At 61.7% G+C, this 57,671-nt stretch carries 53 protein-coding genes and 2 pseudogenes (2 of these 55 running past the window's edge); 23 read left to right on the top strand and 32 right to left on the bottom strand.

From position 1 onward, the window contains the following. The 11 genes from GRI65_RS00555 to GRI65_RS00505 form a co-directional block, all read right to left on the bottom strand. Positions 1–1,028, bottom strand: the 5' portion of a protein-coding gene (locus GRI65_RS00555) for a Ppx/GppA family phosphatase (RefSeq protein WP_160754594.1). 532 nt of this gene lie to the left of the window's left edge; the window shows 1,028 of its 1,560 coding nt (coding positions 1–1,028); it begins with the start codon at positions 1,026–1,028; its stop codon lies off the left edge, out of view. After that, on the bottom strand, positions 1,028–3,187 hold the full coding sequence (locus tag GRI65_RS00550; RefSeq protein WP_160754593.1) for an RNA degradosome polyphosphate kinase: 2,160 nt from the start codon (positions 3,185–3,187) through the stop codon (positions 1,028–1,030). The genes GRI65_RS00555 and GRI65_RS00550 overlap by 1 nt, the downstream gene beginning before the upstream one ends. A 135-nt stretch (positions 3,188–3,322) precedes the next feature. Beyond that, entirely contained in the window at positions 3,323–4,348 is a 1,026-nt protein-coding gene (virB11, locus tag GRI65_RS00545) for a P-type DNA transfer ATPase VirB11 (RefSeq protein WP_160754592.1), read from the bottom strand. 7 nt (positions 4,349–4,355) lie between these two features. Continuing rightward, positions 4,356–5,468, bottom strand: coding sequence for a TrbI/VirB10 family protein (locus GRI65_RS00540; RefSeq protein WP_160754591.1), 1,113 nt, complete (start codon positions 5,466–5,468; stop codon positions 4,356–4,358). 2 nt (positions 5,469–5,470) lie between these two features. After that, on the bottom strand, positions 5,471–6,271 hold the full coding sequence (locus GRI65_RS00535; protein ID WP_160754590.1) for a TrbG/VirB9 family P-type conjugative transfer protein: 801 nt from the start codon (positions 6,269–6,271) through the stop codon (positions 5,471–5,473). Further along, a complete protein-coding gene (locus GRI65_RS00530) occupies positions 6,268–7,485 on the bottom strand; it encodes a type IV secretion system protein (protein ID WP_332872571.1) in 1,218 nt (405 codons plus the stop codon). The genes GRI65_RS00535 and GRI65_RS00530 overlap by 4 nt, the downstream gene beginning before the upstream one ends. A 2-nt stretch (positions 7,486–7,487) precedes the next feature. Next, positions 7,488–9,953, bottom strand: coding sequence for a VirB4 family type IV secretion/conjugal transfer ATPase (locus GRI65_RS00525; protein WP_160754589.1), 2,466 nt, complete (start codon positions 9,951–9,953; stop codon positions 7,488–7,490). Between the two features lie 39 nt (positions 9,954–9,992). Further along, entirely contained in the window at positions 9,993–10,277 is a 285-nt protein-coding gene (locus tag GRI65_RS00520) for a type IV secretion system protein VirB3 (RefSeq protein WP_160754588.1), read from the bottom strand. 1 nt (position 10,278) lies between these two features. Further along, entirely contained in the window at positions 10,279–10,578 is a 300-nt protein-coding gene (locus GRI65_RS00515) for a TrbC/VirB2 family protein (protein ID WP_160754587.1), read from the bottom strand. Then, the gene (locus tag GRI65_RS00510; protein ID WP_232843874.1) at positions 10,579–11,211 is read right to left on the bottom strand and encodes a lytic transglycosylase domain-containing protein; all 633 of its coding nucleotides are present in this window, start codon (positions 11,209–11,211) and stop codon (positions 10,579–10,581) included. Positions 11,212–11,422: 211 nt separating this feature from the next. Beyond that, positions 11,423–11,818, bottom strand: coding sequence for a hypothetical protein (locus GRI65_RS00505; protein WP_232843873.1), 396 nt, complete (start codon positions 11,816–11,818; stop codon positions 11,423–11,425). Between the two features lie 263 nt (positions 11,819–12,081). On the opposite strand from GRI65_RS00505, the gene GRI65_RS00500 reads away from it, so the two are divergent. Together GRI65_RS00500 and GRI65_RS00495 are read left to right on the top strand one after the other, a co-directional pair. Further along, a complete protein-coding gene (locus tag GRI65_RS00500; protein ID WP_160754586.1) occupies positions 12,082–13,668 on the top strand; it encodes a hypothetical protein in 1,587 nt (528 codons plus the stop codon). Positions 13,669–13,792: 124 nt separating this feature from the next. Next, positions 13,793–16,468, top strand: coding sequence for a TonB-dependent receptor domain-containing protein (locus GRI65_RS00495; RefSeq protein ID WP_160754585.1), 2,676 nt, complete (start codon positions 13,793–13,795; stop codon positions 16,466–16,468). 52 nt (positions 16,469–16,520) lie between these two features. Here GRI65_RS00495 and GRI65_RS00490 read toward each other — a convergent pair whose 3' ends face one another. After that, a complete protein-coding gene (locus tag GRI65_RS00490) occupies positions 16,521–17,192 on the bottom strand; it encodes a response regulator transcription factor (protein WP_160755532.1) in 672 nt (223 codons plus the stop codon). A 213-nt stretch (positions 17,193–17,405) separates the two neighbouring features. On the opposite strand from GRI65_RS00490, the gene ribB reads away from it, so the two are divergent. Then, entirely contained in the window at positions 17,406–18,698 is a 1,293-nt protein-coding gene (gene ribB, locus GRI65_RS00485; protein ID WP_160754584.1) for a 3,4-dihydroxy-2-butanone-4-phosphate synthase, read from the top strand. Positions 18,699–18,716: 18 nt separating this feature from the next. Here ribB and GRI65_RS00480 read toward each other — a convergent pair whose 3' ends face one another. Continuing rightward, on the bottom strand, positions 18,717–19,880 hold the full coding sequence (locus GRI65_RS00480) for an acyl-CoA dehydrogenase family protein (protein WP_160754583.1): 1,164 nt from the start codon (positions 19,878–19,880) through the stop codon (positions 18,717–18,719). Between the two features lie 80 nt (positions 19,881–19,960). Between GRI65_RS00480 and GRI65_RS00475 the strand changes: the two genes are divergently transcribed. Next, entirely contained in the window at positions 19,961–20,836 is an 876-nt protein-coding gene (locus tag GRI65_RS00475) for an alpha/beta fold hydrolase (RefSeq protein ID WP_160754582.1), read from the top strand. Here the strand turns inward: GRI65_RS00475 and GRI65_RS00470 are convergent, their stop codons facing one another. The 4 genes from GRI65_RS00470 to GRI65_RS00455 all read right to left on the bottom strand — a co-directional run bounded on the left by GRI65_RS00470 (position 20,837) and on the right by GRI65_RS00455 (position 24,996). Further along, the gene (locus GRI65_RS00470) at positions 20,837–21,979 is read right to left on the bottom strand and encodes an acyl-CoA dehydrogenase family protein (protein WP_160754581.1); all 1,143 of its coding nucleotides are present in this window, start codon (positions 21,977–21,979) and stop codon (positions 20,837–20,839) included. 25 nt (positions 21,980–22,004) lie between these two features. Further along, positions 22,005–23,153 carry a CaiB/BaiF CoA transferase family protein gene (locus tag GRI65_RS00465; protein ID WP_160754580.1) on the bottom strand — a complete coding sequence of 383 codons (1,149 nt, stop codon included), beginning with the start codon at positions 23,151–23,153 and terminating at the stop codon, positions 22,005–22,007. A 6-nt stretch (positions 23,154–23,159) separates the two neighbouring features. Continuing rightward, positions 23,160–23,921 carry a crotonase/enoyl-CoA hydratase family protein gene (locus GRI65_RS00460; protein WP_160754579.1) on the bottom strand — a complete coding sequence of 254 codons (762 nt, stop codon included), beginning with the start codon at positions 23,919–23,921 and terminating at the stop codon, positions 23,160–23,162. A gap of 145 nt (positions 23,922–24,066) precedes the next feature. Further along, entirely contained in the window at positions 24,067–24,996 is a 930-nt protein-coding gene (locus tag GRI65_RS00455; RefSeq protein WP_232843872.1) for a sugar kinase, read from the bottom strand. A 201-nt stretch (positions 24,997–25,197) separates the two neighbouring features. Between GRI65_RS00455 and GRI65_RS00450 the strand changes: the two genes are divergently transcribed. Next, positions 25,198–28,452, top strand: a complete 3,255-nt coding sequence (locus GRI65_RS00450) for an amidohydrolase family protein (RefSeq protein ID WP_160754578.1) — start codon at positions 25,198–25,200, stop codon at positions 28,450–28,452. Between the two features lie 72 nt (positions 28,453–28,524). Here GRI65_RS00450 and GRI65_RS00445 read toward each other — a convergent pair whose 3' ends face one another. The 3 genes from GRI65_RS00445 to GRI65_RS00435 all read right to left on the bottom strand — a co-directional run bounded on the left by GRI65_RS00445 (position 28,525) and on the right by GRI65_RS00435 (position 31,601). After that, a complete protein-coding gene (locus GRI65_RS00445) occupies positions 28,525–29,943 on the bottom strand; it encodes an aldehyde dehydrogenase family protein (RefSeq protein ID WP_160754577.1) in 1,419 nt (472 codons plus the stop codon). 106 nt (positions 29,944–30,049) lie between these two features. After that, the gene (locus GRI65_RS00440; protein ID WP_332872570.1) at positions 30,050–31,300 is read right to left on the bottom strand and encodes a cation:proton antiporter; all 1,251 of its coding nucleotides are present in this window, start codon (positions 31,298–31,300) and stop codon (positions 30,050–30,052) included. 130 nt (positions 31,301–31,430) lie between these two features. Further along, on the bottom strand, positions 31,431–31,601 hold the full coding sequence (locus GRI65_RS00435) for a CsbD family protein (RefSeq protein WP_160754575.1): 171 nt from the start codon (positions 31,599–31,601) through the stop codon (positions 31,431–31,433). A gap of 187 nt (positions 31,602–31,788) precedes the next feature. On the opposite strand from GRI65_RS00435, the gene GRI65_RS00430 reads away from it, so the two are divergent. Together GRI65_RS00430 and GRI65_RS00425 are read left to right on the top strand one after the other, a co-directional pair. Continuing rightward, positions 31,789–32,802, top strand: coding sequence for a DNA topoisomerase IB (locus GRI65_RS00430; RefSeq protein ID WP_160754574.1), 1,014 nt, complete (start codon positions 31,789–31,791; stop codon positions 32,800–32,802). A 63-nt stretch (positions 32,803–32,865) separates the two neighbouring features. After that, positions 32,866–33,990, top strand: coding sequence for a glycosyltransferase (locus tag GRI65_RS00425; protein ID WP_160754573.1), 1,125 nt, complete (start codon positions 32,866–32,868; stop codon positions 33,988–33,990). Here the strand turns inward: GRI65_RS00425 and GRI65_RS00420 are convergent. Continuing rightward, on the bottom strand, positions 33,983–34,870 hold the full coding sequence (locus GRI65_RS00420; protein WP_202391065.1) for a glycosyltransferase family 2 protein: 888 nt from the start codon (positions 34,868–34,870) through the stop codon (positions 33,983–33,985). The genes GRI65_RS00425 and GRI65_RS00420 overlap by 8 nt on opposite strands. Beyond that, a complete protein-coding gene (locus GRI65_RS00415) occupies positions 34,870–36,915 on the bottom strand; it encodes an HAD-IIB family hydrolase (RefSeq protein ID WP_160754572.1) in 2,046 nt (681 codons plus the stop codon). The genes GRI65_RS00420 and GRI65_RS00415 overlap by 1 nt, the downstream gene beginning before the upstream one ends. Positions 36,916–36,975: 60 nt before the next feature. Between GRI65_RS00415 and GRI65_RS00410 the strand changes: the two genes are divergently transcribed. Further along, complete coding sequence (locus tag GRI65_RS00410) at positions 36,976–38,052, top strand: glycosyltransferase family 4 protein (protein WP_202391063.1); 1,077 nt, start codon at positions 36,976–36,978, stop codon at positions 38,050–38,052. On the opposite strand, the gene GRI65_RS00405 is transcribed toward GRI65_RS00410, so the two are convergent. Together GRI65_RS00405 and GRI65_RS00400 are read right to left on the bottom strand one after the other, a co-directional pair. Then, positions 38,028–38,768, bottom strand: a complete 741-nt coding sequence (locus GRI65_RS00405) for a Crp/Fnr family transcriptional regulator (protein ID WP_160754570.1) — start codon at positions 38,766–38,768, stop codon at positions 38,028–38,030. The two genes, GRI65_RS00410 and GRI65_RS00405, sit on opposite strands and share 25 nt — an antisense overlap. Before the next feature lie 90 nt (positions 38,769–38,858). Then, positions 38,859–39,383 (bottom strand): DUF421 domain-containing protein, encoded by a 525-nt coding sequence (locus GRI65_RS00400; RefSeq protein WP_160754569.1) that lies wholly within the window; start codon positions 39,381–39,383, stop codon positions 38,859–38,861. Between the two features lie 90 nt (positions 39,384–39,473). On the opposite strand from GRI65_RS00400, the gene GRI65_RS00395 reads away from it, so the two are divergent. The 5 genes from GRI65_RS00395 to GRI65_RS00375 are packed head-to-tail and all read left to right on the top strand — an operon-like array spanning position 39,474 to position 43,357. Then, complete coding sequence (locus GRI65_RS00395; RefSeq protein WP_160754568.1) at positions 39,474–39,977, top strand: YciE/YciF ferroxidase family protein; 504 nt, start codon at positions 39,474–39,476, stop codon at positions 39,975–39,977. Continuing rightward, a complete protein-coding gene (locus GRI65_RS00390; protein WP_160754567.1) occupies positions 39,974–41,110 on the top strand; it encodes a glycosyltransferase in 1,137 nt (378 codons plus the stop codon). Before GRI65_RS00395 ends, GRI65_RS00390 begins: the two co-directional genes overlap by 4 nt. Next, positions 41,101–42,141 (top strand): acyl-CoA dehydrogenase, encoded by a 1,041-nt coding sequence (locus tag GRI65_RS00385; protein WP_160754566.1) that lies wholly within the window; start codon positions 41,101–41,103, stop codon positions 42,139–42,141. Before GRI65_RS00390 ends, GRI65_RS00385 begins: the two co-directional genes overlap by 10 nt. After that, entirely contained in the window at positions 42,138–42,779 is a 642-nt protein-coding gene (locus GRI65_RS00380) for a PIG-L deacetylase family protein (RefSeq protein WP_160754565.1), read from the top strand. The genes GRI65_RS00385 and GRI65_RS00380 overlap by 4 nt, the downstream gene beginning before the upstream one ends. Beyond that, on the top strand, positions 42,776–43,357 hold the full coding sequence (locus tag GRI65_RS00375) for a class I SAM-dependent methyltransferase (RefSeq protein WP_160754564.1): 582 nt from the start codon (positions 42,776–42,778) through the stop codon (positions 43,355–43,357). The genes GRI65_RS00380 and GRI65_RS00375 overlap by 4 nt, the downstream gene beginning before the upstream one ends. A 95-nt stretch (positions 43,358–43,452) precedes the next feature. Here GRI65_RS00375 and GRI65_RS15070 read toward each other — a convergent pair whose 3' ends face one another. Further along, positions 43,453–44,325, bottom strand: a complete 873-nt coding sequence (locus GRI65_RS15070) for a BON domain-containing protein (protein ID WP_202391062.1) — start codon at positions 44,323–44,325, stop codon at positions 43,453–43,455. Positions 44,326–44,562: 237 nt separating this feature from the next. Here GRI65_RS15070 and ku point away from each other — a divergent pair, with 237 nt between their 5' ends. From ku to ligD, 3 genes are read left to right on the top strand one after another with little or no spacing between them, the layout of a single operon-like run. Further along, the gene (ku, locus tag GRI65_RS00365; RefSeq protein WP_160754563.1) at positions 44,563–45,402 is read left to right on the top strand and encodes a non-homologous end joining protein Ku; all 840 of its coding nucleotides are present in this window, start codon (positions 44,563–44,565) and stop codon (positions 45,400–45,402) included. Then, positions 45,402–45,887, top strand: coding sequence for an MgtC/SapB family protein (locus tag GRI65_RS00360; RefSeq protein ID WP_160754562.1), 486 nt, complete (start codon positions 45,402–45,404; stop codon positions 45,885–45,887). The genes ku and GRI65_RS00360 overlap by 1 nt, the downstream gene beginning before the upstream one ends. Continuing rightward, complete coding sequence (gene ligD / locus GRI65_RS00355; protein WP_160754561.1) at positions 45,874–48,384, top strand: DNA ligase D; 2,511 nt, start codon at positions 45,874–45,876, stop codon at positions 48,382–48,384. The genes GRI65_RS00360 and ligD overlap by 14 nt, the downstream gene beginning before the upstream one ends. A gap of 12 nt (positions 48,385–48,396) precedes the next feature. Here ligD and GRI65_RS00350 read toward each other — a convergent pair whose 3' ends face one another. Further along, positions 48,397–49,275 carry an ROK family protein gene (locus tag GRI65_RS00350; RefSeq protein ID WP_332872569.1) on the bottom strand — a complete coding sequence of 293 codons (879 nt, stop codon included), beginning with the start codon at positions 49,273–49,275 and terminating at the stop codon, positions 48,397–48,399. Positions 49,276–49,426: 151 nt separating this feature from the next. Then, positions 49,427–49,780, bottom strand: a pseudogene (locus GRI65_RS00345) (Lrp/AsnC family transcriptional regulator); the annotation flags it as partial. A 161-nt stretch (positions 49,781–49,941) separates the two neighbouring features. On the opposite strand from GRI65_RS00345, the gene GRI65_RS00340 reads away from it, so the two are divergent. Continuing rightward, positions 49,942–50,463, top strand: a complete 522-nt coding sequence (locus GRI65_RS00340) for a CinA family protein (protein WP_160754560.1) — start codon at positions 49,942–49,944, stop codon at positions 50,461–50,463. Between the two features lie 47 nt (positions 50,464–50,510). After that, positions 50,511–50,714: a hypothetical protein gene (locus tag GRI65_RS00335; RefSeq protein ID WP_160754559.1), complete on the top strand. Its 204-nt coding sequence runs from the start codon at positions 50,511–50,513 to the stop codon at positions 50,712–50,714. Between the two features lie 53 nt (positions 50,715–50,767). Here GRI65_RS00335 and GRI65_RS00330 read toward each other — a convergent pair whose 3' ends face one another. The 4 genes from GRI65_RS00330 to GRI65_RS00315 form a co-directional block, all read right to left on the bottom strand. Further along, positions 50,768–51,781: an SDR family oxidoreductase gene (locus tag GRI65_RS00330; RefSeq protein WP_160754558.1), complete on the bottom strand. Its 1,014-nt coding sequence runs from the start codon at positions 51,779–51,781 to the stop codon at positions 50,768–50,770. Positions 51,782–51,890: 109 nt separating this feature from the next. Further along, entirely contained in the window at positions 51,891–52,838 is a 948-nt protein-coding gene (locus GRI65_RS00325) for a YihY/virulence factor BrkB family protein (RefSeq protein ID WP_160754557.1), read from the bottom strand. A 161-nt stretch (positions 52,839–52,999) separates the two neighbouring features. Next, positions 53,000–53,413 (bottom strand): Crp/Fnr family transcriptional regulator, encoded by a 414-nt coding sequence (locus tag GRI65_RS15175; protein WP_160754556.1) that lies wholly within the window; start codon positions 53,411–53,413, stop codon positions 53,000–53,002. Positions 53,414–53,422: 9 nt separating this feature from the next. Next, on the bottom strand, positions 53,423–53,737 hold the full coding sequence (locus tag GRI65_RS00315; protein WP_160754555.1) for a cyclic nucleotide-binding domain-containing protein: 315 nt from the start codon (positions 53,735–53,737) through the stop codon (positions 53,423–53,425). 423 nt (positions 53,738–54,160) lie between these two features. Between GRI65_RS00315 and GRI65_RS00310 the strand changes: the two genes are divergently transcribed. Both GRI65_RS00310 and GRI65_RS00305 read left to right on the top strand, forming a co-directional pair. Next, positions 54,161–54,886 carry a cytochrome c oxidase assembly protein gene (locus GRI65_RS00310; protein WP_160754554.1) on the top strand — a complete coding sequence of 242 codons (726 nt, stop codon included), beginning with the start codon at positions 54,161–54,163 and terminating at the stop codon, positions 54,884–54,886. Next, complete coding sequence (locus tag GRI65_RS00305; protein ID WP_160754553.1) at positions 54,883–55,563, top strand: cytochrome b; 681 nt, start codon at positions 54,883–54,885, stop codon at positions 55,561–55,563. The genes GRI65_RS00310 and GRI65_RS00305 overlap by 4 nt, the downstream gene beginning before the upstream one ends. A 13-nt stretch (positions 55,564–55,576) precedes the next feature. Here the strand turns inward: GRI65_RS00305 and GRI65_RS15465 are convergent. Next, positions 55,577–56,143 (bottom strand): annotated as a pseudogene (locus GRI65_RS15465) (c-type cytochrome); the annotation flags it as partial. Positions 56,144–56,185: 42 nt separating this feature from the next. On the opposite strand from GRI65_RS15465, the gene GRI65_RS00295 reads away from it, so the two are divergent. The 3 genes in view from GRI65_RS00295 to GRI65_RS00285 are tightly spaced (each overlapping or abutting the next) and all read left to right on the top strand, a layout consistent with a single transcriptional unit that may run on beyond the window. Continuing rightward, positions 56,186–56,590 carry a c-type cytochrome gene (locus tag GRI65_RS00295; RefSeq protein WP_232843871.1) on the top strand — a complete coding sequence of 135 codons (405 nt, stop codon included), beginning with the start codon at positions 56,186–56,188 and terminating at the stop codon, positions 56,588–56,590. Next, positions 56,571–57,608 (top strand): cytochrome c oxidase subunit II, encoded by a 1,038-nt coding sequence (locus GRI65_RS00290; protein WP_160754551.1) that lies wholly within the window; start codon positions 56,571–56,573, stop codon positions 57,606–57,608. Before GRI65_RS00295 ends, GRI65_RS00290 begins: the two co-directional genes overlap by 20 nt. Further along, on the top strand, positions 57,605–57,671 hold the 5' portion of the coding sequence (locus GRI65_RS00285; protein WP_232843870.1) for a cbb3-type cytochrome c oxidase subunit I. The gene runs 2,528 nt beyond the window's last position; only the first 67 of its 2,595 coding nucleotides appear in the window; it begins with the start codon at positions 57,605–57,607; the stop codon falls past the right edge of the window. The genes GRI65_RS00290 and GRI65_RS00285 overlap by 4 nt, the downstream gene beginning before the upstream one ends.

The following is a 57,671-nucleotide window of genomic DNA, read 5'->3' as shown; positions in this document are numbered from 1 at the left end:
CATCCGGCAACCCGTGTCGCCAGTGTTGCGGGACAGCCGTGCTGCGCCGCGAACACCGCCATCCCGGCCAGCAGCGGGTCCTGCCCCTTGGCATAGGGCTCCAGCCGGTCGAACAGCAGCCCTTCCCGCAGGCCCCACGATGAGAACACGATCCGGTCCGGTTCCAACCGCTTGAGCAATGCCCCGAGCAGAGCCCCGGCATCGGGCAGGCTGGCAGACCGCTGGCTGGACACGCGCGGCGTCTGGCGCAGCGTCGCGGGATCGCTTTCGGCGATCTGCGCGGCAAGCCTGAGGGCATCGTCATGCGCAATCTCGAGGCCATGCGGGTCCGACAAGGGGTGGGACTGCGCGTGCATCGCGTACACAGCCATTGCGCGCCAAGTGCCGCCAACGAGATAAAGCGGTCCGCCGACCGGACTATCCCACCCGGCGGATTTCAGCAGCTGCGCCGCGATCTTCCTCAAGTCCGGCACCTTGTCGCCGCGAAGTTCGGGCAGCCGCAGCGTGCCGAGCGGCAGGGATACCCCTGCCCCGCATTCGCCATTCCCGATGTGCACCAGTTCAAGGCTGCCACCGCCAAGATCGGCAACCACACCGCTGGCGCCGGGGAACGCACCGATCACACCCATGGCGCTGACGCGGGCTTCCTCTTCGCCCGACAGCAGGCGTGGCTTAAGTCCCAGCCCGCGAACCTGTTCGAGGAATTCCGGGCCGTTGGATGCATCGCGCACCGCTGCGGTCGCCACCACTTCAACGTCGGTGATGCCGAGATCGTCGAGTATCAGCGCATACCGGCCGAGACCACGCATGGCTGTGTCGATCGCGGCGTCCGCGAGCTGCCCAGTGCTGCCGATATCACGGCCCAGCTTCGCAACGACTTTTTCGTTTAGCAGGGTGACCGGCGCACGCGGCGATCCGCCATACAGAACCATCCGCACGCTGTTCGACCCGATGTCAATGATCGCCCGCTGCGCCGTATGGCCGGAGAATTTGCCTTCCCGGTCCGACTTCCTCCCCCGCAGCGGCATCAGACCGCTCCCTTACGCAGGGCCAGGGTCGGCACACCGTCAAGTTCCAGCGCGTCGCCGCGCCCTGACAGAGAGGGATTGGTCATGAAGTAGCGGTGGCAGTTGAACGGTTTTTCGCCCGGTTCCATGCGTGTATAGCTCCCGTCCGGTTCGAGTTCCCAGCTTTGGTCGGTGTCGAGCAAGTTGGCCAGCAGGACCTGTTGTAGCACCTGGTCGTGGACCGTCCGGTTGCGGATCGGGACCAGGCATTCGACGCGCCGGTTAAGATTACGCGACATAGCATCAGCGCTGGAGATGAACACCTTGGCGCGTTCCCCCGGCATTTTGTACCCGTTCGCAAATGCCCAGATCCGGCTGTGTTCCAGGAACCGGCCGATAATCGACTTGACCCGGATGTTTTCCGACAGACCGACAATGCCCGCCCGCAGGCAGCAAATCCCCCGGATGATCAGCTGGATTTCGACACCGGCACGGCTCGCGGCATACAACCGGTCGATCATGCCCTTGTCGGTCAACGAGTTCAGCTTGGCCCAGATTGCCGCTGGCCGACCTGCTTCCGCATTTTCGATTTCCTGGTCGATATGCGCGTACAGCGTTTCGCGCAGGTCGATCGGCGATATCGCCAGCGCTTCGGTCTCGTGCGGTTCGACATAGCCGGTGACGAAGTTGAACAGCTTGGCCGCGTCGCGGGTCAACTTGGGATCGGCGGTGAAGAAGCTGAGATCGGTATAAATCTTGGCGGTTACAGGGTGGTAATTGCCTGTCCCGAAGTGACAATAGGTGCGGAACCCGGTGTCTTCCCGCCGGACGACCAGTGAAACCTTGGCATGGGTTTTCCAGTCCACAAACCCGTAGATGACCTGCACGCCCGCGCGCTCGAGCTGGCTGGCCCACAGCAGGTTCTGCTCTTCATCGAACCGGGCTTTCAATTCGACGACCGCGGTGACCGATTTGCCCACTTCGGCGGCGGCGATCAGCGCGGCGATCACGGGTGACTGGTTTCCCGCACGGTACAATGTCTGCTTGATTGCCACGACGTCGGGATCGGCGGCTGCCTGCCGGACGAAGTCGACCACTACCTCGAAACTTTCGTAGGGATGGTGGATGATGATGTCTTTTTCACGGATAGCCGCGAAGCAGTCGCCATCGTGTTCCAGGATGCGTTCGGGATAGCGCGGGCTGTAATGCGCGAACTTGAGGTCCGGGCGGTCCTCGTCGACAATGTCCGCCAGCCCGGCGATGCCCATCATCCCGTCGGTCTTGACGATCGAGGCGTCGTGAACCTTGAGCTGGTCGCGCAGCAATTGTTCGGCGGCGGGTTCGAAATCGGACTCGATTTCCAGCTGGATCACCTGCCCCCGGCGGCGGCGCTGGATCGCGGTACGGAAAGTGCGGACCAGATCCTCCGCTTCTTCCTCGATTTCGATGTCGCTGTCCCGCAGCACGCGGAACGCGCCATCACCGACGATGGAAAAGCCGGGAAACAGGTGGTCGGCGAACCGGCAAATCAGCCGCTCGATGGAGATATAGACCGCTTCATCCCCCGGTACCCGGACAAACCGGGGCACGCCGGACGGGATCAGGATCATTTCGACCACCTGCTCACCGTCGCGCAATCGGGTGAGCGTGAACAGCAGGCCCATCCCCTGGTTGGCCACGAACGGAAACGGATGCGCCGGATCGAGAGCCTGCAGGGTCAGGACCGGGGCGATTTCCTCAAGAAAATGGGTCTTCAGCCAATTGTAGGCGTGGGCATCGATTCGACGTTCGTCGGCAATATGGATGCCGGTGTCCGCCAGGCTGGCCCGCAAACTGCGCCAGCTTTCCTGCTGAACCTGGCCCAACCGCGCTACCCGCTCGCGGATGGCGGACAATTGCTGGCTCGGGGTTTGACCGTCGATCGAAAGGCGCTCGATCCCGCGTTGGGCCTGTCCGACCAGCCCGGCGACGCGGATCATCATGAATTCGTCGAGGTTGCTGCCGGAGATAGACAGGAAGCGCAGGCGTTCCAGCAGCGGATAATTGGGATTGCATGCCTCCGCCAGCACCCGTTCGTTAAACGCCAACCAGCTGAGTTCGCGGTTTACATAAGTGTCCGAGCCACCGTCCGCCGCAGCCGGCAGTTCGTCGTCCTGGGTAGCAATAGCGGCGCTGCTCATGGTTCTTGCCCGGCGGAAATGCGGGTCACTCCGAAAGGAAGACAAGGTATCACGATTGGGGCGCAGGGCCATGCGTGTAAATCCCGATTTGCTACCTGACACATAGGTGTCATACTTGCGGCAGGCCCGAAACCGTCAAACCAGGTCGCTGCTTTTCGCAATTTGCGTAATCCCGCGTTTGCCATTTGCGTCGCGGCCGAGTTGCACGAACACATCGATGACGGAGGCGGCGTAAGCAATAGTGTCCGTCCGGGTCAGCCCGATCCCGGTCTGCATGACCATCAGCGCCAATTGTTCGAGCGCACCGGGCAAGCTGTTGGCGTGAATGGTCGAGAAACTGCCTGGATGGCCCGTGTTGATCGCGCGCAGGAAGCTGACACTTTCCGCTCCGCGCAGTTCGCCTAGCACGATCCGGTCGGGCCGAAGGCGCAGCGCCGCCTGGAGCAGTTCATTGGCGGTAACCTTGGCCTCGCCCAGCTCGCCCTTGACCGCGACCAGCCCGACACCGTTCGCACCGGGCAGCTTCAATTCCGGCGTGTCCTCCACCAGAACCACCCGTTCGTGCCGGGGAATTTCGCCGAGCATGGCGTTGAGAAAGGTGGTCTTACCGGTCGAGGTACCGCCGGAAATCAGGATCGTCTGCCGGTGCCGGATGGCCTCCCGCAGATAGGCAATCGGTTCCAACTGTGGATCGGGCATCGCAGGCTGCTGCGGCGGCGCGAGCGGCCCCGCGTCATAGGCATCGAGCGGCAGGTCGAGCCGGCGGTGGCGGCGGATGGCCATGGTCCAGTGCTTGCGCGCTGCGGGCGGGCCGCAGAACTGGATACGCGCCCCGGTCTGCCCCGGCGCGGAGGGCAAGGTCGCCCCCAGCAGCGGATGTTCACGGTTGATCCCCTGGTGGCTGACACGGGCCACCTGTTCGGCCAGTCGCTGGATCAGCCGGTCATCGATCTCAGGCACTTCCAGTCGCTGCATGCCCGGCGACGCCGCATCTTCGATCCACACTTCACCCGGCCGGTTGACCATGATTTCCGTAATCGTATCGCGGTCGAGCCATTGGCGGAACGGCGCGAGATAGGCGTCGAGATAGACGCTTCGCTCCGCAACCGCGGCAGCTTGCCGGTCTGCGTCAGCCTGGAAAGGATGGATGTCGGCGCTCATGCGTCAATCAGGTCCCGGAAACCCGCGAGAAATCGAGGTCGCGGGCTGTGAATACCCGGATCGGTTCCCCTTGGCGAACCCGCACGGTTGGGCTGATCTGGCCATTCTGCTGCAGCGCCGTAGACGCTGCGCTCTGACCGCCGCCGAGGATTACCGACGTCCCGCCGGATGCAACAGCGGTCAGCCCGCCGATCACGGACAGCAGCATGGCGGACCCGAACCGCTGGAAGAAGTGGGTGTTTACATCGCCCGCCAACCCCGTCGTCCCATCGAACCCGACCGCTGGCGAGGCAAGGTTCACCGAAGCGCCGTCGGGCCGGATCAGGCGGGTCCAGATTACATAGGCGCGCTTCTGCCCGCCTTGCAGGCCGGATTGGTATTGTCCGATCAACCGCGAACTCCGCGGTACGAGCACGTTTTTGCCATCGAAGCTGCGCACATCCTGGCTGACCACCGCGCGGACATAGCCCGGGACGTCGGTTTCGATCGCGGTTTCGAGTATCGCCGGGATCAGCGTGCCTTGCGTTACCGTCGTTTGGGGATTGCTCATCGCGACGGCTTGCGCGGTGCTGCCGCCCACGCCACCGATACGGCTGGCAAAATCGTTCGCGTCTCCGGTGCGGGAGCCGCTGGCTTCGCCTGGTGCAGGCGCCATCACCAAGGGCACCGCGGAACCGCTCGCATCGAACACCACCGTCGGGCTGGCATAAGGATTAGTGGCGACGCCCGGATTGGCCATCGGCGGATTGGCATAGACCGGGGCTGGTGCGGGATCGGGCTGCGGCTGGATCGGCTGCGGCGCGGGTGCCGCTTCAGCGACTGGCTGGACCGGCTGCGCGGCCGGCGCGGCAGGTGCGATCTGCGGATTGCCGACACCTTGCGGCTCGGCCATCCGGGAAGAATTCATGCTCCACAGCGTCACCGCGCCGAGCAGGCCCACAAACGCCACCCCGGCGGCGAGGCCCAGCCCGTCGGACTTGTCCTTGCGCTGGGTGACGGCGGGGAACGAATTGCGGCTGGCGAGGTCGATGATTTCGGCCGTCTCCTGCTCGCGAGGATCGACGTCGCTTGCCGTATCATTCTTGGCACTGCGGGCGAGATTGCTGGACGCCAGGCGCATGGTTACGATCCTTTTGCTTGAGCGAAGAGATTGGAAGCGGGTGACGGCGAGGTGACGACCGGACGCGGTGGACCTTCGTTCGTCAGAGTGGCGAGATCGTCGCCGGACCGCAGGACGATTTCCGCCGGGACTCCATCGACCACGATCATGTTGCCGCGCACCGCGAAGTTTACCGGACCCTCGGTGCCCTCGTGGTCCCTCGTCAGGATCGCCGGAATGCCCTGGCCGTCGGGCCACGTCAGGAAGGTGGCGTTGCCATCGTCATAAGCGCGAGACGGCATCAGGTTCCGGTCGCCTTTGCGAGCCCATTCGAAGTTCAGTTGCGCCGGATCGACGACCGCATAGGGGTCGGTCGCGGCGGCCATTTCCACAGGGCTGGCGGTCCCGGCAAGCTGGGGTTCTTCCGCTTCGGGTTCTGGCGGATAGGTGAATCGCAGCACATACAGCGGCTGCGCCTTGGGGCTCGCGACCAGGTCGAACAGGTAGGTCCGACGGTCGGTCACCACCGTCATGTTGGTCCGCGCCGCCGGTGACAGTGGCTTGATGAACAGCAGATTGGCCCGCTTGTTCGGGGTCACCTGCCACGCCTCGGAATCGCCGATGGCGACGTTTTCGATCCGCTCATCCTCCGCGAAGGCGATGGTCGCCTGGACCTTGGTACGCCCATCGATACGGACGACCTCCGCAGGATTGTACAGCCGTTCTACCAATCGCGCGTCCTGCGCAAAGGCAGCAGGTACAGCGAACAGGCTGGCGGCCAGCAATCCGGGCAGCAGGGGCGCAAGGATAAGCGCGCGGGTCATTTGAATTTCTCCGTGATGGAATTGTTTCCTGCGCCGTCAGCGGCAGGCTTTGCGCCGGGTGATTTGTACCGGTTGCCGATGCCCCGGGTGCGTGACGGGTTGGCGGTGAGCGGCTGAACCTGCCCCGAACCGGCGGAGCTGTTGAATATCCGCGTTTCGCGGGAGGCGGCTGGCGCAAGGCCGGTACCGGGATCGTTCGCCGGGGCACCGGTCGTGACCGCCGAGATCGGGATCTGCCGCGAGGACGAACCGCCAGCGGCGCCGGCTGGAGCCGGAGCCTGTCCTGCCGCGCCGCTGGTTTGCGGAATGGTGTAGACCGTCTGGGTCGCCTGCTCCGCGCCTTTATCCGGCACCAGGCCGAACACCCGCCAGCCGGATACCATGGTGGCGGAAACTTTCAGCACCATGATCATCAGCGCGACGTGCACCGCACCGATCATGAAGAACGCCATTGCCGGGCGGGCCGCGACTTCGCCGGGGGTAAGCGCGAGGGAGGAGAGAACTGGTACCGCAAGCTCCAGCATCACGCTCCCGCCGAGGACCGCGAACAGCGGCGTCAGGGCCAGCATCACCACGCCCTTGAGCCAGCCGGTAAACAGTCCGCGCGTGCCATTGAACAGCGCCATAACTACGAAGATCGGGCCGAGAGCGACCAGCACAGCCAGCCCGATACGCGCGGTCACGAGGACCCCGACGGTGCCCAGCAGCAGCAGCATCGCGCCGAGCCAGAGCATTCCCTTGGGCGAGAATGCGGAAATATCCGCGCCCGCACCCTCTTGTGCACCGGCCTGGGTTCGCGTCGCTTCCTCGATCGCAGCAAACACTACGTCGATCTTGTTGGCGAAAGTGGTTGTTGCAGAGCCGGCATCGCCGGTCAGGGTCGAAGCCAGATAATCAGGTGCGGCAATCGCGAGGTTCCAGACCACTGCCTGATACGCAATCCAACTGGTCGCGAAAGTCAGCACGAGGCCAAGAGTGATCATCCGCGGCACCAGCGACCGGACGCTGAGATTGGTCCGACCCAGCATCAGCGCGATGGCGAACATCACCACGAACAGCACGAGCACGATCGTCAGCACCGGCCCGAGCGCTCCGCCGGGTGCGAACAACCGCCCGAACGCCTCGCCGGTCATTTCCGCAGCAACGCAATCGACGCCTTGCAGCGCCGCCGCGACGCCGTTGCCGACCGCGTTCGCGGCGTCCTGGCAGTTCACGCTCACTCGGCTGCCTGCTGCATCGGCAATTCACCGGTGTCGGGGGTGCCGCGCGTGTTTGCGGGCAAGTCGAGGTCTTCTTCCACCGCAGTGCCGCCCGGCCACGCATGGCCGGTCAGCGCCGGGTACCAGTCCGCCGGATTGTCCCCCAGCGCACCGCGCAGCAGGTCGAGCCGCCGGACGGAGCTTTCTCGGCCAGAGAGGATCGTCAGCACTTCGGGCGCGTTGGACATGTCCAGCCGGACAACGACCGAGGCATCGGGCTGGCGCACCAGGAAGCAGCGGCTGTGCGCAGGCAGGGTACGGATCAGAGCCAGTTCGTGGTCGGTCAACCCGAACCCGTCGCAATAATCTTCCGGGCGGGCGCGCGAATTCGGCATGAAGATCATCGTCGCGGTCTGTTCTACCAGCGCCGTGGAAATCCGGCTTTCCAAGGCATCGCGCGCACTCTGGGTCGCGAAACCGACGAGCGCGTTGCGTTTCCGCAAGGTCTTGAGCCAGTCGCGGATACGGGCGGCGAACACGTCGTCGTCCAGCGCTTTCCAGCCTTCGTCAATCAGGATCATCGTTGGATGCCCGTCAAGCCGCTCTTCGATACGGTGGAACAGGTACATCATGGTGGGCGTGCGCAGGCGCGGGTTTTCAAGCAGCGCGGTCATGTCGAAACCGAGCACCCGGTTGCCGAGGTCCAGCCGGTCTTCCGCATTGTCGAACAGCCAGTTGTTCTCGCCGTCCATGATCCAGGCGGACAAGCGGTCGGACAGGTCACCTGGCTGCGGGCGGCGGGCGCCGGACAGCAGTTCCCTGAAGTGGCGCAGGCGGCGCAGGGACGGGTCGTTGCCGTAAGTGGCATCGACCGCCTGCGCGATAATCGCCAGTTCCTCCGGTCCCTCCGCCTTCAGCAACACGCCCATCCAGTCACGCAGGAACGCCCGGTTGGCTGCAGTATCGGGCAGCGCAAGGGGGTTGAAACCGGTCGGTTCGCCCGCGCTGATCCGGTCGTAGCGCCCGCCAATCCCGCGGACGAATAATTCCGCGCCGCGGTCCTTGTCGAACAGGATAGTGCGCGGCTTGAACTTCTGTGCCTGCGCGGCGAGGAAATTCATCACCACGGTCTTGCCCGAACCGGACGGACCGATAACCGAGAAATTGCCGAGGTCGCCGTGGTGGAAATTGAAGAAGAACGGCGTCGCGCTGGTCGTTTGCAGCAAGGTGACCGCATCGCCCCAGTGGTTGCCGCTCGCCTGACCGAGAGCAAAGCCGTGGAGAGAACCGAAGCTAGCCATGTTGGCGCTGGAGATCATCGCGCGGCGGACGATATACTGCTCGTTACCCGGGAACTGCGCCCAGAACGAAGGTTCGAGATTGGTATCCTCCCGCACCACGATCGCGCCGGAATCGGCCAGCGCAGCAGCGCAGGCGGCGGTTGCCTCGTCCAGCTGCGCGAGGTCGGGAGAGCGTATCTGGACCGACAGATGGTGATCACCGAAACTCACCGCGCCGTTACCCAGCGCATCGCGCGCCGCCAGCATATCGGCGCGTTCGGAGGCGGCTTCCTCGTCCACCGAACGCAGGCGACGGATCGCGAGATCCATCCGCTCACGCGCGGTCTGGCGTTCGGACGGGGCGTAGCTTTCGCTGACGATCATTTCGCAGGGCAGCCGGAGCAGCCCGTCCATCAGGCCAGGCGAAGTCGCGTCGGGATAATCCTTCAGGCTGAGCATGGCGGAAAAATCAGGTGCGCCGCTGCCGCGTAGCTCCATCGCATCGAGCCCGAAACTGGCGCGGCGATACGGCAGCATGTGGCCGATATCGGTATCATCCGAGGGGCGCCGCACCGGCCGCATTTCGCCATTGTACAGCGCACTCAGCAGTTCAAGGATCTCGTTGTTCGTTCGGTCGGTCGACCCGGTATAATCGCCGAGCAGTTGCGCGTTATATGCCCCGAGCGAGGCGATCATTCCGGTCGCGGCGGCTTTCAGGCTGCGGACGTCCTTGGGATCGGCCTCGACTTCGGACTGGCCTTTCCGGCTCCACATTTTCGCCAGTTTTTCGGCGATGCCGGCCTTGCCCCGCGCGGGACGGCGGATCAGGGTAATGAACTGGTCGTTGATGAACAGCGACCCGCTGCCCAGCCGCTGTTTCCACCGCGCATCGATGTGCGCCGACAGCGCGTCTTCGAATTCGGCCTCGAGGTCGATCTCCACCCGGCGGCGGATGATGTGGTGATACAAGGCGAAGCGCGCATCCAGCGTGGATCGCAGCATGACTTCGCGCGCCGCCGCATGGGCGTTGAGCGCGTCGCTATCTTCCGTCTCGAACAGCAACCCCGGCACCTGGATCGCGGTCATCACCGATCCGTCGCGCAGCAGCATGGTGTGCTGGTCGATCAGCCGCGCATATGGCAGCCGGTCACCCGCGCGGGCTTCCTTCGCGCTCCAGGCAGCGGCACCGATCCACTTGCTCATAGTCCCGCAGCCCTCCTCAGGCCGATTTCGGATACGCGGTTACGGGGCATAGGAATTGCACCCCCACCGCTTCCAATTTTTTACTCGCGGGCACTGGCTGACCTTGGTAATCCATAGGTCGAACACCCGCGGCTCACGCAGGCAGGCGAAGTAACCAATAGCGTGCATCACCAGCGGCACCGGGATGATCCAGAAGCTTTTCAGAATCAGGAACGCGATCGTCGTCACCATCAGGTTGATGATGAAATAATTCATCGTCACGCCCGCGAACATCTGCGGACGGGTCAACGCGCGGTAAACCGGATAGCGAGCCAGTTCCGTCACATCAGCCTCCCGAAACGCCCTGGATGCCGGCCACGATCGTACCGGCCCCGAACAGGATGAATACCCCGATGATCACCGTCGCACCAAATCGCCAGTTCATCCGGCCAGTCAGCATCATGAAGCCGACTGCGGCAACGGCCATCACGGCGACGGCGGTCGCGACATTGCCGAGCAACGTCCCCTGCAGCCAGCCCAGCGCGGCGACGATCGGGCCGGAGCCCTGCGGATCGGCAGTTTGCGCCAAGACGGCGGTCGGACTGAGGGCAATTGCCAAGGCAGTCAGGCGGGAAATCACGCGCATTTACTCGGTACTCCGGACGGGGTTGGATAGCCGGCCGATCACCGACACGACATAATTCTGGGTTTCGCGGATGCGCGGGATACCGCCTGCGCGGATTACCCTGCCCGGCCCGGCGTTATAAGCCGCCAAAGCCTTTTCGAGATCACCGTCGAACCGGTCGAGCTGCTGGCGCAAATACCGCGCGCCGCCTTCGAGATTGGCAAAGGGATCGTCGGGGTTGACCCCCAATTCCCGCGCGGTGCCCGGCATCAGCTGTGCCAGTCCCCGGGCGCCGACGGGCGAGCGAGCGTTCGGCTGCCAGCGGCTTTCCTGCCACACCAGCGCTTCTATTAGACTGGGACTGAGATCGAAGCGTGCCGCGAGTTCGTGGACCTTGGCTGCATATAGCGGGGGGATGTTCGAGCCGCGGCGTGCATGGTCCGCAATCGCCGCGTCGGGAACCAGGTAATCGGATCCAAGTTCTACCAATGAGGCTGGCGGCGACAACACCTCGGCAGCGGGCACAGCCATATTGGGGCCCGCAATCCAGCGTGCTCCGTCATCGCCTATTTCCAATACATCCGCACTGGCGGGCGCCGCCATCAGGGCAAGACCCGCGAAAATCGCAAGCCGGCCCGGACCCGAAAGAATCATAAATCGCTCCGTGTGGCCCCAATGCTTACACTACATGACAAGTCGGTGACAGCAAGATGGCCCGGGCGCGATTCCGGTCAGGTTTCAAGGACGCATACGAGGCATCGGTACCGCCATGCAAAAGGCCTGCCCGGCGCAATGCCGGACAGGCCAAAATAATTCCTGGGCCAAGCCTTTTATCGGCGACCTGATCCAACAACGCCGGGCTTGTTCAGCGCGAGGCGACGCGGCCCTTTGCGCGGAATTCGCCGCGATCCAGCATCACAAGCGCACGGCGCGCAAGATCGCGCGAGTCCATCCACTCGCCTTGAGCAGTTTCAAGCTGGAAGCGCTGTTCGTTGCGGGCCGCGGCGGTGAACATCGCACGCGCGGCAAGATCGTCCCCTTGGCGCGCATGGGCGATACCGAGATTGATCAGCCGTGCCGGATCGTCCCGGTCGAGGTCGGCGTTCTGCTCGATCCGTTCGATCGCTGCGTTATTCTCGCCAACTGCCAACTCTTCGTAGGCGACATCGACCGGCGCAACCGTGGACGCATCGGCTTGCTGCGCGATTTGCGCCGGTGCGGCTGTAAGCAAGACCAGCGCGAGCGTTGTACCAAGTGCCATCATCCATCTCCTCATAATTCCCGAGAGAATACTGCGCGGACAAATGGCTGACTGCAACATAAATGTAATAATGTCATTGAATTGTAATATTCGGATTTCGGGTATCAGGTGAAACATGACCATCATGTCACTTTTCAGTCATATTACAGTCAATTACTTCAAACCGAAATGTTGCAAGCAAACTGTCACTTAGCGTCCGTAGCGGATGATTCGCGGCACCAAGCCGCATTCCTGATTCTCGGTTTTTGAGGGGCCTGCTGCTCGTGACATTATTCCATCGCACACTCATCCTCGGTTGTAGCACACTGGCACTTGCCGGTTGCGGCGCCGACGAGATTTCATCGCCCGGCACGGGCGGCAACGTCATCATCAACAATCCACCGGCGCCAACGCCGACACCTACGCCCGCGCCAACCAGCACGCTGGTAACTCCGGCGACCGGTTGCCCGACAATTGCCGATCCGCAGCAATTAACGGACGACGGCACGATCACCGGTCCGACCGGTGAATACCGCGTTTGCACCATGCCCGCGCGCTTCAACGCGTCGAGCACGCTGCCTTATGTCGAAGGTCTGCTGTACCGGATGAATGGGCGGGTCGATGTCGGCACGGACGGCGGCGCAACTGCCAGCAGCGCCGATACCAACGTGACGCTGACCATCGCGCCGGGCGCGATCGTTTATGCCAGCGGCTCCTCCTTCCTGATGGTCAACCGCGGCAACCGGATCAACGCGACCGGAACCGCATCGCGGCCGATAGTCTTCACCAGCCGCGACAACGTGCTCGGCCTCAACTCCGATTCATCGTCCGGCCAGTGGGGCGGCGTCGTTCTTGCCGGCCGCGCGCAGATCACCGACTGCCTCAACGGCAACGCCGCATCGGCCGGGACCGTCGATTGCGAGCGCCAGGTCGAAGGTGCGGTTGATCCAGCCCGTTTCGGCGGGGTCACCAATAACGACAATTCCGGCACCCTCAGTTTCGTCCAGATCCGATATTCGGGCTTTGTCCTTTCGGGGAACAACGAACTCCAGTCGCTCACCACCGGCGGTACCGGGACCGGCACCACGTTCAACAACATCATGTCCTTCAACAGCTCCGATGACGGCGTCGAGTTCTTCGGCGGCTTCGTCAACGCCAAGAACCTGATCGTGGTCGGTGCCGAAGACGACATGCTCGACACCGACACCGGCGCCAAGACGAACCTGCAATACGTGATAGCGGTGCAGCGTTCTAACGCGGGCGACACGATTATCGAATCCGATTCGACCAACGTCTTCGCCGACAGTTTGCCTCGCCAGAACACGCAGATTTCCAATGCGACCTTCATCCACCGCAATTCCGCGGCGAACCCTGCAATCCGCATTCGCGGCGGGGCGGATTACGCGATTGTGAACTCGGTACTGGTGGCGGAAAGCAACTCCGCCTGCCTGCGGATCGACGATACGGAAACCTACCGGGCAGCCAACGCCGGCTTGCAGGACCTCGGTGCGCCGCGGTTCAATTCGCTCGGCTTCGATTGCGCGACACCATTCCGTTCGGGCAGCGTCGGATCCACGACCATCCCGGCATCGGATGCGGAAGCGGTGTTCAACGCCGGTACCAACAACCGGACCCGGACCACCGCGACCCCTTACACCAGCACGCTGTCGATGACCTTCATCAACGGCGCGAACGAGACGGGCTATCCGGTGTTCGATGCGACTACCCTGTCGAGCTTCTTCGACGCGGTGACCTATGTCGGCGCCGTCCAGAACGCGGCGGATGACTGGTACACTGGCTGGACCTGCAACTCCGCCACTGTCAGCTTCGGAACCAACATCGGCGATTGCACCTCGCTCCCGGTTTACTGAGCGAAACCATAATTGGGGAGGTGCCTCGCCGATGTGCGGGCACCTCCCTTTTATCTATCCGGCGCCCTCCCCTGTTCGGGCGGCCCGGCTTTTTAGGACCTGAATCATGAGGGGGTCACTTCCAATGTCCACTGGCAAACGGCTGTCGAGCCTGCTTCTGCTGACCAGCGCGCTGGCTTTTCCGGCCGCAGCGTTCGCGCAGTCCACCCAGATCGACCCGCCGGCGACCGATCCGGGTGACGCCGTCGCCCCCATTTCTCCTGAAGAAGAACCACAAGACGAACAGCCGGATGTCTCGATCCCCGGTGGCGGGGGCGAGATCATCGTCACCGGACGGCGCAACCGCGACGTTACCCGTAGCTCAACACAAGTCGTTTCCGTCCTGTCGAGCGAACAGATCGCGCGAACCGGCGAAGGCGATATTGCGGGCGCGCTCGGCCGTGTGACCGGCCTTTCGGTCCAGGGTAACGGGTTCGTCTTCGTTCGCGGATTGGGCGACCGGTATTCGCTGGCCCTGCTCAATGGACTGCCGCTGCCAAGCCCGCAGCCGCTCAGCCGCGTTGTCCCGCTGGATATCTTCCCGACCAACATCATCGCATCGAGCCTGGTGCAGAAAACCTATTCCGCGAACTTCCCCGGCGAATTCGGCGGCGGTGTGATCAACCTCACCACCCGCGCCGTGCCGGAAGAAAGCTTTCTCAAGATCAGCGCCGGGATCAGCGGCGATGAACAGACGACCCTGTCGGAGGGCTACGATTATTACGGATCGGACTACGATTCCTTCGGGTTCGATGACGGCACCCGCAATGCCCCGCCAGCCTTGCAGTCGTTCTTTGCCAACGGCATCCGGATGTCCGACCTGACGATCGACGAGCAAGTCGCAATCGGCAAACAGCTGGGCAATCCCAACCTCGTGCTGACGCAGCGGGTGGGTGATATTCCGTTCAATTTCTCCGGCGGCATTACCGCGGGCACGGCAGTCGATGTCGGCAGTGACGGACGTTTCGGCGTGATTGCTACCGCTTCGATCAGCAACAAGTGGCGCAACCGCTCGATCACCAAGCAAACGCCGATTTCGGCCGATCTGAACATCGGATCGGACGAGCAGACGTTTTCCACCGACAACCGGATCCTGGTCAACGCGCTGCTCGGTTTCGGGCTGGAGCTTGGCGAGCACAAGTTCCGCTGGACCAACCTGTTCATCCGCGACACCCTGAAGCAGACCCAATTGTCCTCGGAAGAGGATTTCCTCAGCGGCTTCACCAATTTCGGGCAGGACACCGGCTGGTTCGAACGCCAGCTGCTCGACAGCCAGATCGTGGCGGAGATGAAATTCGGTGATCTCGGGCTCGAACTGCGCGGCGGTTACGCGCAGACCCAGCGCGAGGCGCCTTACGAATACAGCTTCGAATACACGCGGACCAACAATCCGGCAGATCCACTTGGTGATACTTTCGTCAACGTGCTCGACCGTCAGCGCGGCAGCGCCTCGGTGGTGTTTTCCGACCTCAAGGAAGAGCTGTGGTATGGCGGGGTGGACGTCAATTACCCGCTGACCGACTGGCTGCGGATGAGCGCGGGCTATGCCTACACCACGACCGACCGGTTCTCCTCCCGCCGCGAGTTCCTGTTCAACGCCCCGACCAGCTTCGATGACGGGGTCGGCGCGTTGCGGCCTGACCTCCTCCTGGGTGACGCGGTGCTGGAATTCTACGATATCGGCCTGATCGAAACGACCCAGTCGGATCCTGCTTTCGATGCCGGGCTCGACATCCAGGCCGGCTATGTCAGCAGCCAGGTCACCCCGCTACTCGGCGTGACACTGGATCTCGGCGTTCGCTACGAAGACGCAACCCAATCGGTGACGCCGGTGGAAGTGTTCGCGACCCCGATCAATTCGGGCAGCGGGACTTCCATCCGCAACGATTATTTCCTGCCAGCCGGTACGCTCACCTACGAAGTCATGGATGGGCTGCAACTGCGCGTCAGCGCTTCGAAGACGATCGCGCGGCCGCAATTCCGCGAACTGATCTTCCAGACTTATTACGATCCGGAAACGAACCGCCAGTATAACGGCAACCCCCTGCTGCAGGACAGCGAACTGACCAATCTGGAAGCGCGGGCGGAGTATTATTTCGATCGCTCCAACCGGGTTTCCCTGGCCGGGTTCTACAAGGACATCGAGAACCCCATCGAGGCGTATTCGAGCTTCAACGATAACGAACAGATCACCAGTTACGCCAACGCACCCAGTGCAAGACTCTACGGCGCGGAGCTGGAATTCCAGTACAATTACGATCTGCTGAACCTGGGCGACTGGTTCGAAAGCAAGCGTGCTGTGCTGGTGGCCAACTACACCTACACCCAGTCATCGATCCGCGTAGGTCCCGATGATGTGACCCAGATCTTCCCAGGCGGAGCGCAGGCAGCCACCAATTTCTTTGTCGATGACGCGCCGCTGACCGGACAATCGGACCACCTGGTGAACCTCCAGCTGGGGGTGGAGGATATCGACCGGCTGCAGCAGTTCACCTTCCTGATGTCCTATTCCAGCGAGCGGGTGACCAGCCGCGGCGCGGGCGGCCTGCCCGACATCGTCGAGGACCCCGGCTTCCGGCTGGATTTCGTCGCGCGTCAGGGGCTCGATTTGGGCGGGGTTCCGCTGGAACTGAAACTGGAGGCACGCAATATCTTTGGGCGCGACAATTTCGAATTCCAGACCGACGGGACCAACCGGATCGAAATCAACTCCTACGAGATCGGCCAGAGCTTCTCGTTCTCCGTTTCCGCGGAATTCTAGCCAAGCTTCGCCCGGTCCTTCGGGGCCGGGCGAGTTTCTCGGGGTTGGCGGCTTAGCTGGCGTCGAAGACGTATCCGAGCGAACGCACCGTGCGGAGGGGATTACCGGCGCCAGCCGATTTCAACGCGCGCCGCAGACGGCCCACCCAGACATCGACGGTCCGCTCATCGATTGCCGGTTCCTGTTTGCCGAGACCGGCAATCAGGTCACTGCGGGACAGGACCTGGTTGGGGTTTTCGGCAAGAAAGCGGAGCAACCGGAATTCATTGGGGCGCAGTGAAATCGGCGTCGCCGCCCAACGTGCCTGCAGCGCCGCCATGTCGATCGTCAATTCGCCCAGTTCGAACCGCTGGGCCCGGTGGCGCTGCTGCTGCGTCTGTAGTGCCAGCACCCGGTCAAGCACGGTGTTGCGGTCGAGCGGTCCGACCATGTAATCGTCCGCCCCCGCACGCAGCGCGCGGCGCCGGTCCTCGATATCGTCGCGTTCCAGTACCATGGTGATATGGGCGTTTCGCGTCCGGGCATCGGCGCGCAGGCGGCGGCACATCTCCAGCCCGGCCAGATCGTCCATCACCCAGTCGACAAAGGCCCACATCGGCCCCTCGACCAACCGGCGCGGCCCGCCGGCGTCAAGCCGGTCGAAAGTAAAGCGGGTCTGATCATGGATAAAATCCTCGAGCGATTCCCCGAGCTCTTCGGTCAGGAAGATATTGATCACGTCCATCTGCGCGGTTCCCATGTTGCCAGTGGAATTGCCGCGGTGATGTGACGGGATAGTGACAATCGCGACTATGATGCGTCCGGGGATGACGATTGCGGAAACAAAGCTTTTGGCGTATCGCTATGTCCGTCTAGTCGGCCTATGAAACGCTCATCCTCACATTGAAGTGTTGTTTCCATCTTGGCGCCACACATTAAAATGTGTATGGCGCTTGTCATGACCCAATTTACCCCAGAGATAATCCAGCAGAAAATCCGTGAGCTTGTCGAGGCAGGGACCATGTCCCGCGCGGCTATCGCCCGGGCAGCCGGCCTTCACGCCAATTCGTTGCGCGACTGCACGGACACCCAGTGGAATCCGACAGCGGACACCTTGGGGAAACTGGCCAGCTTCATCGTCGCCAACGATGACCGGCCGGTGCTCGCCAGCATCGAAGAGATTATCGACGAAGCGCGCAACGGCCGGATGTTCGTGCTGGTCGACGACGAAGACCGCGAAAACGAGGGTGACCTGGTGATCCCGGCGCAGATGGCGACCCCGCAAGCGATCAACTTCATGGCCAGCCACGGCCGCGGCCTGATCTGCCTGACCCTGACCAAGCGGCGCTGCGACGAGCTTGGCCTCGAACTGATGAGCCAGAACAACCGGACACGGCACGAAACCGCGTTCACGACCTCGATCGAAGCGCGCGAAGGGGTAACCACCGGGATCAGCGCCGGCGACCGCGCACGCACCGTCAGTGTCGCCATCGATGCCTCGCGAGGCCGGGATGACATCGTCACGCCCGGTCACGTGTTCCCGCTGGTCGCCCGCGAAGGCGGGGTACTTGTGCGGGCAGGCCATACCGAAGCCGCGGTGGACATTTCGCGGCTGGCCGGCCTCAATCCGTCGGGCGTGATCTGCGAGATCATGAACGAAGACGGCACCATGGCGCGGATGGACGATCTGATCGATTTCGCTAGGAAACACGATCTCAAGATTGGCACCATTCGCGACCTGATCGCCTATCGCCGCAAGCATGACCACATGGTCGAAAAGCGCGCCGAATCCCGCTTCGTCAGCCGCTATGGCGGTACCTGGAACGCGATCAGCTTCCACAACAAGGCCACCGGCGACGATACGCTGGCGCTGACACTGGGCAAGGTCGATCCGGCCAAGCCCACACTCGTGCGGATGCATTTGCTCAATGTCTTCGGCGACATTTTCGCGGAGGAAAGCCCGCGTACCGGCATCCTTCAGAAAAGCATGGAAATCATCGCCCGCGAAGGCACCGGGGTAATCGTGGTGATCAACCGGCTCAAGGCTGGCGGGTTCACCGTCGTCACCAAGGCGCACAAGGGTGAAGCAGAACCGGCCGACATGGAAGAATTGCGCGATTACGGGGTCGGCGCGCAGATCCTCGCCGAACTGGGCGTCCACGACATGGAACTGCTGACCAATTCACACCATTCGCTGGTCGCGCTCGAGGGCTACGGCCTGTCGATCGTCGGAGAACGTCCGATCGAATAAGGCTTCGTCAGCCCGGTCTCACATCGAACGGGCGATCAGCATCTTCATGATCTCGTTCGAGCCGCCGTAAATCCGGCTGACCCGGCTGTCGCGGAACATGCGGGCGATGGGGTAATCGTTGATATAGCCCCAGCCGCCATGCAGTTGGAGACACTTGTCGACCACTTCCCCCTGCAATTCGGTGACCCAGTATTTGGCGATCGATGCGGTGGTGACATCGAGTTTGCCCTCCAGCAGCTTGGCAGTGCAATCGTTGACGAAAACCTTGGCGGCGGTACCCCGCGCTTTCAGATCGGCCAGCGTGAACTGGGTGTTCTGGAAATCCCAGATCGTCTTGCCGAAAGCCTTGCGCTGCTTCACATATTCGACAGTGGTTTCGAGCGCTTTTTCGATGGTGATCATCGCCTGGATCGCGATCAGCAGGCGTTCTTGCGGAAGCTCCCCCATCAGCTGGTAGAAGCCTTTGCCTTCCACGCCGCCCAGCACGTTATCGGCCGGCACGAACACATCGTCGAAGAACAATTCCGAAGTGTCCTGCGCATCCAGTCCGATCTTGTCGAGCTTCTTGCCCCGCTGGAAGCCTTCGGCGCCCTCGGTCTCGAGGCAGATGAGCGAAATGCCTTTGTGCCCTTCGCTGGGGTCGGTTTTGGCGACCACGATGATGAAATCGGCGTTCTGCCCGTTGGAGATGAAGGTCTTCGAACCGTTGATCTTGTACCCGTTGCCGTCTTTCAGCGCGGTGGTGGTGATGTTCTGGAGGTCGGAACCCGCCGCCGGCTCGCTCATCGCAATCGCCGAGACCAGTTCGCCCGACACCAGCTTCGGAAGCCATTTCTTCTTCTGTTCTTCGGTGCCGTGGCGCACCAGGTATGGCAGGATAATCACGTTGTGCAGGCTGGCGGCGAAGCCTTCGACGCCCTTGTTGGCCTGCTGGTTGACCACCACCATGTCGTGCCGGAAATCGCCGCCGTGGCCACCATATTCCTCCGGCACCGACACTCCGAGCAGGCCAGCCGCCCCGGCTTCACGCCAGAATTCGCGTTCCACCTGACCATCCTCGCGCCATTTCAGGACGCGCTTTTCCGGCGCATGCTGGTCATAGAATTTGCCCACCGCGTCGTAGAACATGGAGATTTCTTCATCGTTCATATATTCGGGTTGGGGAACGTCGATTACGGGCATGGTGGACCTTTTCGTCAGAGGCGATAAGGCCGTGTCGTATCACCCGCCGGAATTAGTGCAATCGGAAGTCGCAACATATCATGGATCTGATCGGCCCCACTTCGCAGACCTTCATATCGCAGAGAACACGGCTGCATTATGCCGACTGGGGCAACCACGACGCGCCGCCGCTGATCCTGCTGCACGGCGGCCGGGACCATTGCCGCAGCTGGGATTGGGCGGCGGAGGAACTGCGTGCAGACTGGCACGTGATTTGCCCCGACCAGCGCGGACACGGTGACAGTGCGTGGAACGAAAACGGCTATTACCCGACCATCGGCTATGTCTACGACCTCGCCCAGTTGATCCACCAGCTGGAACTGGCGCCGGTTACCATCGTCGCCCATTCGATGGGGGGCAACGTTTCGATCCGCTATGCCGGGCTATACCCAGAAAATGTCCGCAAGCTGGTTGCCATCGAAGGGCTTGGTCCCAGCCCGGAACGCCTCGAGGAATTGCGCAGCACCCCCTTCTACACCCACTGGACCGACTGGATCGACCAGAAGCGGGAAGCATCCTCCCGGCTGCCGAAACGTTACCCGACGTTCGAGACCGCGCTTGACCGGATGCACGAGGCGAACAGCTATCTCAGCCGGGAACAGGCCCGCCATCTGACAACCCACGCCGTTATCCGTAACGAGGACGGCACTTTCAGCTGGAAGTTCGACCCCCACCTGCACGCGTGGCCGCCCGACGACTGGACGCAGGACCAGTTGCACCTGATCTGGGGGCGGATCACCTGCCCTACGCGGATGATCTACGGCAACGACAGCTGGGCCTCGAACCCGGTCAAGGACGGGCGGATTGCGCATTTCGGCGATAATGTCAGCGTCAGCGATTACGACCGCGCCGGGCACTGGGTCCACCACGACCGGTTCGATGATTTCATGGCCGAGGTGAAGGCGTTTATCGCCTGATCACAAGCTCCGGCTGATCACTTCCTTCATGATCTCGCTGGTGCCGCCAAATATCCGCGTCACCCGCGCATCGCGCCATAGGCGGGCGATCAGATATTCGTTCATGTAGCCGGCGCCGCCGTGCAATTGCAGCGCGGCATCGCATACGCGGCCCTGCAGTTCGGTGTGCCACAGCTTGGCCGATGATGCCTCCGCCGTGGTCAGTTCGCCCGCGATGTGCCGCTTCAGCGCCCAGTCGATATGCGCCCAGCCGACCTGCAGTTCCGCCGCCAGCCCGGCGAGCGTGAACTTCGTGTTCTGGAATTCGAACACCGTCTGGCCAAACGCCTTGCGGTCCTTCGTGAACGCAACCGCTTCGTCGAGCGCGCGCTGGGCACTGGCCTGGCAGCCGATTGCAATCGAGAGGCGTTCCTGCGGCAGTTCTTCCATCAGGTGCACGAAGCCGCGCCCTTCCTGGCCAAGCAGGTTTTCCTTCGGCACGCGAACATCGTTGAAGAACAATTCTGACGTGTCTGCGGAATGCTGACCGATCTTGTCGAGATTGCGCCCGCGCTCGAAACCGGGGGTTCCGGCGTCGACCAGCAGCAGCGAGGTTCCCTTCGCTCCCTGGCTCGGATCGGTCTTGGCGACCACGATCACCACGTCGCAATTCTGGCCGTTGGTGATGTAGGTCTTGGAGCCGTTGATGATGTAATCGTCGCCGTCCCGCTTCGCACTCGTGCGCACGCCCTGCAGATCCGATCCGGCACCCGGTTCGGTCATCGCGATGGCGGTGATGACATCGCCCGAGATCATTCCGGGCAGATATTTCTGCCGCTGCTCCTCGGTCCCCAGCCGCTCGAAATAATTGACGGTGATATCGTTCTGAAGCGTAAAACCGGCGGACGATCCGATATAGGACAGCTCCTCCGCGATCACCGCGTTGTACCCGAAATCAAGGCCGAGACCGCCATTCTCCTCGCTTACGGTGGGGCACAGCATCCCCGCCTCGCCCAGCGCCTTCCACGCTTCGCGCCCGACGATGCCTTCTTCCTCATGCCGTTCAAGATTTGGGACCATGTGTTCGGCAAACACCTTGCGTACGGTGTCGCGGAACATGTCGTGATCTTCATTGTAAGCAAAGCGGGTGGACATATCGAGCATGGGAAATTCCTGTTCAGGCGCTGATTCAGGCGATGGTTCCGGCGGCGCGCAGGGTTTCGCGCTCCGCCGCGTCGATGCCGAGTTCGGCCAGGATTTCGTCGGTCTGGTCACCCGGCATCGGGGCAGCGGTAGGCACGGGATTGGCTGTGACACTATACCGCGGCGCGGGGGCAGGCTGCATGTCGCCGCCGACCTCGACGAAGGTCTCGCGGGCCATGTTATGCGGATGGATGGCCGCTTCGCTCATAGTCAGCACCGGCGCGTAGCAGATGTCGGTATGCTCCATGACCGCGTCCCATTCGGCGCGGGTCCTGGTCTTGAACACCGCAGCCAGTTTCGCCTTGAGCGCGCTCCATTGCTGCCGGTCATGCTGCGCGTCGAAATCGGGGTCCTCGGCCAACCCCGCCGCCCGCCGCAGTTCGGCGTAGAATTGCGGTTCGATACTGCCGATGGAGATGAACTTGCCGTCCGCGGTTTCGTAGGTGTCGTAGAAATGCGCGCCGGTATCCAGCATGTTCACACCCAGCTCTTCCGACCAGACGCCCATGTTTTTCATCCCATGCATCATGCTCATCAGCACCGCGGTTCCGTCGGTCATCGCGGCGTCGATTACCTGCCCCTTCCCGCCCCGTGCGACACCCAGCAATGCGGAAACCATACCGAAGGCGAGCATCATCCCGCCGCCACCAAAATCGCCGACCATGTTGATCGGCGGGGTCGGCTTTTCGCCCGCGCGGCCGAAATGAGCCAGCGCCCCGGCGAGCGCGATATAGTTGATGTCGTGGCCGGCATACGGCGCATAGGGGCCGGTCTGGCCCCAGCCCGTCATCCGGCCGTACACTAGCTTTGGATTATCGGACAACAGCTGATCGGGACCCAAGCCCAGCCGCTCCATAACTCCCGGCCGGAAACCTTCGATGATCCCGTCGGCAGTGGCGCAAAGTTTGCGGGCCAAGGCTACGCCCTTCGCACTTTTTAAATCCAGCGCAATGGATTTGCGTCCGCGGGCCAGCACATCCTCGGACGTGACCGGCTGCGACCCGCCCCGGCTGCCAGTCGCGCGGTCGATCCGGATAACTTCGGCCCCATGATCGGCCAGCATCATGCCGCAGAACGGCCCTGGGCCGATCCCCGCAAATTCGACGATCCGGATTCCGCTGAGTGGTCCCGTCATGGCTGGTTACCTGCCCTTCCAGTTCGGGCTGCGCTTTTCGGCAAAGGCCAGCGAGCCCTCACGCGCGTCTTCGCTCATGAACACCTTAGGCAGCAGCTTGGCCTGCTCCTCGTAACGTTTGTCCCGCGGCCAACCGCGAGATTCTTCCATGATCTGTTTCGAGATCCGAACCGCGAGCGGACCGTTGGCGTTGATCGCCCGGGCAAGCTCCATCGCTCCGTCAAGTGCGGAACCTTCGGTAATCCGGTTGATCATCCCCAGCTCGTAGGCACGCTGCGCGGTGATGAATTCGCCTGTCAGCGCCAGTTCCATCGCCACCTTGTGAGGGATCAGGTCGGGCAAGACCATCAGCCCCCCCGCAGCCGCGGCCAGCCCGCGCTTGGCTTCCGGAATACCGAATTTCGCCGAGACGCTCGCCACCACCAGGTCGCACGCGATCATCAGTTCGAGCCCGCCGGCCAGCGCGTAGCCTTCGACGGCGGCGATCAACGGCTTGGCCGGCTTCTTCTCGGTCAAACCGCCAAACCCGCGCCCCGGAACCGACGGACTTTCGCCCCGCAGGAATCCCTTCAGATCCATGCCCGAACAGAATGTGCCGCCCGCGCCGGTAAGTATGCCGACACGCAAATGATCTTCTGCATCGAGCCGGTCGAGCGCCGCCGCGATCGCTTCGGACGCGGCCTTGGTCATGGCGTTTTTCGCTTCGGGCCGATTGATGGTCATGACGAGGATTCCGTCTTCCTCGTGCGTCAGCAATTCGTCGCTCATCCCATAGGCTCCCATTTTTGATTGAAACTTATCGTGCCCTTGTGCTGGCCAAGGTTTACGCGCCCGTCAACCGGAAACTAGCCCTTTGCGCGCCGCTATTGGGGCACATGCTGATGTGTTCAATCCGGCATGGAAACTTTCGCGCTCAGCCGCGAAAATCCGCGAGCAGCTGGCGCAAATCGTCATCGACCGGCGGGACCGCTCCGTGCCGGCGGATCACCCAGCCAGCCAGGCTTTGCCCGCGGTCCGCTGCCTGGGCCGGATCGAGCCCTTCCAGACGGGCGGACAGATAGCCTGCGTTGAACCCATCCCCCGCGCCGCTGGCATCGACCATCACCACCCGCTTGACGGGAACGAACTCCGGTTCCGATCCCGCGCGCGCCAGCAAGCACCCTCGGTCCCCGGCCTTGACCACCACCTCGATGCAGCCGCGTTCCAGCCAGTTCACGGCAATATCCTGTTCGGACAGGTCCCGGCCGGTAATCTCGCCTTCGTCGGAATTCGTCGGAAGGCCGATAGTCGCTGAGGCTACAGCGTCGTTCGACGCGGCGCGCGCCGCTTCCAGCGTGGGCCACAGGAGCCGCCGGAAATTGCTGTCATAGGCGACTTGCCCGCCGCGCTCGCGGATGGAGTGCGCAGCCGACAGTAATGACTGCCGCGCCTCAGGCGGCAGGATCGCCAGAGTGATCAGGCTGTAATAGGCCAGATCGCACGTAGCCGCATGGGCAAGTGCCAAGGACATTCCCGGCAGGGCGAACATGTCCCGCGCCGCGCTCTGGTCCCGCCAATAAAGGAAACTACGTTCACCGGTGTCATCGACACGAATGGCATAGATTCCAGGGCTGCGATCAGGGTGCCTAAACACAAAACGCGTGTCGATCCCTTCAGCAGCCCAGGCGGAAACCAGCGCATCGCTTATCGGGTCCTTGCCCACAGCGGTAACGTAGGCGACATCATGACCCATGCGTGCGAGGTGGATCGCGGTGTTGAGCGTATCGCCGCCATAACGCAGCCCGCCGGAAGACGCTCCGCTGTGATATTCCAGCATGGCTTCGCCAAAGATTACAATCGACATGGATGCTTCCTCCCCGTTTGTCCGCGTCAGCGCAAGGCGCTTACCCGCAAATTGCGCGGATACACGAAGAATACGAATTTCCACGAATGTTGCCGCCGTGACGATGAACTACCACAACCGTCTGTCGGAAAATCCGCAAGGTCGATGACGAAGGCGCAATCCCGCGCTAAGCCCCGGCTTCGAATCTTGAGAGGAATACCCATGAAGATCAGTGTCGCATCCGTAATCGCCGTAATCTTGGGAGCGGGCCTGGCCGTCTCGGCACCTGCTCACGCGCAGGACGCGGATGGGCTACCGGCAACGGCCAGCGCCGCCGAAACCGATGCTGACGATGCGAAATGGGACGTGAACGCGCCGACTGGGATGACCGTCCGCGACATCCCGATTGCGGTCGAAGAGGGCAGCTGGATGGATGTCGATGTCAGCCCAGACGGGCGGACGCTCGCGTTCGCGCTGCTTGGCGATATCTATACCATGCCGATTGCCGGCGGCACGCCAACGCGCATCGCCGAAGGAATGGCGTGGGAAGTCCAGCCGCGCTTTTCTCCCGATGGTTCGCGGATTGCGTTCACTTCCGACCGGGGCGGCGGGGACAATATCTGGATCATGAACGCCGACGGTTCGGACAAGCGCGCCGTGACCGAGGAGAAGTTCCGCCTGCTCAACCAGCCAAGCTGGAGCCCCGATGGCCGCTTCATCGCAGCGAAAAAGCATTTCACCACCGGCCGTTCACTCGGAACCGGCGAAGTGTGGCTGTACCACGTGTCCGGCGGCGGCGGCGTGAAACTGGTCGCGCGCCCCAACGAAACCCACCAGAAGGAACTGGGCGAGCCGACCTACGCGCCCGATGGAACCGCGATCTACTTCACCCGCAACACTACGGGCGGCCCGATCTTCGAATATGCCCAGGATTCGACCAATGCGCTGTTCGCGATCGAACGCTATGACCTGACCAATGGCGAAACCACCACGGCGGTTTCTGGCCTTGGCGGCGCCGTGCGCCCCGCGCCTTCGCCCGACGGGGAGCACCTGGCATTCGTCCGCCGCGTAGCGGGGGAAAGCCAGCTGTTCGTCAAGGACATCGCATCAGGCGCGGAGCGGATGCTTTACGGCGAACTCGACCGCGACGTGCAGGAAACCTGGGCAGTAACCGGGGTCTATCCCAACATGGACTGGACGCCCGATTCAGAAAGCATCGTGTTCTGGGCAGGCGGCAAATTACGCCGGGTCGATCTCGACAGTGCCGATGTGTCGGTGATCCCGTTCCGCGTGCAGGACACCCGCGGGGTGGCGAACGCCCCTCACCCTGTCATCGAGGTAGCACCCGACACTGTAACGACCAGCATACCCCGCTTCGCCAGCGTTTCGCCGAACGGGCAACAGGTGGTGTTCGAAACGCTGGGCAAGCTGTGGGTCAGGCCCGTCAGCGGCGGCACGGCGCGGCAGGTGACCGCAGATAGTGATGCGCTGGAACTGTTCCCCAGCTGGTCCCGCGACGGGCGAAAGCTCGTGTTCGTGCGCTGGACCGACGCAGGTCTTGGCGAGATTGTTACCGCCGATGCCAATGGCCGGAACCAGCGCAAGGTCACCAGCCAGCCGGGTCATTACGCCCATCCGCGTTTCTCGCCCGACGGCGAGACAATCGTATTCGAGCGGCGCAGCGGCGGCGATCTGACCGACGAGGCATGGTCGGAAAACCCTGGCGTCTATCGGATCGCGGCCAGCGGCGGCACTCCGGAACTGGTTGCCCGCGATCTCGGATCCCCCCAGTTCGGCGGGGATAACGACCGGGTCTTCATGACCGGCCGCGACGGCGGGCAGTTGCAACTGGTATCCGCCGACCTCAACGGCGAAGCCCGGCGGGTCCACGCCAAGGGCGAGCTGGTGACTGAATTCAGTGTCGCGCCCGACGGCCGGTTCGTGGCTTTCCGCCAGAATTACGATGTCTTCACCGCGCCGTTGATGCCCGGAAGCCAGGCGGTGGAAATCAGCGCCGACAGCAGCGCGCTGCCGGTCACGCGCGTCAGCAAGGGCGGCGCCGATTACATCGGCTGGTCCGGCGGCGGTTCGCAGCTCAACTGGAGCCTCGGGCCGAACCTTTATTCCGCGCAGACCAGCGCCATGTTCCCGTCCGCTCCGCCCGAAAAGGACGCCGAGGGTTTCACCCCGCCCACCACCGGCACCTCGCTGGCGATGACCATGCCCGCCGCAAAACACAGCGGTGTCGTGGCGCTTACGGGTGCCCGTATCCTCACCATGACCGGTGACGGAGCCGGCGCGATCGAGGACGGGGTAATCGTCATCGTCGGCGACCGGATCGGCGCCATCGGCCCCCGCAGCGAAGTTGCCATTCCCGCCGGCGCGAAGGTGATCGATACGACCGGACGGACGATCATGCCTGGCCTGATCGACGCCCATGCGCACGGCGCGCAAGGAACCGGCGACCTGATCCCGCAGCAGAACTGGGAACTGGTCCAGAACCTCGCGCTCGGCACAACCACGCTGCACGATCCCTCGTCGCAGGCGAGCATGATCTTTGCCGCAGCGGAACGCCAGCGGACGGGCAAGCTGCTCGCGCCGCGCATCTTTTCTACCGGCGAGATCATTTACGGTGCCAAGGCGCCCGACGTCTATGCGCAGATCGACAGTTACGAGGATGCGCTGGCGCATGTCCGGCGGATCAAGGCGCAGGGCGGGATCTCGGTAAAGAACTACAACCAGCCGCGCCGCGAACAGCGCCAGCAGGTGGTCAGTGCCTCGCTGGCGGAAAACATGCTGGTGGTGGCCGAGGGCGGATCGCTGTTCGGCATGGACATGGCGCTGGTGGCGGATGGCAATTCCACGCTGGAACACAACGTTCCGCTGGAATATTTTTACGAGGACGTGCTGCAGTTCTTCGGCCAGAGCCAGACCAATTACACTCCTACTCTGGTCGTCACCTATGGCGGGCTCGCGGGCGATCCGTACTGGCGGCAGGCCACCGACGTGTGGAAAAATCCGCTGCTGGTCCACACCCCGCCCGACCAGTTGCTGGCAGCCAACGTGCGCCGGGTGAAAGGGCCGGAATGGGTCTTCGTCGATGACGACAATGCCCGGGAAGCGAAGAAGCTGGCAGACCGCGGCGTCGAGGTATCGATCGGTGCGCACGGACAGCAGGCGGGTATCGGCGCGCATTGGGAATTGTGGTCGTTCGTACGCGGCGGCATGACGCCGGTCGAAGCGCTGAGGGCCGGAACGATCGCCCCGGCAAAGTCGCTCGGGATGGACCGGGACATCGGCAGCCTCGAAGTCGGCAAGCTGGCCGATCTCGTGGTTTTGACCGCCGATCCGTCCGCCGACATCCGTAACAGCGACAAGATCGCGCAGGTCATGCTCGGCGGGCGCCTGTACGATGCCGTGACCATGAACGAGGTCGAGACCGGCACCGCCAAACGGCTTCCCTATTGGTGGGAATGATCCGGAGCCTGAACGAAACGGGCCTGCGAGATCATCGCAGGCCCGTTGTTACCTTGCAGCTTGAGGATCAGGTCAAAGTCCGCTGATCGCCTTCATTTCCATGAAATCGCGCAGACCGTAAACCCCGCCTTCGCGGCCATTGCCGGATTGCTTGTACCCGCCAAACGGTGCGCCCGGAGCCGGGCCCCAGGCATTGATGGCAACCATGCCCGCGCGCAGTTTGGGCGCGACCTTGGCCGCCTCTGCAGGGTCCCCCGAGATGACTGACGACAAGCCATATTCGGTATCGTTGGCAATCTCGATTGCTTCATCCAGCGTGTCGTAATTCATTAGCGTGACAACCGGGCCGAATACTTCTTCGCGGGCGATCCGCATATCCGGGGTGACACCGCTGAACAGCGTCGGCTTGATATAATAACCGCGGTTGACGCCGGTCGGAAGGTCGGTCCCGCCGGTCTCGAGGGTGGCACCTTCGTCGATCGCGGACTGGATCAGACTCTGGATCTTGTCATACTGCGTCTTGTTGACGACCGGGCCGATGTGGCCGCCTTCTTCCATCGGATCGCCGACCTTCGTACCTTCGACGATACCCTTGACCACCCGGATCGCGTCGTCGGCCTGGTCCTTGTGCACGAGCACCCGGGTCGGCGCGATGCAGCTCTGGCCGGTGTTGACCATCACGCCGGCAATGGTTGCGGGCAGGAATTTTTCGAGGTCGGTGCCGGGCAGCACCAGGTTTGGTGACTTCCCGCCGAGTTCCTGATGCACCCGCTTGACGGTGTCGGCAGCGGCCTTTGCCACCAGCACGCCCGCGCGGGTCGATCCGGTGAAGCTGACCATGTCGATGCCGGGATGGGACGAAATGGCGTTGCCAACGGTCGGCCCGTCGCCCTGCACCAGGTTGAACACGCCTGCTGGAACGCCAGCAGCGTCCATGATTTCCGCCAGGATTGCCGCGTTGCCGGGGCATTCCTCGGATGGTTTGAGCACCATCGTGTTGCCGCCTGCCAGCGCCGGGGCGACCTTCAGGGCGATCTGGTTGACCGGCCAGTTCCACGGGGTAATCATTCCGACCACCCCGATGGGTTCATAGACGATCAGGTTGGCACCCTGTTGTTCGGAGAAATTGAAGTTCTTCAGAGCGGCAATTGTGCCGAGGAACCCGCCAAGTCCCGCCGGCGCCTGTGCGGCCATGCCGAGGCTGACGGGAGCGCCCATCTCGCCGGCCATCGACTTGGCGATGTCGGGTATCCGCTTCTTGTATTCCTCGACAATCCGACCGAGCAGTTCGAGCCGCTCCTCCCGGGTCGTCTGGCTGAAGGTCTTGAACGCCTGCCTGGCCGCTGCAACCGCGGAATCCACGTCGGCGGCGGTCCCCAGGACGATTTCCGTGACCGGTTCCTCGGTCGCCGGGTTGATCACCTGATGCGGTGTTCCGCCGATTGAATCGACCCATTGGCCGCCGATATAATTCTGCTTGTAACCGTCCATTCGTCACTCTCCCTAAAACGCGGATCTCATTCCTGCGTGGGGATATAGGCAGCAGACGGCGTGGTTGCGACAAGTCATTGCGGAATGGCGGCGCAATTGGCGCTGGTTACGTCCCCGACGCTTGGCCTTCTGGTTCGGTCACGCGCTCCACCGCCAGGCCCGCCGTGATGCCGTGCACGACAATCGACAGCACGATCGTGAACGCCACGGTGGCCCACAATGCGCCCTCATCGACCAGTTCGATGTGATTGCCTGCATAAGCGAGATAATAAACCGAGCCGATCCCGCGGACGCCGTAGAAAGCAATCACGAACCGTTCCCGAAAATTCAAGTCGGTGCGGGTAAGGGCGAGCCATGCGGTGACGGGGCGGATGATAAATACCAGCGCCAGTCCGATCGCCGCATGCTGCCAGTCCAGATATGGCCACAAGAATGGAATGGCCGCGCCCAATGCGACAAGCAGCAGAGCGGTGAGCGTATGCTCCAGCGACTGGCTGAAATCATGCAACCGCTCGTGGAAATGGTGGCCTGATTCCTGGCGTCGAAGCACCAGTCCGGCGACAAAGACTGAAATGAAGCCGTAGCCCTCGAACAGTTCGGTCATGCCATAGGTCAAGATGACCCCGGCGAACGCAACTACCCCGGACTGGGTAACTGCCAGAGCATTTTTCCTGGGCCAACGAAACAGAATGCGGCCCAGCAGCAAGCCGCAAGCAGCGCCCGCCACTGCGCCAACGGAAATACGGTACAAGACGTCGAGGAGCGCCCATTCAATCAGCAACTCCGCGGTCACTGCTCCGGCAGCCGCGACCGCAATGCCAAGGTGGATGAACGGGAACGCCAGACCGTCGTTTAGCCCAGCCTCGGTCGTGAGCGCGTACCGTACCGGATGCTCTCCGCCTTCCAATGGCGGGCCGACCTGCACGTCCCCGGCGAGCACCGGGTCCGTCGGCGAAAGGATCGCGCCCAGCAACAGCCCGCCTGCCAGCGTCATACCCGCCGCCTGCCAGCCGACAATTGCCAGCGCCAAAATGGTTAGTGGCATCGCGAACACCAGGAGCCTGATTGTGGGACGCCACAAATCGTGACCAGTCAGGCTGTCGATCCGGAGCCCGGTACCGAACAACCCGATGATAACACAAAGTTCCGCAGTCACTTCCCAGACTAACGGGTTCTCCAGAGGATTGACGGCGTCGGGAATGCCGGGGATCAGGGCGAATGCGGCTAGTCCCAAGAAAACCAGCGCTGCCGACGCGGCGGGTTCTCGCCCGGAAATGAAGCGCGGCATCCAATAGGAAAGGATGATGATCGCACCGGTCGCGGCCAGCAGGATATGGAATGAATCGAAGCCGAACACGGAAATCCTCAAGTATGGCGATCAACAGCTAGCACATCGATCGAAGAATGCTGCGGCCAATTAACCCAGGCCAACAAAAAGGCCCCGCTTCGTGAAGCGGGGCCTTTCGTTATGCAGTTTAATTGCGCGGTCAGATCTTGTCGCCGAGCGCGCCCTTTACTTCACCTTTGAGGTTCTGGGCTTCGCCCTTGCGTTCCTGCGCATGGCCTTCAGCCTGCGTTTCAGGATCGGACGATTGCTGCTTCACCTTGCCAGCGATTTCGTTACCGGCGCCTTTGGCCTTGTCTGAAAGTTCACCCATATCGAATACTCCTTTTGAAAATCGCAGTCGGTTTGACTGTCTGACTTATCAACGGGATGGTGCCGATTTGGTTTCACGGTTTCTGCCGACGCCCTGATATTTCCGGTCTCGCCGTTGTTTTCAAGCGGCGGTTGGAACGACGTTTCGGGCCGAGGGAACCGAAGTGTGCGGCCAAGGTTGAGATCGCATGCAAACGTGCCCTTCCTCGCTCATCTTCGTCGACGACAGCCTGCCGGGGATTTCGCGCAAGCGGTCCGGCAAGGGATGGTCCTATTATGATCCGGAAGGAAAGCTGATCAAGGACCGGGCCGAGCGAACCCGGTTGAACGCGATCGCATTGCCGCCAGCCTACGTCGACGCCTGGTTTTGTCCTGCCTCCAACGGACACATCCTCGCGACCGGGATCGATGCCAAGGGGCGCAAGCAATACCGTTATCACCCAGAATTTCGCTCCGCCCGCGAAGGCGAGAAATTCGACGGCTGCGCCGCGTTCGGAAATCTCCTGCCTCTATTGCGCAAGCGCGTGGAAGACGATCTGCTAGCTCGCCAACTAACCCGCGAGCGAACGATTGCCGGAGTGGTCCGGTTGCTCGACCTCGGTCTGGTCCGGGTCGGTAACGAAGCGTATTCCCAGCTTAACAAAAGCTTCGGCGCCACGACCCTGCGCAAGCGTCATGCGGACGTCTCCGGCAATTCCCTGCGGCTCCGATATAAGGGCAAGTCTGGCCAGCTTCAGGAAATCACCCTGACCGACCGGAACCTGACCCGGTTTGTTAGGAAGATGCAGGATTTGCCGGGTCAGAACCTGTTCCAGTACATCGATGACGACGGCGATCGCCACAATGTCGGATCGAGCGAGGTCAACGCCTACATCGACGAGACGATGGGCCACCATTTCACCGCCAAGAATTTTCGCACCTGGCACGCCAGCGCCCTCGCCTTCTCGATCCTGGCAGAAGGTCCGGAAGTGGTCACGATCAAGGACCTGCTCAGTGAAGTTGCGAGCAAGCTGGGTAATACCCCGGCCGTGACGCGCAAGAGTTACATCCATCCCGCCGTGATCGACCTCGTCACCGGACAGGAGGACTGGCGTAACAACCTGCAATTGCCCCGCAGCACCAAGTACCTGTCGCGGGAAGAACGCGGGCTCATCGCGTATCTGGAAAGTTCACCATCCGCCGAAAAATTGCTCGCAGCCTGATCACGGCCTGCGGCTAACAAACATCATGCAGACGAATGCACCCCCTCGTGTCTAGGATTTCGCATGGCCGATAATTTTTCCGAAGACCCGGCCAAGCCGATCGCATTTTTCGCCCATCACCAGGGGCGCGGCCATGCGAACCGGATCATGGCTATCGCCGAACACATCCCCCCGTCTCGCCCGCTGATCATCATGACCGCCGCCCCGGATCAATTCGCCGAAATACCGCGGCCCGCGGAAATGGTGGAGCTGCCGAACATGATTGGGGCGCCCTCCCGCAGTCCGCAATTGCATGCACAGCCAGCGCCCGACAATCTCCATTGCGTGCCATTGGGCGTGGCGGAAATACGCGACCATATGGGCCGGATCGCGGCAGCGCTGGCGAAACACGACCCCGCGTTGTTCGTGATCGACGTGTCCGCGGAAATCGCGTTGCTCGCCCGGATCATGAGTGTTCCTGCGATCACTATCCGGATGCACGGCGACCGCAATGATGCGGGCCACCGTGCCGCCTACCAGGCGTCGACCGCCATGCTGGCCCCATTCGACGAGCGGATCGAGCAGCAGGATTACCCCGAAGCCTTCCGGACGCGCACATTGTATACCGGCGGGCTGTGCACCACGCGGCAAGCGCTGGTGCCGCGCGAAGAGGCACGCCGCCTGCTCGGGATTGAAGAAGGGCGACAAGTCACTCTGGTAATTGCCGGCGGCGGCGGTTCGGGTACTCCCTATGCCCCGCTGACGGTCGCCGCCCGGGCAGAGCCGGATACGCTATGGCTGGTCGCCGGCCCGGTCCACCGCGAGGGGCACGAGACGGATTTCGGAAACCTTCGGGAGCTTGGCTGGACCGACAATCTCACCCATTATATCTGCGCTGCCGACCGGGTGATCGCATCGGCGGGTGACAACACGGTGCACGAGATCGCCCGGGTCGGACGTCCGTTCCTGTGCATTCCCGAATGGCGCTATTTCGACGAACAGCACCGCAAGGCGCGCGAATTGTCGGCGACCGGTTCGGCTGTCTATCGCGAAACGTGGCCCGCATCGATTCCGGAATGGCAGGAAGTGCTGGCCCAAACCGACGCGCTCGACCCGGCAATCCTCGCCAGCCTGCACGAACCGGAAGCGGCGCAGAAGGCGGCTGCGTGGCTCGAGACCAAAGCTTCGGCGCTATGGGGGACTAACTGAACCGGACGTCGTCACCCTGAAGGCTTTGGGCGATCTCATCTTCAGTCGGGGCACGCACTTTCGTCAACGCGATGCTGTTGCGGGTGACCAGACCCATTTCCTCGAACTGGTCGAGCCAATACGTCATGCACCAGTCCCCCCATTTGCGGCGGTAGCGGCGGGCATTTTCCAGGATCGCATCGAAATGCTGTAACGGGGGAACATGGACCCGGTGATGCTGGTGATAGCAGACGGTCCCGCCAAGCCAGAACAACCCGCTCCCGGCCTGCTTCAACCGCTGAGCAAAGTCGGTCTCCTCGCCGCCATAGCCGATATAATGTTCGTCCATTCCGCCCACCGACGCCCACGTCTGGCGGTGCAGGATGAACGCCAGCCCCCACAATTCGCGGTGACCTGAAATGCGGGCAACCGACACCCCGGCAAGGTCGGGTTTGGCAGGATGGCGCTGCGACGAACGGGCGATCAAACCGAAATCGGGCATCCCGGTGGCGGAATTCATCCAGCCTTCCCGTCTCGCGGGCAGATATCCGACTTCCGGCAGGAACACCCCCATCTCGGTTTCGGCGACGACTTCGGAAGCGCGGCGAACAAAGTGCGGCCCGGGAATGCAGTCCACGTCGAGGAGAGCGAGCACCTCGCCGCTAGCTAGCTGCGCCGCAGCGTTGCGCGCCTTGGCTAGCGGAAGCCGTTCACCCGGGACATGAACCATCCGCACGGCGAACGGCATGTCTTTCGGCACTGCGGGCGGCTCGTCCTGCATATGTGCGACAATGAGTTCTTCGGGAAACGCGACCTGCGCCCGCAGACCAGCGATCAAATGGTCGAAATGGCTCTGCCTACCCCTTACCAGGGTAAGCACCGAGACATCCGATTGCTCCATTACCAGCTTTTCTTCGATTGGTAATACCGCACACCTTCCATCACCCCGGCCGCGTGGGTAGCCTTTGCGACATAAGCGTGGCGCAGTTCGGGATTCTCGCCCAGCCCGTCGCTCCAGTTTCCGACGACAATCGGTAGCGGCGCATCCTTGAGCATCGACAGATCGTTCCCGCTATCGCCGGCCACGACAATTTTTCGCGCTTCAACTCCCAGCGTCTTCGCGGCATGGCGGACCGCGGGCCCCTTGCCGAACCTTGCAGGAAGGATGTCGACGTAGCGATCATGGCTGACCACCACTTCCACTGGCGCGCTCGATTGCGCAAAGGCGGCCTGAATGCGTTGAAGGGTCAGGCTGCCAAGGAAAAAACTCACCTTGCCCGGCTTCTGTTCCAGCAGTGACTGCATCTTCAATCCCGCTGCTACACCGATCCGCGCGACCTCGTCCCGGTCCCAGCCCTCGCCGATGTGCTCGCTCCAGGCATAATCCTCGGTAAAGCACTGCCGCCGCGGGTCGAGCCAGTGGATCTGGGTGCCCACGGAACTGATGATCACGGTGGGTGACGGAACACCTTCAGCTGCGAGTATCGCCTGCGCACTGTGGAAGCTGCGCCCGGTCGCGATGCCGACCGCCGTGTCGCAGTCGAGACGTTCCTGCCAGGAAAGGAATTCCTCCAACGCCTGCCGATCGCCCAGCAACGTGTTGTCGATATCGCACACCAGGAGTTTGCTCAAAGTCTTCGCCTGGGGCACCGGCGCGGTCAGGTCCCGCGCGAGGCGGTGGTAGATATCGCGGTGGGCGTTCCAGTCGTATGCCTTTACCGCTTGCGCCCCGGCGGCAGCGTATCGGATCCATTTTCGGCGATCACCGATGATCGACTTGCACGCATCCGCTATTGCGCTGCGGTCGGTCGGGCAGACCAGCAAGCCGTTTTCGCAGCGCTCGATAATATCGTTGGGGCCGCCGCTGTCGGTCGCGACAACCGGGACCCGCGCAGCGGCGGCTTCCAGCAAAGTCAGTCCGAAAGGTTCGTTGAGCGCCGGGTTCACGAACACCCCCCCGCTTTCACGGGCCAACGCGTAATAGGCTGGAATATCGGCGGGTGAATGATCTTTCGGGTAGGCGACCGACCCGTAGAGGTCGAGCAGGTCAACGCCTTCGATCAACTCGCGCATCACTTCTGCGCATTCGTCCTCCAAATCGGTAAGATTCTCGCGGTTTCCGGCAACGATCACGAGATTGGCCAAATCCTTCAGTTCCGCATCGCCGCCGAACGCTTCGAGCAATGCGATGAGGTTCTTTTTACGCACTGGCCGGGCAATCGCCAGGATGATCGGCTTGTCCGGATCGCGCAAAAATCGCGTAACTTCCTCACGCACCGTTTCGTTGACCTGCGATCCTTCAAACTGACCCACGTCGCAGCCGGGTGGAATGACCCGAATACGCCCGGCTTCGACCGAGTTATAATGGAGGTACTGCGCTTCGGCCTCGTCCCGCGAACTCGCGATTACCGCGTTCGCTTCGGCAAGCACCCTCTCCTCGATATCGATCCTGCGCGTCAGTGCTTCATCCGCGTCACCGCCGTTTGCTTCCAGCTTGACCGCCCCAAGGGAATGCCCGGTAAATACGAAGGGGATCCCGAACCGGCGCTTGGCATAGGCCGCAAGAATACCCGCATCTGCATAATGCGCGTGAATAAGGTCGGGCCGCTGGGTCTTGCTCTCGATAAACAGTCCAAACGCTTCGCAGAGCCGGTCGTGCTCACGCCACAGATCTTCCTTGGGAAGATATCCGGAAGTTCCATCCGCCAGACGAATTAGCCGGATCTTGTTCCGGATTTCGCCGACATCAGGGGCAAATTGGTTACCGAGTTTCGCATCTACGAAACCGCGGGTCACGATATCGATCGTTTCGACATTTGGATCACGCGCACTCGCGTTCACCAGTTCCAGCAGGAACTTGATATGCCCACCGGTGTCGGCGGTGATCCCGTAAGGAACATTGGTAAGCTGCAGACACCCTTGAAGCGCAATATGACAAATTCTCACAGCATGATCCTTTTCACCCAAGAGGATTCATGGCACATCTATAAGTTCCTGATTTCACAGATGATAAAAGTTAACTTCATGCGTATTGCCCATGTCGCGCCGGTGATCCTTCCGGTCCCTCCCGCAACTTACGGGGGGACCGAGCGCGTCATCGCTGACCTCGCGGAGGCGCAGATGGAACTCGGGCACGAGGTTACCCTGTTTGCGGCGGGAGACAGCGGTCTGGCAGGCGCGGAACATGTTGGTGCCTACCAATCGCTTGCTTGGCACGAACGCGAAGATCGGTCCGTTCCGCCGGGCGTGGTTGCAGTACTTCAGGCGGCGCAGTTGGCAGACCTCGTGCAGCATATCGCTCGGTTCGACGTCGTTCACCTGCACGGTAGCGCACATGCGAGCGCACTGCAGGGCCTCGTCCCGGACACGCCGATCTTCAGAACAATCCATTGGCGCGCTGACGAGGCCGACCACGCCGCACATTTCGCCCAGTTCCCGGGCGAACGGCTGATTGCGATTTCCAACCGGCAGGCCCGCGATATTCCGGCAGAGTCCTTGGTTGGGATGGTCCATCACGGCATCCCGCTTGGCAGATACAAAGCCGGTGGGGGCGAAGGTCGATACCTGGCGTTCCTTGGCCGGATGACGGATCAGAAGCGGCCCGACCGCGCAATTGCGGTGGCGCGTGGAGCGCGGATGGCGCTGAAACTCGCAGGGCCAGTCGATCCCGGGAACCCCGACTATTTTGCGCGGGTCGTGGTACCTGAACTGAGCCACCCGATCGAGCACATCGGCAACGTGACCGACGCGGAAAAGCAGGACTTTCTGGGTAACGCCGCTGCCCTGATCTTTCCGATCGACTGGCCCGAGCCGTTCGGCCTTGTGCTGATCGAGGCGATGGCGTGCGGCACCCCGGTCATCGCATGGCCGCGCGGAAGCGTGCCGGAACTGGTAGAGGACGGGGTTACCGGAATCATTGTCCAAAGCGCCGAAGAAGCCGCGGCGCGGATGCCCGAAGTACTGGCGCTGGACCGCGCGCAAATTCGCGCCTGTTTCGAAAGCAGGTTCGCTGCGTCACGGATGGCACGTGAGATTTGCGAGCTTTACGAACGCACCCTTCAGTCGGTCAGTTCGCCCAACTGAAGTTCCCCGGAACCATAGAGGTAATCGCCTTCGAATTCCGCGAGCTTGGCTAACATTGCCTCGTCGAGTATCTCGATGCGGCCTTCCCCGTGCAAGATCAGAGCGCCCCGTTCGCGCAAGGATTTGAAGCTGCGGTTCGCGTGGACCGGAGTAATTCCGCATGCCTCTGCGTAATCGCGCTGTAAAAGAGGTACCGGAAAGTTCCGGCCATCGAACATGTCGACGAAGCGCAGCCGGGTTATCAGTTCGCAAATCAGATGGGCAATCCGGCTTTCCGCGTTGAGGCGCCCGAGGCGGAAAATCCATTCGCGGTGCATCGCTGCGTCGAGAAGGGTGGAGAACCACATGGCGCGGCCCAGATGAGGGAACTTGTTGATCAGGTCGGTGATCGCCGAGTGCGGAACTTCTGCAAGTACGCAGCTCGTCAGGGTCCCGACCGCATGGTCGAGCCGCTTCATCGGATACCCGTGCAAATCCACGAAGTCGCCCGCGATGGCGACGGACACGAGCTGCCGTTCTCCCTTGCGGTTATCGACGTAGCGAAGCATCGCCCCTTCGACGAGATAGTAGCTGTTATCGATCCGCTGGCCGCGCTCGATCAATTGCTTGCGCGGTGGAAGTGCGACTGTCCGGCGCACCGAAGCTTCGAGGGAGCGCGTTTCTTCGAGCGAGAGGTTCTGCCTCAGTCGCCCTTTGAGAAACAGTTCGGTCAGCATCCGGAATCTCCAACTTTCACGTGCGTTCGGCAGCGAATTAGCCAGCCCTGTTCCTCAAAAAAATGTTCAAGTCCAGTGGCGTCAGCGCAGTCAACCCGAGGCAGGCTTCCTGACACCGCTCAGCAACGCCTCGTCCAGGTGGCTACCGTGGAGGATCGACATATCCCCGGTGGTTTCCAGCACCGCAGCACGGACCTGATCGAAGGAAAGCACGTTCGCTTCGCGAAGCTTGGCGATCAGGTCACTTTTCGCAACGCGTGAAGAATCGAGCGCATCGTACAGGAATTCCCCATCCCGCATCAGCAATACCGGAGAATTCTGGGCCACCTCTTCGAAGGTGTCGGATGCCTTGCGCAATCGCGCGGTCAGCCATTGGACAAAGAACAATGTCGCCATGGCCAGCAGGGTCTGCAGGAATGCCGTCCATTCAGTCGATTGCGAAGCGCCCGCAAGCAGAGAGCCAATGGCCACGGTCATCACAAAGTCAAAATTTGTCATCTTCGAGAACGAGCGCAGGCCATTGATCCTGACAAGCAGCACAATCCACACCATGGCCGCGGCCGCAAGACAAAAGGCTCTTAGTCCCAGGTCGATTATTTGGTCGTCGACAAACATAAGTTAGTCCGTTTTTCTAGGCACTTAACGAGCACACGAGCGTAGCAGAACCACAAGCTACATTGTCAATCGGTAAAAGGAAACATGGCTATGTCTGCCCCCCAGAACCTTGAAGAACTCTATGTTGAAGAACTCGGCGACCTGTGGTCCGCCAATGACCAGATGGTGAAGGTCGTCCGGAAGATGGCAAGCGCAGCCGGTGACGGCGATCTCGGCGACCGTCTCGAAAACTCCGCTGATGGTATCCAGGAACATACCGACCAGATCAAGAAATTGCTCGATAATTGCGGCGAAAGCGATGCAAAAGAGCACTGCAAAGGTATGGAAGGCTTGGTGAAAGAAGCCAGCAAGCACGCGCTGGAAGAAGATTTCGACGACAACGACGTTCGCGATGTCGCGATCATCGCCCAGTACCAACGGATGTGCCATTACGGAATTGCCGGCTTTGGCACTGCCGCGGCCTTTGCCGACGGTCTCGAACGTAACGAGGACGCCGACGTCCTCCGCGGCATCGTGGCCGATATTTACGAGGCGGACGAATACATGAGCGATCTCGCCACGCGCAGCGTCAACCTCGGGGCCAAGGCTTCGTGAACCGAACAGAGGACGGGCCGCATGTGCGGCCCGTCCCCCTAGATTCTAGCTACGCCGAGCGTGGGCATCGCTTCGCGATCTGCGTCCCGGTTCGCAACGAAGAAGTTCTCCTGCCGCGGTTTCTCGGCAGTATTGCTGCTCTGAATATGGACAGGTGTGAGCCCCCAGAACTCTTTATCGCTTTCGACAGTTGCACTGATGGATCGGAGAAGATCGTTACCGAGCATGTCCAGGCGGGTTTTCCGTTCAAGGTACATCGCGTAACCCTTTCTCCATCGGCGGTCCCCAATGCTGGCAGGGCCCGTGGTGCGGCGATGGATGCGGCTGTTTCCGATACACGTGAATTGGCCGCGACGCACATCCTGACAACGGATGCAGATTCCATCGTAGCCCCGAATTGGTTGCAAGCGCATGTTGCGGGTTTTCGGCATGCCGATGTCATTGCTGGCCTCGTCCGTCGGACACGCACCTGCGAAAATCCCGGAAACACGCATTTCTCGCCCCGCGATGACCTGGAAACCTACCTCGAACGCTTGCACCGCTTCCGCCGCAGGATCGATCCGATCCATTATGACGCGCACCCCTCCCACCCTTATGCCAGCGGTGCGAGTATCGGAATTACCCGCGAAGGCTATCGCATGCTTGAGGGATTGCCGCGACTGCCAAACGGAGAAGACGAAGCGCTGGTTCGGCGCGCACGACTCCACGGCTTGCGGGTACGGCAGGACTGCAACGTCCAAGTCCGGACTTCCGACCGGCGGGATGGCCGGGCGACCGCTGGACTTGCTGCAGCACTTCGCAGCCTCGATGACGATACGCGGCGGAGGGAACCGATCCTGGTCGAGGATCCCCGTGATGCGGCGGAGCATTACCGCCGCCAGGGTGCCAGCCGATCCGCCTTTGCGCGGATACGTTCGGAGCTCGACGCCTGGCGCCACGCCTTGCGGATCGAGCAGGACGGCGCGGAGGTAGTCCGAGCATGGCGCGAGTCCACCACAGCCGACGCATTCGTGATCCGGATCGCGCCGGACACGGGCCCCCGTTCGGCGATCGCTCTGGCCGAAGCAAGCGTGATCCTGCAGACCCTCGAGACGTCGCCTGACGTACAATACCGTCAAGTCGCATGCCTGTAACAGACCATCCCGCGATAACTTTGGCCGAAGCGCGAAAGCTCCGTACGCTTTTCGCTAAACCGCCATTCCGGTCAGCCGTCATTGCCGCCTTCGAAGACTTTGCAAACCGCGACCTGACCCGCTTCGAAACGGCAGCCGACGTATCCACCTGCGTGCGGGCGATGATCGCGGCTGGCGCGGCGGACTTGGCATTTGGCCGCTTGTTCGAAGGCCATGTCAACGCGCTCCAGCTAATCCGGCGCTATGCGAGTCCCCAGCAGTTCCAGAACATCAATTCGCTGGCGGTATCTGGTGCGCGGCTCGGCGTGTGGAATAGTGACATACCCGATGATCCCCTGCAGGTCGTCGACGGCAAACTGCGCGGCGGCAAGAATTTTGCATCGGGCGCCGGGTTGCTGTCGCATGCGCTGGTGACGACGGACGCCAACAATCCCGAGCGCTGCCAGCTTTACTTCGTTTCGCTCGATCCTGACTGCGTCGAGGTCGATGACAGCTGGTGGAAGGTAGCCGGGATGGCTCGGACCAGCAGCCACATCGTCCGCTGGACCAAGAGCACCCCGGATGTTTTCGAACCGGTCGGCGGTCCGGGCGATTACCAGTTGCAGCCCTTCTTCAGCGCTGGCGCGATCCGCTTCGTCGCCGTGCAGACTGGCGGGCTCGCGCTTCTCCACGACGTGTTCCGCGACCACCTGGACCGCCGCGGCCGCACCGATCATCCGCAGCAGGAACGCCGCCTCGCCCGATGTTTCGCCAACGCGCAATCGGCCATCGATACCGTGCAGGGCGCGGGCCGGCGCTATGACGAACTGGATCCCGACCTCGTGCACCGGGTGGCGGGTGCCCGGGTGGCGGTGATGGAACTCGCGCGAGACCAGATCGCTCGGGTCCAGGCCGGTGTCGGGGTCGAGGCGATGATGCATGCTTCGCCGGTTCACGGCCCGCTGACCGACTTGATGACGTATATTTGCCAGCCCAACCCGGACGGCGCGGCGGCTATGCTGGCACAGGCGGCGCCGGACCTCCGGCTGTGATCCCGAGAACTGCCGCCAGGGTACTGGTCATCGCCCCGCATCCCGACGATGAAGTCATCGGTTGCGGCGGCTTGATCGCCCAGCTCCGGCGCGCGCAGGTCGGTGTACGCGTAGTTATCGTTACCGACGGGACTGCGTCCCATCGCAGCAGCACCCGATACCCCGCCCAGCGGCTAGCAAGGCTGCGTGCGGTAGAGACCCGCCGTGCCCTTGCCCAGATCGGGGTGACCGCCGCCGATATCGTGTTTTGCGCGTTTCCCGACGGCGGAGCGAGCGAATGGCGCGGTCACGCCCGCAGCTACCGCCGGCTTCATGCATCGGTCGCGGGCCGGTGGGATGCCATCGTCGGGCCGTCCGTTTGCGATGACCACCCCGATCACCGCGAGGCGGCGTCGACGGTACGCCGGCTGCGTCCCGATTGCCGCTATCTGAGCTACACCGTCTGGCCGGGTGAAAATGCGCGGCCGGGTTGCTTCTGGCGCCTCCCCCTGAAGCAGGACCGTTACCGCAAATGGATGGCCCTCAAGGCATATCGAAGCCAGCGCGGCCTCATTCGTGACGATCCCGACGGGTTTTCATTATCTTCATCGGAATTGCGACGCCTGAACCAGCCATTCGAAAGGTACAGCGCACGGTGACGACTGCAATCGGCATCGCCGGCTTCGACAAGAAATTCCAGGAAGATGCCGACCCTTGGGGCACGTTTGCGAACCGTGACGAGGCCAACAAGCGAAGGGCTATCGAAAGGGCGATGGGCAGCCGCATCCACGGGCGTGTGCTTGAACTCGCGTCCGGGAACGGTTCCAATTCACGGATGATCCTGCAGCACAGCTTGCGGCTGGTCGCGTGCGACGGGGCTCCAGCCGCCGTGGCTCTCACGCGACGGGAACTCTCCGACGAACCGCGCGCCAAGGTTTACGAATGCGCTTTGCCCGCGGAACTGCCGGTTGGCCGGTTCGATCTCGTGGTCGCCGCCGAAATTCTCTACTATCTGCCTCCTGCCAAGCTCGCCCGTCTCGCCCGGAATTTTGACCGGCTGCTGTCTCCAAACGGGAGCCTCGTGCTGGCGCACCATCACGTGCGGTTCGCCGATGCGGCCAGCCAACCGGCAGGAGTGCACGATCGCTTCACCGCCATGCTTCCATTCAGCGCTCAAAAACAATGGACGTTTCGGACGGGACGTTGGGTGGTTGATCGCTATCAGCGAGCCCGGTGAAATTTGCTACTGGCCAGACACGGAAAGGGGGAGGAATTGCTTCCTCCCCCCAACGGCTCATCTATCCGACTTGTAAGCCGCCCGCATTCTGCGGGTCACGCTCCGTTTGAAGTCTTGCCGGTTCCGGTCATGCCCGGTGAGGTGCTGGAAGTCTGGGTCGTACCGGTCGTGGACCAATCATTATCCTTGACCCGCAGATTGTTCTGCACATGGTTGATGCCCGAGACACGGTAAGCGCAGTCCTCGGCGCGGCGTTTGTCCATACGGCTGGAAACGTTGCCGTCGAGCGTCACTTCGCCGCTGGAAACGGTCACTTCGATATCCGACGCATCCAGCGAGCCATCGTCGGTCAGGTGATCGCTGACATCTTCCTTGATCCGCTCGTCCGACCGCGAATAGTTTTTCGGGCCGCGGCCGCGGTGTTCGTCCCGCTCGCGGCGACGCTGGGCATCATCGTCACCGAACCAGGATTTAACTTCGTCACCGGCCTTTTCAAAAAAGCCGCGATCATTGCCGTAATTGCCCCCCTGGTAACCACTCCGCTGACCGTAGGACTGTGACCCGTAGCGGCCACGATTGGACTGGCCATACCAGTCTCCGCTCATGCCGCCGTAACCGCCTGACTGGTAGTCTCGTCCCGATCCAAAATCGGAATCACGATCATAGGATTGTCCGCCGTAACTACCGAAATCCCGACCGCGATCCTGGTCGCCGTGGCCGTAGCCGGACTGTGAGCTGCCTTCTTGATATCCGGAACCGCGGAAATTCGATCCACCGGTCGAATAGCGGTCCTGATCACGTCCGTAATTCCCGGCGCTCTGGCCCCAGCGGTCGCGACCGTAATCGTCATCTGTTCCGTAATTCCGTCCACCGCGCTCGTTGTCGTATCCGCCCGGGCGCTGCCCACGATTGGAATCGTCGTCATAATTCTGCTGATTGCGCGAGGTCTGGTTGTAACCTTCTGCCATGTCGTCTCTCCTTGATAATGCTGCCCGCCCACCGCGGGCCAAGCTCTACAAATCAACCGAACGAAATCGCCGAAAGTTCCGCAACTCATCGCGCACAAACACCGGATTATCAAAGACTTAACATAGGTTACACGATCACGTGGCCAAACGCGCGAATTTTCCTGCGGGTATCGGAGGCAGCCGCGTTTGCGAAACCAATCGGCGTTTCGAGCGCTGTTGCATGGCAAGGAGTGATCGATGGCAGCGCGCGCGTATTGGAAAGGCCAGATCCGTCTGGCCCTCGTATCAATTCCGGTAGAAATATATTCTGCCGCACAATCGGGTCAGAAGATCGCTTTCAATCAGATCCATGAACCGTCCGGCAAACGGGTATCCTATGAAAAGACAGTCGAGGGCATCGGCCCGATCGACCGGGATGACATCATCAAAGGGTTCGAAATTTCGAAGGGCAATTACGTCTTGCTCCAGGACGAGGAGATCGAAGCGGTAAAGATCGAAAGCCGCAAGACACTGGAACTCGTCCAGTTTGTCGAAGCGTGTGAAATCGATCCGCTATATTTCGAAAAACCCTATTACGTGGTTCCGGCGGATGAATTGGCGGAAGAAGCCTTCATCGTGCTGCGCGAAGCGTTGCGCAAGGCGAAGAAGGTCGCGCTCGGCCAGTTGTCGGTCAGGGGCCAGGAAAAGCTGGTCGCGCTCAAACCCTGCGGGCAGGGACTGCTGCTGGAGACGCTGCGTTACGCCGATGAAGTCCGCAAGGGGCGCGAGTTCTTTAACAGCATTGGCGACGACAAGCCGCGCAAGGAACTGCTCGACCTGGCAGCGACGCTCATCGAACAGAAGAGCGCTCCATTCGATGCGGGAGAGTTCCATGACCGCTACCGCGATGCGTTGAAGAAGCTCATCGACCGCAAGGCCAAGTCGAAAAGCAAGCAGGCGATTATCGAAGATGTCGATGCTCCGGCGTCCGGCAGCGGTTCCAATGTCATTGACCTGATGGCAGCGCTGAAGAAATCGGTCGGCAAGGACACGGGAGGCGAGACCAAGCCGGCCCGTAGCAAACGGAAGAGCGCCTGATGGACCTCAACGATCCGATCCTGGTTCACTGGTTCGATTATGACCTGCTATCCCGCCTGGTCGCAGCGGCGGTACTGGGGCTAGGGCTTGGGCTCGACCGCGAACTGCGCGGTCATGCTGCCGGAATGCGAACCCATGGGCTGATCTGCTTCGCTGCAGCGGCAATGACCGTTTCCGTCATTTCGCTATATAGCCAGCTCGACGGCGACCGCATGGACCCGCTGCGTATCTACGAAGCCACCGGGGCGTTCGTCGGGATTATCGGCGCGGGCCTCATCGTGTTCAGCGGCGGTCAGGTGCACAATTTGACCACGGCGGCCCATATATGGCTGGCGGCCGTGGTCGGGATTGCCTGCGGGGCAGGACAATGGCCGCTGGTCGTAATCGCATCGGTTGTCGGCCTCATCATGCTCACCGTCCTGCGGATGGTGGAGCCCAAGACCAGCGACCGCCGCCTTGACGGAAGCAAGTATGGCGAAGACTGACCTCCTTTCCGAATACAACCGGAAGCGCGATTTCGGCCGCACAGCAGAACCACGCGGCGATGCCTCCACCGGCGCTGAACAAAACCGGTTCATTGTGCAGAAGCACGACGCAACACGGCTCCACTGGGACCTCCGGCTCGAAGCCGACGGCGTACTCAAGAGCTGGGCCGTCACCAAGGGCCCCTCGCCCGACCCGGATATAAAGCGGCTGGCGGTCCGCACCGAAGACCATCCACTGTCTTATGCCGAATTCGAGGGCATCATTCCCAAGGGAGAATACGGCGGCGGCACGGTAATGTTGTGGGACCGTGGGACGTGGGAACCGGTCCCCGGCAAGAGCGCGGACGATATCGCGAAGGGACACCTGCACTTCATTCTTCACGGGGAACGGATGAAGGGCGAGTGGTTGCTGATCCGGCTTAAGCCCCGAGGGAGCGAGAAGCGGGAGAACTGGCTGCTGCGCAAGCTGCAGGACGAGCAGGCGGGATCAGGAGATACCCTGGTGGAACACGAACTGACCAGCGTATCGACCGGTCGTTCCATGGCCGAGATAGCCGCTGGCAGTCCGGACAAATCCTCGAAGCCCGCGAAAGCAAAAACGTCCAAGCCGGCGGCCCCCACGTCAAAGGCCTCCAAGTCGAAGGCCTCCAAGTCGAAGGCTGGCGCTAACGCTAAAGTACCGTCTTTTCGCAGTCCCCAGCTTGCCACCCTGGTCGATGAGGTGCCTACCGGAAACGGCTGGATGCATGAGATCAAGTTCGACGGATATCGCGCACTAATCGCGGCAGCGGGTTCGCAGGTCACCGTCTACACCAGGTCGGGCAAGGATTGGACGGACAAATTCGCGCCACTTGTTGAACAATTCGCCGACTTGGACTTGCCGCCATGCGTGATTGATGGAGAGATCGTCGCTTACGGCAAAGACGGAAACCCGGATTTCTCCAGCCTGCAAAAGGTACTCAAGCGTGGCCACGGTTCACAAGGCAAAGGGGATGCGTTGTCTTTTCATGCCTTTGACCTGCTCGAGGCGAACAGAGAAGACCTGACCGCGCTGCCCAACATCGAACGTAAGGAACGACTGGAGGCGCTGCTGGCGAACGCGCGCGCGCCGATCCACGTGTCCGACCACGTCATCGGGGCTGGCGAGAAATTGTATCGGACAATGTGCGAGGCGGGGCAGGAAGGGATCATCTCCAAGGACATCGCCGCCAAATATTCCACACGGCGCGGCAAATCGTGGCTAAAGGTGAAATGTACCCGGCGGCAGGAGTTCGTGATCATCGGGTGGAAGAAATCTTCTGCCAGGGCCCGTCCTTTCGCGTCCCTGCTGCTGGCGCAGCATGAGGAGGGTGCACTGGTCTACAAGGGCAACGTGGGAACCGGGTTCAGCGACGAGACGCTCCGGGATCTCGCGGCCAAGATGAAATCCCTCGAACGCAAGACACCGCCAGCCGATGTGGACCGGACGGCAAGCAAGGGGGTCACTTGGCTCACCCCGAAACTGGTCGCCGAAATCGCCTTCGCCGAATTTACCGCGGAAGGGAATGTTCGCCACGGAAGCTTCCTTGGATTGCGCACCGATAAGCCGGCGCGCGATGTCACGCCCGAAAAGCCCGCCGCCCTCCCTGACGCAGAGCCGGATGTCGAGATATCGAACCGCGACCGGGTGATTTTCCCCGACAGTGGCCAGACCAAAGGCGACCTCGCCGATTATTATGCGGAGATCGCTCCGCTAATGCTGCCCTTTGCCGCCAAACGCCCCGTCAGCCTCGTGCGTTGCCCGCAAGGCCGCGCCAAGAAGTGCTTCTTCCAGAAACATGACAGCGGCGGGTTCGGCGACGCGGTGCATCACGTGCCCATCACCGAAAAGGACGGCGGCGCGGAAGACTATCTGTATATCGAGGACGTGCGCGGCATCCTCCAATGCGTTCAGATGGGAACCATTGAGTTCCATGGATGGGGCTCCCGCTCGACCGACGTCGAACTGCCGGACCGGATGATCTTTGACCTCGATCCCGACGAGGGACTGGACTTCGCCGACGTCGTCCGAGGCGCCCGCGACATCAAGGACCGGCTGGCCGATCTCGGCCTGACCAGTTTCGCGATGCTGAGCGGGGGCAAGGGCATGCATGTCGTGGTTCCGCTGACGCCCGGCCATTCTTGGGACACGCACAAGGATTTTGCCCGCCGCTTTGCCGAGGCGCTGTCCCAAGCCGAGCCGGAACGCTACGTAGCCACCATGAGCAAGGCGAAGCGCAAGGGGAAAATCTTCATCGACTGGCTCCGCAACCAACGCGGTGCGACCGCAATACTGCCCTACTCGGCGCGGTCCCGAAGCGGAGCGCCAGTCGCGGTGCCGATCAGCTGGGACGAAATCAAGGAAGTGGGCGGCGCCAACGCGTTCTCGATCGATGATGTCGCCGCGTTGCAGGAACGGGCCCAGTCGGGTGCGCTGGCGGGTTGGGGCTACGCCGAACAGGAATTGCCGGACGCCTGAGACTGGCCAAGGTTAATTTTCAGCGGCCTCCTCTGCTAGAATCAGTGCGCCGACAATTCCTGACCTGTCGCCGAGGGCCGGTGAAACAATGCTCCGCCGCTGCGCTCCCGGTAGATACCCATTGTCGATCGCCGCAGCCTCTGTGCGAACCCGTTCGATTAGCCCGCCCGCGTTCAGCACCCCGCCTCCGAGGACGATCACCTCTGTCGCCGTGATTGCGCCAATCGAATGGCACAATTGCGCAAGGTAGTAGGCCACCAGCCCATGCGCCTCATGATCCTGACCCAAGTCCGACAGCGACGCCCCCCAGCGCGCGGAGATGGCAGGGCCGCTCGCAAGCCCCTCCAGGCAATCGCCGTGGTGCGGACATACACCGCGAAAGATGTCCGCTCGTCCGCGCCGGGGTGTGAACAAATGGCCCATTTCCGGGTGGGCGGCGCCGTGGACAAGTTTTCCGCCAACGACCAGCCCGCCGCCAATACCCGTTCCGACCGTGACGTAGGCGAGCGACTCGCTGCCATCGCCGCGCCCGAACCGGGCCTCCGCGATTGCCGCTCCGTTGACGTCGGTATCGAAGCCGACCGGAACGGACAGCTGCCTCCCGAAATAGCCCGCAATATCGGTGCCTGACCATCCCGGCTTGGGAGTGTTGGTGATCTGTCCCCAGCGGGGAGACGTTCGATCCAGTTCGACCGGACCGAAACTCGCGATACCCAGGGCACGGATCGGCCCCTGCTTAGCAAACCAGTCTGCTGCCTGCCGCAACGTATTTTCCGGAGCGGTCGTGGGGACGGAATGCATTGCCAAAATCTCTGTCGGCGATTTACCGACCGCCAACACGAACTTCGTCCCGCCCGCCTCGATGCCCGCGAGCAACCCGGAGCCGCTCACCTAGTGGGTCCCCAGAGTTGCGGGATCGGGACTACAAAATGTTGCTGCATAGCTGCTGTCGCCTCGCGATCGCATTTGGGGTGAGCCGGCACTCATGCATTTGCCACCGCAATTTGCAACTCTGCGCGGCCGAGCGCGAACGCCTGCCTCGTCAGCGCAGCGGCAGCTCGGTGGTTGATTTGATCTCCGACAACGCGACCGTAGAGTTGATTTCCTGCACCCCCGGTAGCTTGCTCAACTGGTCGAAGAAGAAGCGTTCATAGGCATCGATGTCCTGGGTCACGACCCGCAGCATGAAATCCGTCGTGCCCATCAGGACATAAGCGTCGAGCACTTCGGGAAAATCCTGGATCGCAGCGCTGAATTCGTCGAGGTTCGCGCGTCCGTGAGCGTTGAGCTTAACCTGGGCGAACACATGGGCGTTCAGGCCCACTTTTCGGCGATCGAGGATCGCCACCTGTTTGCGGATGTACCCTTCGCGCTGCAGGCGGTCGATACGCCGCCAGCCACAAACCAGCCATAATGGCTAAAGATCGAGATGCAGTCAGGGTTTGGCGTTTCCTCAACTGGTTGGGCTGGAGATCAGTCCCCGCCGGGACTCGGAGCGCCGGGCCCGAACACCCGGGAGAATGAAGTTGCAACCTTGCTCATATCGCGCCCCCGACCATGCACAGCGCATCGCCTGACCTCAACACGATCCTCACCTCCAAGGCCCGCGGTCTTGCAGCGAGTTTGCTGAAAACCGCGGACCACAAGGAATTGCAGATCGCTACGGCCGAGAGTTGCACCGGCGGCCTGTTATCCACCGTCCTGACCGATGTGACGGGAGTAAGCCACTGTTTTGAATGCGGGTTTGTGGTCTATTCGGATTCTGCCAAGACCCGGTTGCTCGGCATCTCGCCCGAACTTCTTGAAATCCATGGCGCAGTCAGCAAGCTGGTGGCTATCGAGATGGCCGAGAAAGCGCTCGACCGTTGCCGCGCCGACCTCGCCTTGTCGATTACCGGCTTTGCAGGCCCGGCTGGAGAGGATGACGAGGAAGGCCTCGTGCACCTTGCGGTAGCAAGCAGGTCGGGGATCACATTGCATCAGGAAGAGCATTTCGGCCCCAGCGGCCGCGACCGTATCAGAACCGATGCCTTGCAAGCGGGTTTGCAACTTCTTGCGCATTCCGTCGAAGCGGCATGACCTGGCGCTGCCGTCCGAACACAACTTGAACAAGGAAGGAAACAATCGTGTCTAAGAAGGATATGGAAAATGCCGATTTGCCAACGTCGGACAATCCCGGCCAGAATAGCCAGCTGGCCAATTCAATCCGTAATCAATCGGTAGTCACGCCGGAAGACTATCCGGAAGAAACCCGGAACCCGAACGCGAAGCCGTCCCGGAAAGGCCGCTCCGACGACGCTCCGCGCGGCCCCAAATATCCAACGGACTGATTGCTAGCCTTGTACAATCCGTAGTCGGTAGCGCCGGGTAGCGGCGCAGGCTTTTAGGATCTGGAAATTCGGCGTGTGACTGCCACGGCGGCTATCCCTCCGATGACGGCGAACAGGCTCAAGGCGGTTTTCGGGTGGCGGTTGGCGGTAGAAAAGATGCTCATGCTCCGTCCATGCTGACGTCCTTCGACCTTGCCGTCGTCATGTTGCGGGGCATACAAATTGCCCTCGACGTGAGCGGATGGCTCGTCTGGGTCGGCCAATTTGGTGGCCATCGAACCCGCCACGCGGTCGTACAACCAAGGGAGGATTGTCGCCCCCAGAACCTGTAATTTGCCCGCTCCGCCGACCGTGACCGCGCGTCGCGGATGCTCGGCAGCGTCGAGGATGGCTTCCGCGACTAGTTCCGGCGCATACATTGGCCGGGGTAAACGGGCACGAAAACCGGTCAGGTTCCGGCCATGCTGGGGAAACGGTGTGCCAATTGCGCTTGGCTTGATCAGGGTGACAGAGACCGGCGCGCCTTCGTTGGCCAACTCGATACGCAGCGCATCCGTAAGGCCCTTCACCGCGTGTTTGGAAGCGTTGTAGGCGGCCAGGATTGGGCCGCTCATATCACTGTTGATAGATCCGACATTGATAATGGCTCCGCATTCAGTCCGATCCTTGAGGTGGTTGGCTGCCGCGGTGGATCCGTAGACGACCCCCCAGTAATTGGTTTCGAACAGTTGCCGATGATCCTCGATCGGTAGCTCAAGCAATTTCGAGTAAACGCCGACACCTGCATTGTTTACCCAGGTATCGAACCCGCCGAAACACTCGATTGTGCGCTGCGCGATACGGTCGACGTCCTCCTTGTTGCCGACATCGGCAACCACGAAATCCGCTGTGCCCCCCTCACCGTTAATTTCTTGGACAATTTGCCGGAGCGCCGCCTCATCCCGCGCGACCAACATCACCCGAGCGCCGCGCGCTGCAGCCATCTGCACCGTGCACAGCCCATGACCGGACGTAGCGCCCGTTACGACTAAGGTTTGTTCCGCGAGTGGCTTCAGATTCCAAGTCATCCATTCATACCTATTGATCTAGTAATTCGACTGCTTAACTAACGAGGCGCGTCGGAATTGGGTCCGAAAATTTGGTCGTCCCAGCGAGAGATTTATCTCGCCCAGTCGGTCACGCATCGCCGCGTTCGAGGATACGGTTCAGTTCCGCGCCGAGCAGGATTATGTATGCCGAAAGGTAGAGCCAGGTCAGAAAGATAACGACGGCCCCGAGCGCACCATAGGTGGCGTTGTAGCTGCCAAAGTCTCGCACATAGAAGGCAAATCCGGCGGTCGCGGCGATCCAGCCCACTGTCGCGAAGGCAGAACCGGGCTTTAGCCAGCTTTCCGGACACGGCGGACGGCTCGGCGCGAAGCGGTACAAGGTGGATATGGCGACCCGGACAGCCATCGCAGCGATTATCCAGAAACCGATCTGGACGGCCGTCCGCACCGTTCCGCCCATGTCCGGCAGGATCCCCTGAAGCAGGGTTATCGCCGATATCGCGATGCTGGCGAGGAGAAATATCCCGATCATTCCGCCTGCAACGGCAATCGACACCAGTGTGCTCCAGACGAACGAGCGGCTTTCCCTGACCTCGAACACGATGTTGAGCGCGGTGACCATTGCACCGGCACCCTTCATCGTTCCGTAAAGTGCCAGGCCGAGAGACAGGAAGAGGCCGATCCCCACCGCCGAACTGGCAATCTCGACCATACCGCTGAGTTGCCGCCCGATGATCTCGGCAGCTTCGTCCGGCATGATCGCGGCCAGTGCGGAAATATGGCGGGCAACCTGTTCCGGCTCGGCAAACAGCCCATAACTCAACACGACTGCCGCAAGCGTGGGCACGAACGAGGTGAACGCGTAGAAAGCGACGCCCGACGCAATCAGGCTCAGATTATCCTTGCTAGCCTCGGCCCAGGTAGCCTTGGCGATTCTCCACCAACGCGCGCCCGCGTTCTGGAAGGAAGTCGCCGCATCGGGAGAGGAAACTGAACTTCTTTCTTCGTTGCCGCTAATAGCTAATTCTCCATTGAGTGGAAATGCACCGGCAGATGCAGAAGACTCCGGTGACATTGCCGCGCAAACAACCAGTCATGGGGAAATTGGCATGTCGGCGGACTTCAATGGAATGTTCGCTTTAACCTAAAGTTCCGTTTGGCATGCGAACTGAGCGGCGAGACCCCTGTCGGAAACCGCCGCAGCCCTTTGCACGGCACTAGTTTCCAGCTCTCAAATCATCGGCGCGGACCGCCGAGGTGAAGGTACGCCGGGTCGAAGAGAGCGACCTTCTCGAGCGCCGCGTAGTCTTCTATTGTCACGGTGCGACCATCCGTGCTGATCTCCCCGCTCTGGCGCAAATGCTGGATGCTACGGTTGGTATGGACCGCGCTCAATCCGACAGCGTCGGCAATATCGGCTTGGGTGATCGGCAGAATGAAGGACTTGCCGTCGCCGTTTCCGGTCATTTCGAAGCGCACGCTGAACTCGAGCAGCAGATGGGCCACCCGCGCCACCGCATTGCGGCGGCCAAGACATACCGTCCATTCGCGGAAAATCGACGCTTCCACCAGAGTGTCGAACCAGAATGCACGCCCCCATTCCGGATATTTCGCCGCAAGGTCGAGAATATCGTCACAGGCGATCGTCACAATCGTGGTTTACGTGTGTGTTCGAACGCCGCCATCGGCGAAGGTCAGCAAGCCAGCGTGAAGATCGACCATGTCTCCGGCAAGATGGAAGGAATTGATCTGCCGCGCACCGTTCCTCAGTGTTTTATAGCGACTGGCAATGCCCTCTATTATCAGGCAGGCCCGCGTGGGTCGGCTCCCTTCCTTGAAGATATCGTGATAGATATCGTAAGTCTCGTATTCGATAGGCAGCTTCAGAAAAGCGGCACGGGCTACCTCGGACAACGGGTCGCGACGCTCGATTTTCGAGAGATACGGGTACAACAAAGTTTCATCGACGGCCATGACATCTCCCGCAGCGGGGAGCGCGTTCCGGTCCCTCAGCCCTCGGTTCGTAAATACTGACCCGCGGATGACATAGTATAGCCTGGTTTGCGTTAAGTCTAAACCTTTATTAATAACCTTTGCAAGTAGATGGGCAAAGCAGCGGCGGCGACGAAACCTGTTCGATTGTTGCAAGACCGGGGGAATACACTTCGCCTGCTTAATCGCGGCTTGGCCAAACACCGATCTGATGCGATCGCTGGATCCCGCACCGCTCTCGTTCGCCAATCCCTGGCGTCTCACGGCTCTTTTGCTTTGCGTGCGGTCTTGCCGCTCGCCACCGCGAGAAGGTTTCGCGTCCTCGACTGCGTCCTCAAAGCCCACGTCTGGCGGAACCGGCATAGGTGCTGTGCGTAACATTGTCGTAATGCAAGAGAGGCCGTAATGCCGTCCGCAACACAATGGTTGCCTTATTGCGGTGCCGCCCCGGCGCCTTCGGGATGGTTCGCGCAATGGAATTTCGATCCCGTAGTGCTGGCGGTCGTCGCGCTGGGACTTCTTTGCGGTCGCCTGCTGGCGCCGCAACGGATGAACGCCCACTATGCCGCAGCCTTCGCGGCGTTATTACTCTTCGTCTCGCCGTTCTGTGCGCTTGGATCGGCGTTATTTACTGCACGTGCCATTCACCATATCGGCTTAGGCCTGATACTGGCGCCACTTCTCGTGGAGGCACTTCGGCTGCACCAGCGTAACCTGGTTCTTTCGCTTTCCCAGCTCACTCTTCTGCAGGCCCTCATATTTTGGGTATGGCATGTCCCGTCGCTGTATTCCGCAGCGTTATCCAGCGACGCCGTGTTCTGGATCATGCAGGCCAGCATGACCGCAACTTCGGCGATCTGGTGGGCACGGCTGCGGCAGGCGACTGCCGCTAGCGCAACCGCCGCGCTGCTGGCAACGATGGTCCAGATGGGCGCACTCGGAGCGCTGCTCGTCTTCGCCGACCGAGCGTACTATACGCCCCACGCACTGACGACGCAGTTGTGGGGATGGTCTCCTCTCGAAGACCAGCAAATCGCCGGATTAATCATGTGGGGCCCTGCTTCGGCCGTCTACCTCCTCGCCGCGATGACGGTGCTCTACCGCTCGCTTGGTGCGGTCCGCGTACGATGAAACCGTGGATCCAGCAATGGCAGGAATGGTCGGTCAGTTACCGCGAGCGAGGAAAATACACCCCTGTCGGCGTCACGTTTCACTGGGTTATGGCGGCTGTCGTTGTCTTTCAACTCGGATCGGGATGGATGATACAGCGATATCTCATGGGGGCGGACAAGCTGGATGCCTACAAGCTGCATTCCGAAATAGGGCTCACCTTGCTGCTGCTTGGCGCATTGCGACTGCTATGGCGCCTGATCGTCCCCGGCCCGGTGAACGAGGCCGACAACCAAGGCTGGCGCTCGACCGCCGCGCATTCGATCCACGCCGTCTTTTACGCCTTGTTCGCTATTCTGCCGCTTTCGGGGTGGATGGCATGGTCTGCGATCCAGCCAGCGCGCGATCTGCACCTCGCCGGTATCGTACCGGTGCCAGCCATGCCGTTCCACACGCTGTCCAGTGAATGGCAATTCCGGGTGCTCGAAACGGCTATCGATGTGCATGTGGCGGGGGTAATCATTCTGGCGCTGCTTGTACCGGCGCATGCCATTGCCGCTATCAAGCACCATTTCTGGGATCAGGACGACGTGCTGGAAGGCATGCTTCCGGAGGTCCCGGATACGCATTCGCATCCGGAAGGGCCGAACTATAATTCGCCAAACCCTTCATTTCATTCTCCGTCAAAAGCCGGCTGATGCGCGTCATTGCGTTGTTCGGATCGCCGTAGCGTTCACCCTCCGCCCACAACTTGAGCTGCTTTTCCAGATACGGAGCCGGTTGCTGCGCAAGTGGCGGGTTTCCCTGGCCTACCCCCGCCCCGTCCTCGCCGTGGCAACTCGCGCAAGAAGGTAAGCCGCGCGCCGGATCGCCTTGCTGGTACAGTTCGATCTCGCCGCATTCTATCGAACTCCCAGATCCTTCAGGGACCGGCATTTCGCTGTAGTAAACCGCTACCTTCTGCCGGGCCGACCAATCGAGACGGCCAGCGATCCAGGCCATCTGCGGATGACGCCGCTGTCCTTCGGCGAAATATTCCATTTGCCGTGCGAAGTATCCGGCGTTGAGCCCTGCCAGCCGCGGAACGAGGTTGCCGTCACCCTCTCCGCTCAGGCCGTGACAGGTAGCGCACGCTCCGCGTGCACCCGCATCTCCGCCACCGAGAGCGATGATCTCGCCGTTATCCTCCCATATTTCCGGCACCGAATGGCCCTGGCCGCACGCCGTTAATATCAGGCATCCGGATAGGCAAATCGGAGTTAAAGGCGCTTTGATCATCAAGTCGGGAACCGGTCCCGCTCAGCGAAGGTTCCCCAATACATGATGGGAAACCTCGCCCTCGGGCCCCGGCGCGCCATGACCCTGGGCACGGCCATAGCGCTTTGCGCCGGGCTGGATGCGTGTAAGGCGCCGCCCGAATCCCGCTATGTTTCCGATCCTGCAGATGCCCGTCACGGTCTTGAAGTAATCGAGCGGGTCGGCTGTGGCGCGTGCCACGAGATTCCCGGCGTCGGCTGGCCCGAAGGAAATGCCGGCCCCTCCCTGCGAGGATTCGACGATTTCGGCCCGATCGCAGGCCAATTGCCCAACACCCCGACAAACCTGGCGGCATTCGTCCGCAATGCTCCGCTCGCGAAGCCCGGCTCGCCGATGCCGGCCATGCCGCTTTCCGTTGCGGAAGCCCGGGACGTCGCTGCGTATCTGCATGGGCTCGACGATGGTTGAAGCGGGGAGCGCCTTCGATGCCTGGTGGGGCTGGCCGCCGCCAGTGCTCGATCCCGCCGGGCCATACGCCGACAGTGTCACCACTCTTGCGTGGGTATTGTTCGGACTGGGTGTAATCGTAACCTTGATAGTGGTCGCGGCGGTTTATCTTGCCGTCAATGGGTCTAAACGGACCAAGTCCAAGCTGGGAGGGGAGCGCGCCGTCTGGATAGGCGGAATTGCGTTTCCGGGCATTGTGCTAACCATACTGCTTGTCTGGGGTCTCGCCCTGACCGCCTCACTCACCAAGACCCCGACAGGCGACGAAATGCGGGTCCGCGTCACGGGCCACATGTGGTGGTTCGATGTCGAATATCTCGACAGCGCTGGAAACGTTGTTCTGCGTGACTCGAACGAACTGCATCTTCCGGTGGGGGAACCGGTGGTGATCGAACTGGCGAGTGCAGACGTGATCCACAGCTTCTGGGTGCCAAACCTTTCCGGCAAGGAAGACATGATCCCCGGCAGGGTCAACGAACTGTTGGTACAGGCCGACAAGGCTGGCCGCTTCGGCGGTATTTGCGCCGAATATTGCGGGGGCCCTCACGCGCTTATGGGCTTCGTGACGGTCGCTCATGGCTCCTCGGAATGGCGGGAATGGTGGAAGGACCGGACGCGGTCCTTGCCGGGAATTGCGGACCAGGATGTGCCGGGCGAGACAGTTGTCCTTGCCAGTAACCCAGCGACGCCCCCGGACCTCAATCCGCTCGACGGTCGGCAACTGTTCATGAACAGCGGTTGTGCCGCTTGCCACCGTGTTGCAGGTACCGAGGCCAACGGCCTCGCCGGCCCGGATTTGACGCATGTTGGCAACCGCCTCTCGCTGGGTGCAGGAATATTGCCAAACAATCGCGGGACCATGATGGGCTGGATCGGCAACAGTCAGTCGATCAAACCAGGCAACCGTATGCCCAATTACGACATGCTATCCGCCGACGAACTCGAAGCCATCGCCATCTGGCTCGAGCAGCAAAAATGAGCGGCGGCAAACTGAAGAACACGCGCGATGCAATGGAAGGGCGTCGTTCCGAAACCGGCTTTG

This window comes from Allopontixanthobacter sediminis, assembly GCF_009828115.1.
GTDB classification, from domain to species: Bacteria; Pseudomonadota; Alphaproteobacteria; order Sphingomonadales; family Sphingomonadaceae; genus Allopontixanthobacter; species Allopontixanthobacter sediminis.
Note: the sequence above shows the minus strand (reverse complement) of the source record. Positions and strands in the feature narration are given on the sequence as shown.

Coding starts and splice junctions, on each gene's coding strand:
- GRI65_RS00550 (WP_160754593.1), bottom strand. CDS start 3,187: ATGAGCAGCGCCGCTATTGCTACCCAGGACGACGAACTGCCGGCTGCG.
- GRI65_RS00410 (WP_202391063.1), top strand. CDS start 36,976: ATGATAAAAGTTAACTTCATGCGTATTGCCCATGTCGCGCCGGTGATC.
- GRI65_RS00535 (WP_160754590.1), bottom strand. CDS start 6,271: ATGACCCGCGCGCTTATCCTTGCGCCCCTGCTGCCCGGATTGCTGGCC.
- GRI65_RS00325 (WP_160754557.1), bottom strand. CDS start 52,838: ATGTCACCGGAGTCTTCTGCATCTGCCGGTGCATTTCCACTCAATGGA.
- GRI65_RS00470 (WP_160754581.1), bottom strand. CDS start 21,979: ATGCTCGATATGTCCACCCGCTTTGCTTACAATGAAGATCACGACATG.
- GRI65_RS00475 (WP_160754582.1), top strand. CDS start 19,961: ATGGATCTGATCGGCCCCACTTCGCAGACCTTCATATCGCAGAGAACA.
- GRI65_RS00445 (WP_160754577.1), bottom strand. CDS start 29,943: ATGGACGGTTACAAGCAGAATTATATCGGCGGCCAATGGGTCGATTCA.
- GRI65_RS00295 (WP_232843871.1), top strand. CDS start 56,186: ATGATGGGAAACCTCGCCCTCGGGCCCCGGCGCGCCATGACCCTGGGC.
- GRI65_RS00495 (WP_160754585.1), top strand. CDS start 13,793: ATGTCCACTGGCAAACGGCTGTCGAGCCTGCTTCTGCTGACCAGCGCG.
- GRI65_RS00455 (WP_232843872.1), bottom strand. CDS start 24,996: ATGTCGATTGTAATCTTTGGCGAAGCCATGCTGGAATATCACAGCGGA.
- virB11 (WP_160754592.1), bottom strand. CDS start 4,348: ATGAGCGCCGACATCCATCCTTTCCAGGCTGACGCAGACCGGCAAGCT.
- GRI65_RS00460 (WP_160754579.1), bottom strand. CDS start 23,921: ATGAGCGACGAATTGCTGACGCACGAGGAAGACGGAATCCTCGTCATG.
- ku (WP_160754563.1), top strand. CDS start 44,563: ATGGCAGCGCGCGCGTATTGGAAAGGCCAGATCCGTCTGGCCCTCGTA.
- GRI65_RS00305 (WP_160754553.1), top strand. CDS start 54,883: ATGAAACCGTGGATCCAGCAATGGCAGGAATGGTCGGTCAGTTACCGC.
- GRI65_RS00540 (WP_160754591.1), bottom strand. CDS start 5,468: ATGCGCCTGGCGTCCAGCAATCTCGCCCGCAGTGCCAAGAATGATACG.
- ribB (WP_160754584.1), top strand. CDS start 17,406: ATGACCCAATTTACCCCAGAGATAATCCAGCAGAAAATCCGTGAGCTT.
- GRI65_RS00515 (WP_160754587.1), bottom strand. CDS start 10,578: ATGCGCGTGATTTCCCGCCTGACTGCCTTGGCAATTGCCCTCAGTCCG.
- GRI65_RS00395 (WP_160754568.1), top strand. CDS start 39,474: ATGTCTGCCCCCCAGAACCTTGAAGAACTCTATGTTGAAGAACTCGGC.
- GRI65_RS00315 (WP_160754555.1), bottom strand. CDS start 53,737: ATGGCCGTCGATGAAACTTTGTTGTACCCGTATCTCTCGAAAATCGAG.
- GRI65_RS00425 (WP_160754573.1), top strand. CDS start 32,866: ATGGCCGATAATTTTTCCGAAGACCCGGCCAAGCCGATCGCATTTTTC.
- GRI65_RS00400 (WP_160754569.1), bottom strand. CDS start 39,383: ATGTTTGTCGACGACCAAATAATCGACCTGGGACTAAGAGCCTTTTGT.
- GRI65_RS00480 (WP_160754583.1), bottom strand. CDS start 19,880: ATGCCCGTAATCGACGTTCCCCAACCCGAATATATGAACGATGAAGAA.
- GRI65_RS00525 (WP_160754589.1), bottom strand. CDS start 9,953: ATGAGCAAGTGGATCGGTGCCGCTGCCTGGAGCGCGAAGGAAGCCCGC.
- GRI65_RS00405 (WP_160754570.1), bottom strand. CDS start 38,768: ATGCTGACCGAACTGTTTCTCAAAGGGCGACTGAGGCAGAACCTCTCG.
- GRI65_RS00430 (WP_160754574.1), top strand. CDS start 31,789: ATGCAAACGTGCCCTTCCTCGCTCATCTTCGTCGACGACAGCCTGCCG.
- GRI65_RS00310 (WP_160754554.1), top strand. CDS start 54,161: ATGCCGTCCGCAACACAATGGTTGCCTTATTGCGGTGCCGCCCCGGCG.
- GRI65_RS00490 (WP_160755532.1), bottom strand. CDS start 17,192: ATGGACGTGATCAATATCTTCCTGACCGAAGAGCTCGGGGAATCGCTC.
- GRI65_RS00330 (WP_160754558.1), bottom strand. CDS start 51,781: ATGACTTGGAATCTGAAGCCACTCGCGGAACAAACCTTAGTCGTAACG.
- GRI65_RS00290 (WP_160754551.1), top strand. CDS start 56,571: ATGGGCTCGACGATGGTTGAAGCGGGGAGCGCCTTCGATGCCTGGTGG.
- GRI65_RS00360 (WP_160754562.1), top strand. CDS start 45,402: ATGGACCTCAACGATCCGATCCTGGTTCACTGGTTCGATTATGACCTG.
- GRI65_RS00510 (WP_232843874.1), bottom strand. CDS start 11,211: ATGATTCTTTCGGGTCCGGGCCGGCTTGCGATTTTCGCGGGTCTTGCC.
- GRI65_RS00505 (WP_232843873.1), bottom strand. CDS start 11,818: ATGGCACTTGGTACAACGCTCGCGCTGGTCTTGCTTACAGCCGCACCG.
- GRI65_RS00385 (WP_160754566.1), top strand. CDS start 41,101: ATGCCTGTAACAGACCATCCCGCGATAACTTTGGCCGAAGCGCGAAAG.
- GRI65_RS00465 (WP_160754580.1), bottom strand. CDS start 23,153: ATGACGGGACCACTCAGCGGAATCCGGATCGTCGAATTTGCGGGGATC.
- GRI65_RS00420 (WP_202391065.1), bottom strand. CDS start 34,870: ATGGAGCAATCGGATGTCTCGGTGCTTACCCTGGTAAGGGGTAGGCAG.
- GRI65_RS00340 (WP_160754560.1), top strand. CDS start 49,942: ATGCACAGCGCATCGCCTGACCTCAACACGATCCTCACCTCCAAGGCC.
- GRI65_RS00435 (WP_160754575.1), bottom strand. CDS start 31,601: ATGGGTGAACTTTCAGACAAGGCCAAAGGCGCCGGTAACGAAATCGCT.
- ligD (WP_160754561.1), top strand. CDS start 45,874: ATGGCGAAGACTGACCTCCTTTCCGAATACAACCGGAAGCGCGATTTC.
- GRI65_RS15070 (WP_202391062.1), bottom strand. CDS start 44,325: ATGGCAGAAGGTTACAACCAGACCTCGCGCAATCAGCAGAATTATGAC.
- GRI65_RS00450 (WP_160754578.1), top strand. CDS start 25,198: ATGAAGATCAGTGTCGCATCCGTAATCGCCGTAATCTTGGGAGCGGGC.